General features: G+C 68.5%; 52 protein-coding genes and 1 pseudogene (2 of these 53 cut by a window edge). 29 read left to right on the top strand and 24 right to left on the bottom strand.

The features are described 5' to 3' along the window. The 3 genes from F9B98_RS16270 to F9B98_RS15910 form a co-directional block, all read left to right on the top strand. Positions 1-775, top strand: the 3' portion of a protein-coding gene (locus tag F9B98_RS16270; RefSeq protein WP_191966689.1) for a DNA cytosine methyltransferase. 425 nt of this gene lie to the left of the window's left edge; the window shows 775 of its 1,200 coding nt (coding positions 426-1,200); its start codon lies off the left edge, out of view; it ends in the stop codon at positions 773-775. Between the two features lie 938 nt (positions 776-1,713). Next, entirely contained in the window at positions 1,714-2,793 is a 1,080-nt protein-coding gene (locus F9B98_RS06395) for a hypothetical protein (protein WP_150954453.1), read from the top strand. A 4-nt stretch (positions 2,794-2,797) separates the two neighbouring features. Further along, positions 2,798-4,192 carry a hypothetical protein gene (locus F9B98_RS15910; RefSeq protein WP_191966690.1) on the top strand — a complete coding sequence of 465 codons (1,395 nt, stop codon included), beginning with the start codon at positions 2,798-2,800 and terminating at the stop codon, positions 4,190-4,192. Between the two features lie 363 nt (positions 4,193-4,555). On the opposite strand, the gene F9B98_RS06405 is transcribed toward F9B98_RS15910, so the two are convergent. Then, positions 4,556-5,023, bottom strand: a complete 468-nt coding sequence (locus F9B98_RS06405; protein WP_150954461.1) for a hypothetical protein — start codon at positions 5,021-5,023, stop codon at positions 4,556-4,558. 764 nt (positions 5,024-5,787) lie between these two features. Here F9B98_RS06405 and F9B98_RS16230 point away from each other — a divergent pair. From F9B98_RS16230 to F9B98_RS06420, 3 genes are all read left to right on the top strand, one after another. Then, positions 5,788-7,287 carry an SPFH domain-containing protein gene (locus tag F9B98_RS16230; protein WP_150954464.1) on the top strand — a complete coding sequence of 500 codons (1,500 nt, stop codon included), beginning with the start codon at positions 5,788-5,790 and terminating at the stop codon, positions 7,285-7,287. A 206-nt stretch (positions 7,288-7,493) separates the two neighbouring features. After that, positions 7,494-9,488, top strand: coding sequence for a lipase family protein (locus F9B98_RS06415; protein WP_150954467.1), 1,995 nt, complete (start codon positions 7,494-7,496; stop codon positions 9,486-9,488). A 108-nt stretch (positions 9,489-9,596) separates the two neighbouring features. Continuing rightward, positions 9,597-10,160: a dihydrofolate reductase family protein gene (locus tag F9B98_RS06420; RefSeq protein WP_150954470.1), complete on the top strand. Its 564-nt coding sequence runs from the start codon at positions 9,597-9,599 to the stop codon at positions 10,158-10,160. Positions 10,161-10,208: 48 nt separating this feature from the next. Here F9B98_RS06420 and F9B98_RS06425 read toward each other — a convergent pair whose 3' ends face one another. Continuing rightward, positions 10,209-10,514, bottom strand: a complete 306-nt coding sequence (locus tag F9B98_RS06425; RefSeq protein WP_412177027.1) for a hypothetical protein — start codon at positions 10,512-10,514, stop codon at positions 10,209-10,211. 1 nt (position 10,515) lies between these two features. Further along, positions 10,516-10,971, bottom strand: a complete 456-nt coding sequence (locus tag F9B98_RS06430; protein ID WP_150954473.1) for a VOC family protein — start codon at positions 10,969-10,971, stop codon at positions 10,516-10,518. Between the two features lie 97 nt (positions 10,972-11,068). Here F9B98_RS06430 and F9B98_RS06435 point away from each other — a divergent pair, with 97 nt between their 5' ends. The 4 genes from F9B98_RS06435 to F9B98_RS06450 all read left to right on the top strand — a co-directional run bounded on the left by F9B98_RS06435 (position 11,069) and on the right by F9B98_RS06450 (position 14,335). Further along, positions 11,069-12,055, top strand: coding sequence for a helix-turn-helix transcriptional regulator (locus F9B98_RS06435; RefSeq protein WP_150954476.1), 987 nt, complete (start codon positions 11,069-11,071; stop codon positions 12,053-12,055). 271 nt (positions 12,056-12,326) lie between these two features. Continuing rightward, the gene (locus tag F9B98_RS06440; RefSeq protein WP_150954478.1) at positions 12,327-12,908 is read left to right on the top strand and encodes a hypothetical protein; all 582 of its coding nucleotides are present in this window, start codon (positions 12,327-12,329) and stop codon (positions 12,906-12,908) included. Between the two features lie 64 nt (positions 12,909-12,972). Then, entirely contained in the window at positions 12,973-13,533 is a 561-nt protein-coding gene (locus F9B98_RS06445; RefSeq protein WP_150954481.1) for a dihydrofolate reductase family protein, read from the top strand. Positions 13,534-13,816: 283 nt separating this feature from the next. Beyond that, positions 13,817-14,335 (top strand): hypothetical protein, encoded by a 519-nt coding sequence (locus F9B98_RS06450; protein WP_150954484.1) that lies wholly within the window; start codon positions 13,817-13,819, stop codon positions 14,333-14,335. Between the two features lie 204 nt (positions 14,336-14,539). Here the strand turns inward: F9B98_RS06450 and F9B98_RS06455 are convergent, their stop codons facing one another. Next, complete coding sequence (locus tag F9B98_RS06455; protein WP_150954487.1) at positions 14,540-15,616, bottom strand: alkene reductase; 1,077 nt, start codon at positions 15,614-15,616, stop codon at positions 14,540-14,542. A 161-nt stretch (positions 15,617-15,777) separates the two neighbouring features. On the opposite strand from F9B98_RS06455, the gene F9B98_RS15915 reads away from it, so the two are divergent. The 3 genes from F9B98_RS15915 (at position 15,778) to F9B98_RS06465 (ending at position 18,025) form a co-directional block, all read left to right on the top strand. Next, positions 15,778-15,930 carry a hypothetical protein gene (locus tag F9B98_RS15915; RefSeq protein ID WP_191966691.1) on the top strand — a complete coding sequence of 51 codons (153 nt, stop codon included), beginning with the start codon at positions 15,778-15,780 and terminating at the stop codon, positions 15,928-15,930. A gap of 98 nt (positions 15,931-16,028) precedes the next feature. Then, positions 16,029-16,670 (top strand): pyridoxamine 5'-phosphate oxidase, encoded by a 642-nt coding sequence (pdxH, locus tag F9B98_RS06460; protein WP_150954490.1) that lies wholly within the window; start codon positions 16,029-16,031, stop codon positions 16,668-16,670. Positions 16,671-16,864: 194 nt separating this feature from the next. Next, complete coding sequence (locus F9B98_RS06465; RefSeq protein WP_150954494.1) at positions 16,865-18,025, top strand: GTPase family protein; 1,161 nt, start codon at positions 16,865-16,867, stop codon at positions 18,023-18,025. Here F9B98_RS06465 and nagA read toward each other — a convergent pair. Continuing rightward, on the bottom strand, positions 18,009-19,139 hold the full coding sequence (nagA, locus tag F9B98_RS06470) for an N-acetylglucosamine-6-phosphate deacetylase (protein ID WP_150954497.1): 1,131 nt from the start codon (positions 19,137-19,139) through the stop codon (positions 18,009-18,011). The genes F9B98_RS06465 and nagA overlap by 17 nt on opposite strands. Next, positions 19,136-19,906, bottom strand: a complete 771-nt coding sequence (locus tag F9B98_RS06475; protein WP_150954500.1) for a glucosamine-6-phosphate deaminase — start codon at positions 19,904-19,906, stop codon at positions 19,136-19,138. The genes nagA and F9B98_RS06475 overlap by 4 nt, the downstream gene beginning before the upstream one ends. Positions 19,907-20,033: 127 nt before the next feature. On the opposite strand from F9B98_RS06475, the gene F9B98_RS06480 reads away from it, so the two are divergent. Next, positions 20,034-20,693, top strand: coding sequence for a HEAT repeat domain-containing protein (locus F9B98_RS06480; RefSeq protein ID WP_150954503.1), 660 nt, complete (start codon positions 20,034-20,036; stop codon positions 20,691-20,693). Between the two features lie 7 nt (positions 20,694-20,700). On the opposite strand, the gene F9B98_RS06485 is transcribed toward F9B98_RS06480, so the two are convergent. After that, positions 20,701-21,768: a serine/threonine-protein kinase gene (locus F9B98_RS06485; RefSeq protein WP_191966692.1), complete on the bottom strand. Its 1,068-nt coding sequence runs from the start codon at positions 21,766-21,768 to the stop codon at positions 20,701-20,703. Positions 21,769-22,046: 278 nt separating this feature from the next. Between F9B98_RS06485 and F9B98_RS06490 the strand changes: the two genes are divergently transcribed. The 3 genes from F9B98_RS06490 (at position 22,047) to F9B98_RS06495 (ending at position 25,206) form a co-directional block, all read left to right on the top strand. Beyond that, positions 22,047-23,240, top strand: coding sequence for an acyltransferase family protein (locus F9B98_RS06490; RefSeq protein ID WP_191966693.1), 1,194 nt, complete (start codon positions 22,047-22,049; stop codon positions 23,238-23,240). Positions 23,241-23,249: 9 nt separating this feature from the next. Beyond that, entirely contained in the window at positions 23,250-23,396 is a 147-nt protein-coding gene (locus F9B98_RS15920) for a hypothetical protein (RefSeq protein ID WP_191966694.1), read from the top strand. Positions 23,397-23,718: 322 nt separating this feature from the next. Then, complete coding sequence (locus F9B98_RS06495) at positions 23,719-25,206, top strand: SDR family oxidoreductase (protein ID WP_191966695.1); 1,488 nt, start codon at positions 23,719-23,721, stop codon at positions 25,204-25,206. A gap of 155 nt (positions 25,207-25,361) precedes the next feature. On the opposite strand, the gene F9B98_RS06500 is transcribed toward F9B98_RS06495, so the two are convergent. From F9B98_RS06500 to F9B98_RS06510, 3 genes and pseudogenes are all read right to left on the bottom strand, one after another. Beyond that, positions 25,362-25,772 carry an NUDIX hydrolase gene (locus tag F9B98_RS06500; protein ID WP_150954512.1) on the bottom strand — a complete coding sequence of 137 codons (411 nt, stop codon included), beginning with the start codon at positions 25,770-25,772 and terminating at the stop codon, positions 25,362-25,364. Positions 25,773-25,885: 113 nt separating this feature from the next. Continuing rightward, positions 25,886-27,214, bottom strand: a complete 1,329-nt coding sequence (locus F9B98_RS06505; RefSeq protein ID WP_150954515.1) for an FtsX-like permease family protein — start codon at positions 27,212-27,214, stop codon at positions 25,886-25,888. A 233-nt stretch (positions 27,215-27,447) separates the two neighbouring features. Continuing rightward, positions 27,448-28,134, bottom strand: a pseudogene (locus tag F9B98_RS06510) (ABC transporter ATP-binding protein); the annotation flags it as partial. A 129-nt stretch (positions 28,135-28,263) separates the two neighbouring features. Here F9B98_RS06510 and F9B98_RS06515 point away from each other — a divergent pair. Further along, positions 28,264-28,569 carry a hypothetical protein gene (locus F9B98_RS06515; RefSeq protein WP_150954521.1) on the top strand — a complete coding sequence of 102 codons (306 nt, stop codon included), beginning with the start codon at positions 28,264-28,266 and terminating at the stop codon, positions 28,567-28,569. Positions 28,570-29,084: 515 nt separating this feature from the next. On the opposite strand, the gene F9B98_RS06520 is transcribed toward F9B98_RS06515, so the two are convergent. Next, positions 29,085-29,741, bottom strand: coding sequence for a hypothetical protein (locus F9B98_RS06520; RefSeq protein ID WP_150954524.1), 657 nt, complete (start codon positions 29,739-29,741; stop codon positions 29,085-29,087). Positions 29,742-29,866: 125 nt separating this feature from the next. On the opposite strand from F9B98_RS06520, the gene F9B98_RS06525 reads away from it, so the two are divergent. From F9B98_RS06525 to F9B98_RS06535, 3 genes are all read left to right on the top strand, one after another. After that, positions 29,867-31,084, top strand: a complete 1,218-nt coding sequence (locus F9B98_RS06525; protein ID WP_150954527.1) for a HupE/UreJ family protein — start codon at positions 29,867-29,869, stop codon at positions 31,082-31,084. A gap of 131 nt (positions 31,085-31,215) precedes the next feature. Continuing rightward, positions 31,216-33,207: a purple acid phosphatase family protein gene (locus F9B98_RS06530; RefSeq protein WP_150954530.1), complete on the top strand. Its 1,992-nt coding sequence runs from the start codon at positions 31,216-31,218 to the stop codon at positions 33,205-33,207. Between the two features lie 63 nt (positions 33,208-33,270). After that, a complete protein-coding gene (locus F9B98_RS06535; protein WP_150954533.1) occupies positions 33,271-34,332 on the top strand; it encodes a WxL protein peptidoglycan domain-containing protein in 1,062 nt (353 codons plus the stop codon). Here the strand turns inward: F9B98_RS06535 and F9B98_RS06540 are convergent. After that, on the bottom strand, positions 34,317-34,958 hold the full coding sequence (locus F9B98_RS06540) for a TetR/AcrR family transcriptional regulator (RefSeq protein ID WP_150954536.1): 642 nt from the start codon (positions 34,956-34,958) through the stop codon (positions 34,317-34,319). The two genes, F9B98_RS06535 and F9B98_RS06540, sit on opposite strands and share 16 nt — an antisense overlap. Before the next feature lie 74 nt (positions 34,959-35,032). Between F9B98_RS06540 and F9B98_RS06545 the strand changes: the two genes are divergently transcribed. The 3 genes from F9B98_RS06545 (at position 35,033) to F9B98_RS06555 (ending at position 36,764) form a co-directional block, all read left to right on the top strand. Beyond that, entirely contained in the window at positions 35,033-35,665 is a 633-nt protein-coding gene (locus tag F9B98_RS06545; protein ID WP_150954539.1) for a GNAT family N-acetyltransferase, read from the top strand. A gap of 101 nt (positions 35,666-35,766) precedes the next feature. After that, a complete protein-coding gene (locus F9B98_RS06550) occupies positions 35,767-36,399 on the top strand; it encodes an acyl-CoA synthetase (protein WP_150954542.1) in 633 nt (210 codons plus the stop codon). Next, positions 36,396-36,764 (top strand): amino acid transporter, encoded by a 369-nt coding sequence (locus F9B98_RS06555; RefSeq protein WP_150954544.1) that lies wholly within the window; start codon positions 36,396-36,398, stop codon positions 36,762-36,764. The genes F9B98_RS06550 and F9B98_RS06555 overlap by 4 nt, the downstream gene beginning before the upstream one ends. Before the next feature lie 12 nt (positions 36,765-36,776). On the opposite strand, the gene F9B98_RS06560 is transcribed toward F9B98_RS06555, so the two are convergent. The 5 genes from F9B98_RS06560 to F9B98_RS06580 form a co-directional block, all read right to left on the bottom strand. After that, positions 36,777-37,814 carry a zinc-dependent alcohol dehydrogenase family protein gene (locus tag F9B98_RS06560; protein WP_150954547.1) on the bottom strand — a complete coding sequence of 346 codons (1,038 nt, stop codon included), beginning with the start codon at positions 37,812-37,814 and terminating at the stop codon, positions 36,777-36,779. A gap of 161 nt (positions 37,815-37,975) precedes the next feature. Continuing rightward, positions 37,976-41,452 carry an OmpL47-type beta-barrel domain-containing protein gene (locus tag F9B98_RS06565; protein ID WP_225310248.1) on the bottom strand — a complete coding sequence of 1,159 codons (3,477 nt, stop codon included), beginning with the start codon at positions 41,450-41,452 and terminating at the stop codon, positions 37,976-37,978. A gap of 184 nt (positions 41,453-41,636) precedes the next feature. Further along, the gene (purB, locus tag F9B98_RS06570; protein ID WP_150954550.1) at positions 41,637-43,016 is read right to left on the bottom strand and encodes an adenylosuccinate lyase; all 1,380 of its coding nucleotides are present in this window, start codon (positions 43,014-43,016) and stop codon (positions 41,637-41,639) included. 27 nt (positions 43,017-43,043) lie between these two features. After that, complete coding sequence (locus F9B98_RS06575; protein ID WP_150954553.1) at positions 43,044-43,550, bottom strand: low molecular weight protein-tyrosine-phosphatase; 507 nt, start codon at positions 43,548-43,550, stop codon at positions 43,044-43,046. A 34-nt stretch (positions 43,551-43,584) separates the two neighbouring features. Further along, positions 43,585-43,989, bottom strand: a complete 405-nt coding sequence (locus F9B98_RS06580) for a phage holin family protein (protein ID WP_150954556.1) — start codon at positions 43,987-43,989, stop codon at positions 43,585-43,587. A 132-nt stretch (positions 43,990-44,121) separates the two neighbouring features. Here F9B98_RS06580 and F9B98_RS06585 point away from each other — a divergent pair, with 132 nt between their 5' ends. The 5 genes from F9B98_RS06585 to F9B98_RS06605 all read left to right on the top strand — a co-directional run bounded on the left by F9B98_RS06585 (position 44,122) and on the right by F9B98_RS06605 (position 49,241). Next, complete coding sequence (locus F9B98_RS06585) at positions 44,122-45,198, top strand: histidinol-phosphate transaminase (protein WP_150954560.1); 1,077 nt, start codon at positions 44,122-44,124, stop codon at positions 45,196-45,198. A 98-nt stretch (positions 45,199-45,296) separates the two neighbouring features. Next, on the top strand, positions 45,297-46,427 hold the full coding sequence (locus F9B98_RS06590; protein ID WP_150954563.1) for a thiamine pyrophosphate-dependent enzyme: 1,131 nt from the start codon (positions 45,297-45,299) through the stop codon (positions 46,425-46,427). Continuing rightward, positions 46,424-47,401: an alpha-ketoacid dehydrogenase subunit beta gene (locus F9B98_RS06595; protein WP_150954566.1), complete on the top strand. Its 978-nt coding sequence runs from the start codon at positions 46,424-46,426 to the stop codon at positions 47,399-47,401. Before F9B98_RS06590 ends, F9B98_RS06595 begins: the two co-directional genes overlap by 4 nt. Positions 47,402-47,514: 113 nt before the next feature. After that, on the top strand, positions 47,515-48,843 hold the full coding sequence (locus F9B98_RS06600; RefSeq protein WP_150954568.1) for a dihydrolipoamide acetyltransferase family protein: 1,329 nt from the start codon (positions 47,515-47,517) through the stop codon (positions 48,841-48,843). Between the two features lie 128 nt (positions 48,844-48,971). Beyond that, entirely contained in the window at positions 48,972-49,241 is a 270-nt protein-coding gene (locus F9B98_RS06605) for a helix-turn-helix domain-containing protein (protein WP_191966696.1), read from the top strand. 52 nt (positions 49,242-49,293) lie between these two features. Here F9B98_RS06605 and F9B98_RS06610 read toward each other — a convergent pair whose 3' ends face one another. From F9B98_RS06610 to F9B98_RS06640, 7 genes are all read right to left on the bottom strand, one after another. Next, positions 49,294-50,709 carry a glycoside hydrolase family 1 protein gene (locus F9B98_RS06610; protein ID WP_150954574.1) on the bottom strand — a complete coding sequence of 472 codons (1,416 nt, stop codon included), beginning with the start codon at positions 50,707-50,709 and terminating at the stop codon, positions 49,294-49,296. Then, a complete protein-coding gene (locus F9B98_RS06615) occupies positions 50,706-51,215 on the bottom strand; it encodes a hypothetical protein (protein WP_150954577.1) in 510 nt (169 codons plus the stop codon). Before F9B98_RS06615 ends, F9B98_RS06610 begins: the two co-directional genes overlap by 4 nt. A 209-nt stretch (positions 51,216-51,424) precedes the next feature. Then, the gene (locus F9B98_RS06620; RefSeq protein ID WP_191966697.1) at positions 51,425-52,399 is read right to left on the bottom strand and encodes an acyl-CoA thioesterase; all 975 of its coding nucleotides are present in this window, start codon (positions 52,397-52,399) and stop codon (positions 51,425-51,427) included. Positions 52,400-52,465: 66 nt separating this feature from the next. Further along, entirely contained in the window at positions 52,466-53,563 is a 1,098-nt protein-coding gene (locus F9B98_RS06625) for a substrate-binding domain-containing protein (protein ID WP_191966698.1), read from the bottom strand. Positions 53,564-53,598: 35 nt separating this feature from the next. Further along, complete coding sequence (locus F9B98_RS06630) at positions 53,599-54,594, bottom strand: ABC transporter permease (protein ID WP_150954585.1); 996 nt, start codon at positions 54,592-54,594, stop codon at positions 53,599-53,601. Next, complete coding sequence (locus F9B98_RS06635) at positions 54,591-55,661, bottom strand: ABC transporter permease (RefSeq protein ID WP_150954588.1); 1,071 nt, start codon at positions 55,659-55,661, stop codon at positions 54,591-54,593. Before F9B98_RS06635 ends, F9B98_RS06630 begins: the two co-directional genes overlap by 4 nt. Then, positions 55,658-56,827, bottom strand: the 3' portion of a protein-coding gene (locus tag F9B98_RS06640; protein ID WP_150954590.1) for a sugar ABC transporter ATP-binding protein. It continues 402 nt past the right edge of the window; only the last 1,170 of its 1,572 coding nucleotides appear in the window; its start codon lies off the right edge, out of view — the gene reads right to left on this strand; it ends in the stop codon at positions 55,658-55,660. The genes F9B98_RS06635 and F9B98_RS06640 overlap by 4 nt, the downstream gene beginning before the upstream one ends.

Consider the following 56,827-nt stretch of genomic DNA (forward strand, 5'->3'; position numbering starts at 1 on the left):
CGTGGATTTGTTCAGTGGAGTCGGCGGCCTTGGCATGGGCTTGGAGTGGGCAGGTCACGATGTGGTGGCAAGCGTCGATTACGAAGCCGCTGCCCTAACTGCGGCCCAGTCTTGGGTTAGGCCGGGGCATGCAATACTCAGGCGGGATCTCTCAGACGAGGCGCAATTCGCTAATATGATTTCGTCGGTGCGATCCGAGTTGCTGGGTCGGCCGCTCGGCCTTCTGGCTGGAGGTCCGCCTTGCCAGGGCTTTTCGACGGCCGGGCCCTGCAGGGTGGATGACCCTCGGAACGAGCTTGTCCGCGCGTTCCTTCGCGCTGTGGAAGAACTCGAGCCCGAGCACGTGTTGTTCGAGAATGTTCCATCGCTTCGGTCGAGAGGTCGCCTCTTTTTGGATGAGTTGATGGAGCGCCTTCACCTACTCGGATATAGCGTGGAGATGCGAATTCTGCACGCAGAGGCGTATGGTGTGCCGCAGTTGCGTCGGCGCCTAATTGTCCAGGCTTCGCGTTCTGGGCCTCCCTCTTGGCCAGTTCCGTCACATTCTCTCGTTTATCCGTATTTCAAAGCAGATCAGCCGACACCCCTGGTGGAAGACTCTCCACCGCCTACGGTTCGCGATGCGATTGCGGACCTTCCATTCAGTGAGGCCACTAGTCTGGAACAAGCGATGGTGCTCGATAAGGCGCCGTCTAAGCTGGCTGAATGGCTCCGGGGTGAGATCAGTATCCTTGAACTTGCCTGCTCAGATCCGAAGGCGGTATCACGTGGGTAGGCCGACTATGCGAACGTTCGGGCAGCAGGTGCGGCGTTGACGATGCCGGTTCTGTATTCAGCGACGCCGGCGGACCTTCGGGACGCCGTCGCCAGGATCCGTGAGCGCGTAAAGAATCTGCGTGCGCCGAAGCTGTACCACGCCGCGGTCACGGCCACTGTTCTCGCGCGTTCCGGGCAGGTTCAGGAGATGCAGAACTGGGAAAGCGTGCCTTCCGCGTCCGCGCGTGATGTGCAGAGGGTAGACGTCGGTTGGGCAATCAGCCAGCTCTTCATGGCGCCAATCGACGCTTTCTTGCTGCCGAACGCGCCTGCTCGCCCGGCGATGGTTGGGGTGAGCCATGTCGTATTGGATCTCCTGTACGACGCAGGGCGAAGCCCGTTGACGCTGGTGGCGCGGACTGGAAATCGCTTGCGGGATGCATTGAAGCTGCCAATCGGCGACGAGTCTTGGATCTGGAACCAAGCCGGCGGTGCAACGAGTCCATCGCGGACCATTGAGTACAACCCGATAAACACTTGGGGTCAACAGAATGGTGTCCGATGCGGGCTTTCGGTTCAAGCCGCGCTCGGAACAGGTGACCCCGCGAGCGCCTACGCAGTCGGTCGAATAAACTGCGCACATCACACCATAGAAGGTCGTTGCGACCTGAATAATGACTTTTGTGCGCGTATGGATGGGGAAACTTCGAGGTTGATAGGTAAGCCTCGACTTTTTGTGCCATTCGACGCCACAGGTAGTAGTCGAGTTTTACTGCCGGGAGGAATCAGAAAGATGGTCGACGAGGCGACAGGCAGTGGAAGCATGCCGCTGCCGCGCTCCGAAGACATGTCCCTCGTGGCTGGCTGGTGCGCCGCAGGGGGTGGGGAGAATCTCGACCACTCGAGGCTCGCTAGCCTCCTTGGTGGCTCAGGAATCAGATTGCTGACGGAGGTCACATGATCGACAAGCTTGAGAATCTGCAGAGCGAGTTCTCCGCTTACTTGCAAAACCTGGGTCTTGTTTATGATCGAGATACACAATGCGACATGCTGGCTGCGGTTCTGTCGTCGCAGTTGGTGCTTTTCGTCGGCCCTAGCGGAACGGGGAAGTCCACAGCGGCTAAAGCTCTTAGCCGCTTCTTCGCCCCTGTAACGGAGCGCGCCACGGTGGACGTGCGCCCGGGATGGTCGGCCTCGGAAGACTTGCTGGGTCAATATAACTCTTTTACCGACACGTACCTTCGTAGTCCGTCCACCGAGGCATTTGTCTCGGTGCGGGGCAGCGCCAGCACCCCCTTCTTCACAATCGAAGAAGCAAATCTGAGCCCTATTGAGGCGTACGCAGGGGAGCTGATTACTGCCGCAAGCTCAACTCGCTTTCCGACTCTGACTTGGTCGTTTCACAGCGCCTCTAGTTTCGAGGAGGTGCCCTCTCAGGTGGAGGTCGGACGTTATCCTCGCTTCCTTGCGACAATCAACGTTGATTCGACCGCGCCCGCGCCGGCCCCGAAGGTGAGTGGGCGTGCCTGTGTACTCCTTCTGGAGCCTCCCAAGCTCGCCGACAGTTTGGACTCCGTCGCGGCCATATCGAACCTCGATCGAACGTTTCCGGAGGGGGAGGCTGCCGCCTTAGTCGGCGATCCTCACGCTGCCTGGGCGCGCGTAGAAGTGCATGGGCGCCAAGCCGCCTACCGTGAGCCGCTAAGAGTCCTGCTACAGGAGCTAGCTGATGCGCTTGACTCGGGCAGAAACGTAGTCAGTCCGCGCGATGTGCAGCGCGCAGTCATCTATATGTCGTGGCACGTTGCAATCTCTGGGGAGCCTGCTGAAGCGGTCGATTTTACGGCCTCGGCGGAGAATGCTTTGCTGCATTACGTCTTACCAGGACTAACGTCCGAGCAGTTCGGGAGAGCGCTACCGAAACTTCGCTCGGTGTGTGTCGCGGATGGCCTTCTCAGTGCCAGGCTCGACCGGCTTGAGTCTGCTGATTCGGGGCTATTCGGGGTTACTCCCGACTTCTGGGCGAGTCTCTCCTGAAGTCATGACATCATCAACCCTGGTCACTTACCGTCGCGGTGGGTCGGTGATTGCTGAACTCGATGTTGAGGGCGAGCTATTGCCTGTTCCGCTTCCTACTGATTTGCGCGAGCGCCGATCGCTGGGCCGTGTCGAGATCTCGGAGGCAACCGGGCCATTCACGGAGTTCTGCGGATCGTTGCATCTTGTCAGTGCAATTGGAGCCAGACTCAAGGTATCAGAGCTGTTGATACCGCCTCCTGCAGTTTACGGTCACACGGACATTCGCGCGATGTGGTTGGCGCGGGCGCGACTGCACGAGCGGCGGCGCGCGGGCGCGGGCGGTTCGTACGACTGGGCGTCATTACAAGCGCGTTCGAGTCAGGAAGTCATGTGGAAGTACATGGTGTCGGCTCAGCGGAGCGCTCATGCTCTTGTTTCCTCTTGGCCATCCGAGTCAGTGCGCAAAACTATCGTGCTTGCTTCAGATCGGCCGGGGGGCCGCATTCTCGTTCGACAGACGCAGCGCACAGCTCGGTCAGCATTCCGGGTGGGTGGCCGAATTGTCCCAAATTTGACGGTGCGCGGAGTCGCAGGTACTGAGCCCATGAGGTTTCGCGGCCTCGGCGCTGCCGCCGCCGAGCTGGTTTCTCGGGTGCAGGCATCCGCCTCTCTCGCCGGGCACGATGGTCTGCGAGATGAGTTGATTGCGCTCCTCAGCGAGGTGTCCCGCCGGAACTTCCCGGATGCGCCTACCTCCGATCCGCCGATTTCTACGTGGCCAGCAAGGAGCGCTGCAGCGTTCTGGACATTCCTTGCCGCGATCAGCGCGTTCGAGGATGTGGGGACGGGGGAACAGTCTGCCCCGCTGTCACCCCTGTGGGAACTTTACGAAGCGTGGGTCGCCGAGAGCTTGTTATCAAAGCTGGATCTGGAGCTCGCGGGTAGCACACGCGTGTCGGCTTCGGATGGCGCGCTTGCGACCTGGGCCCAGGACGGGACGGAAGTCGCGCTTTACTATCAGCCGCGGATTCCCCCCATTGATTCGACTCCTTTTCAGTTCGGGCCGGAGTCAGTTGGATCCGTGCTCGGCGAACTGATTCCTGATGTCGTGCTGCGACGCACAGTACATTCAAGAACAGTACTAGTCGTCGTAGATGCCAAAAATTATGGCTCCACGCTCGACGTGTCTGGCCTCTCGGACAATGCGTCGAAGTACCTCTGGGGGCTACGGAACGCCACCGGGCCCTGGACTGACCCTCCGCACGCGATTGGTCATGCAGTTGTCGCAGCGCCGCTCGGCGGCGCGGCCAAGGCTCACCCTGCGGGCAGGGCTGAGATTGTTCGGCTGCATCCATCATCCGGCGCCATCGACTCGGGTCTTGAGCAGGCCTTGCAACAATTGCTCAACGCGCGCTAGCCCCAGCCTGTGCTGTGAGCTGCGTCTGATGGCGAAAGGTGATCCAGAGCGCTATCCGGATCGCATGGCTCAAGGGCCCGCCGCAGCCATGAGCGGGTCGACGCACGTAGCCGAGAGATGCATCCTTGCGCGCGGCCGTGAACAAGAAGAGTTTGGCGTCGCCCCTCTTCGACTCGTCCTGGATGCAGAAGCCGGGCAGAGGGAGGATGACGACGCGACTAGCCTGGAGGTCTTTCAATCAGGGGCGGCGCCGTCTTGCGCTTGAAGCCACGAGAGGGAATCAAAACATCGTATATTTTCAAGTCTGGGTTCTCGCTTAGCTCCAGGCTGCTCTTGATGTGATGTAGTTCTTACTGTTCGTCGCTAACCGGAGCTGCGGCCTGGATTCGACTTCCTGGCGTTGAGGGACCGCTGTCTCTGGGTGTTGACCCGCTCATCAGCCCGATCGCGGGCCCGCCACGGCCAAAATCCCGCCTCAATCTTCGCCCGCTCCCAGTCTCGCTTCAGTAGGTCTTGGAATCGGGCGACAATGGCAAAAGCTAACTCATCAGACGGATTGCCGTGGAACTTGTCGATCAAGTCGACGCAATCTGCGTCTTCATAAGGATTCAGCCGCAACGCAATTGAATCGCGAATCTCCTTGCGCGACTTTTCGTCCAGCTCGCCGACGAGCTCAGGGACGAGGCTTCGGAGCGAATCTCGCCACTTTTGCCGCTCTTCGATAACCGATTTGTGTTTGATATTGCGAGACAACCCCCAGACGCTGATCATTCCTCCTATCGCCGCCCCGAATATCGTCGCGATTGCCGCAGAGGTCCAAAACTCGTTCATCAAAGACCCGTTCCGGATTAATTAGCCAATACGCTTATTGTAGTCATGTCGTGGAATCTTGGTGGCGCGGACGAGGGATTTTATCCATCGTGTGGTCAGCAACCGCGCTCCGCGCACGGAGGACGGCGGCGCGAGTGAATCCGGTTCCGCAAGGGCGAGTGATTCGCTTGGCTGCTCGGCTGGATGTTTGGCCACGGCGCACTGCCGTCACATAAGAATGACGATCGCGGGTGATGAGGTCGGGGTATGCAGGCGGGGCGACCGCGCCGCGCGGTCAGTGGCGCTTAGCGCGGGACCCGAGACAGCCTTGTCGCACGTGGTGGAGCGCGAGAACCCGCAGTCGGAGAAAAGCTCTCGACAATGCGCGGCGGCCGGCGCACCGTTCATCGGGCTCATCGATGGGCACATGCGCCGCGCGGGTCGCGGGAATTCTTTCGGCGAGAGGCCCTGCCCGGTTGTTCACCCAGTCGCCCCATATTCTCGCCTACGTCGCTTCGGCACATGCTCGTAATGCATCCGGTCGTGGCGGGCCGCAGGCCATGCCTGGCCAATGGCGCCCGGGATCGGGTCGAGCTCAACCTGGTCGAGCAGCGCGCGTTCCGCTCGAGCGCGAGGGTGTATCAGCGGCGGCCCATGGCGCAGCGAATAGCCAGGCGTGAACGGGTTCTCGCCAGGTCACGCGAGTGGGGCCGGCTGAGCTGACCTGACCTATAGCGATAGCGTGTTCATAGAATCCGTCAGTTCGGGAGCCCGGGGGGCCTGTCGTGAATAGTGACCTGTTTTGGATCATCGGAGTGGCGCTGGCTGTGGGGGCGGTGCTGCTGATCCTGCTGATCGGGTTCTTCATCTTCCGCGCCTGGTATCAGGTGCCGCAGGCGGATGAGGCAATTGTGATCGTCGGTAAGAAGCAGCGCGGAGACGACGGATTGACGTCGAATATGACTGTCATCACCGGTGGCGGTGCATTCGTGAACAAGCTGACGCAGCGTTCGGACCGCATTTCATTGCGTTCGAGGCAGATCAAGATGGAGCCCGTCGCGCAGACAAAGAATGGCGTGACCATTCACCTGGCCGGCGTTGCGCTCGTGAAGATCGGATCGCTGCCTGATCAGGTACGCGCGGCTGCGGAACGCTTCGCCTCGCAGGACCAGGCAATCGACGTATTCACCACCGAACAGTTGGAAGGTGCCCTGCGCGGTGTGGTCGCGAAGCTGAACGTCGAAGAGGTCATGCAAGACCGCCAAAAGCTCGGTGATGAGATCGCAGAGGGCATCAAGGGCGATCTGCTCGCCCAGGGTCTCGTTCTCGACTCTTTCGCCATTCAGGGCGTCACCGACCGCAACGGCTACATCGAGGCCCTCGGTGCGCAGGAGGTCGAGCGCGTCAAGCGCGAGGCCGAGGTGGCTCGCATCGAAGCGGCGCGCGAGGTGAAGGCGCGTCAGCTGTCGACCGAGGAAGCGAACCTCATCGAGCAGACGGCGTTCGATAAAAACACGGCGGCCTCCAAGTCGGAGGTCGGTCGTGCCAACGCCGAGGCGGAGCAGGCCGAGAACCTCGCTCGCGCCGAGCGGGAGCAGGCGGTGCTGGTGCAGCGCGCCGAGAATCGTCAGGCGGAGCTCGACGCCGACGTCAAGCGCGTCGCGGACGCAGAGAAGTACCGCCGTCAGACCGAGGCAGATGCCGAGGCGTACGGGCGCCAGAAGAAGGCCGAAACCGACCGGCAGGTGGCGCAGCAGGAATCGGATGCCGAGGCCTACGCGGTGCAGCGTCAGGCTGAGGCTCGGCAGGCATCTGCCGCGGCCGAAGCGGCTGCCGTGCGGGCGCGGGCTGAGGCGGAGGCTGAGGCGCTGCGCGCGAAGTCCAGCGCCGAGGCTGAGGCGCTGCGGGCTCAGGCCAACGCCGAAGCGGAGGCCATCCGTGCGAAGGGTGAGGCGAATGCCGCGGCGATTCAGGCCGAGGCCGAGGCGCTCCGCGAGAACCAGGAGGCCATCTTGGGTCGCGAGCTCATCGCGCAGCTGCCTGCGCTGATGGCGGAGTTCGCAAAGGGGTACCAGAACGTCGGCAACGTCACTCTGGTCGGCGGCGACACTGCGGGTACGCACATCGCTCGCGAGCAGGCAGCGGGTCTGGCCGCGACGTTCGACAGCGTGAAGTCGGCGACGGGCGTGGACTTGGGCGCGATTCTGCAGGGGCAGGCGTTTGGGCGAGGCATGGCATCGTCGCGGGGGGATCAAGCCCCGGCCCCGTCTATTGTCAGCGATTAAGTGCCGCAGGACTCCGCAAAGGCGGGTGTCCAGCGACGAGATACTCACGTGCAGATCGCTCGACGCCCCGGTCGGTCAAGAATTCGATTCGGAACGTCAGGTACTTGACGAGGCGCGGCGGAATGCTATGAAAACTGCGGGTTTCAGGAAGGCTGCGCCGCACGCCGAGCGGCTTTGGTCAAGGATCAGAAAGTGTGGGTGTGCGGATGAGTGAATTCTGGTTTCTGTTTCTTCATGGGATCAACGCGCCTGCCGAGGATGCCTGGCGATTGACGCTCGACCAGGCGCTTGCGCGTTCTGGACATGAATCTGTCGATCCCGAACGCTTGATTAGCCCTGATTACCGGGCCGCGCTTCGAGGAGAAGTCGATCGCGCCGTTGCGCCTCCCCAAACTTGGAGACGTCCAGGCAAAGATGAGCTGCGCAAGGCGCAGACCACCTACGCGGCTCGGATGGCGTTCCTTGAGGCGCACCTCCGACCATTGGCGAACGGTGTTCCCGCGTTCATGCGCACGCCCGAGTTCAACTCCGTGCCTCCGCTAGGCCCCGTACTCGAAGATGCGCGAAACTACGCGCGTTCGCCCGACGTTCGAGCGGCAGTCCACCGGATTGTCCTGAACGCTCTCGAGGTCGTGCCGCCGGGAGCCAAGATCGTGATTCTCGCTCACAGCCTTGGATCGGTTGTCGCCGCGGACATTCTGAAGAAATTGCCCGCGACGATCTACGTCCCGGTACTGGTCACGATAGGTAGTCCTCTTGGGGGAATCTCAAAGTTTCGCACCCAGAATCTAGACGACTTCCCCTTCGATAAGGTCGGCGGCTGGGTGAATGTTTTCGATCCACGAGATCCCGTGACGTCGGGCCGAGGGCTGAGCGACCGATACAAGTCGGTCTTAGATGTTGCGGTCGCCCTTCAGGATTGGATGGTCCCAGCCCTCATCCACGAGCACGGAGGCGAGTATTACTGCGCGCACGCGGCGGTTGCCTCAGCCGTCGCACTGGGTGTTGTGGGCAGTGATATGGCCAGCGTGATTGGCGAAGCGCCGGACGCAGCACGAGGGCTGGAGCTTGCGTTGCTACAGTCCCTCTACCTGCGCGAACTCGCAAAGCGGCTTCCCGCTGATCTCGATCGGCTCGCCCGGTTTGAGCGGGCACGAAGCGTCATCGCGGCTGACAACACGAGGGCCGCGGCAGCCTTGCACGCGGCAGACCCGTCCGTGGCACCACTCCAACCTTCGGACTTCTTGCAGCGCCCAGAGATGAAGATCCGTGGCGTTTGGGCGGATGAGACTCTGATCGCGCTCGCAATCATGCTGGGGTCGGGCGCTCCCGCGGCTCCGTTCGACATCGAAACGAAACCTGACACAGATGAGCGTCGACAGGCGCTCGTTTCCACTTTGAGTCTCATCCGTCTGAACAGATCCGAGCCGACTGACGTGGACATCGTCGAAGCAGTCTTCTCAGCTCGCAAGGAGGTCGACGACTACCTTGCCCATGGCATGTCTTGGATGCCTATCGCGCTCGTGGCCGGCGGCGTGATTACATTGGCGGCCACAGGCATCGGGCTTGCGGCCGCAGTCCCGGCCGGTCTCGCGGGTGCGGCTGTAATCACCTCGACGCTTGCAGCCTTCGGTCCAGGGGGAATGATGGGCGGTCTTGCGACGCTGGCAGCGCTCTCGGGCGCCGGAGCAGGGATGGCCGGGGCGGGCGCGGGCGCGGTAATCGGAGCAAACGGCGTTATCAGGCCAGCGCCGAACCTGTTTTCGCAGGCGCTGGAAGAGGCCATCGCGACATCGGGGGCGGACGCGCTTCGCGGCCTGCTCACTTCAGTCCTCACCCTGGTGGCGGTTCAGGAGGAGCTCAAGTTCTCCAGCCAGCGCAGTCAATCGCTCCGCGCGTGCCTGAATGCCAAGGCACAGATCTCCCTCCGAATCAATGAACACGAATTGATCGATCCGAAATCCTCGGGTGCGAAGATTGCTCGGCAGCAGCATGCGTTGCTTGAGAAAGCTTGTACATGGCTCCGGGGAGATGAGAGAGCGGCGTCTGACGAAGCGCGCAACGCGAAGCGAGTCGCGACGGCATATGAAGAGGCGCTCGCTGGTCGAGAGCAACTTTTGGGTGAACTGTTATCTGCCCCGATGCAAGGCCGCGACGGGCACGCTGAGGGAGGTCCCGTCGACGACGGAGGGCCACGTTGAGGCGGTGCCCGACCTCGACTTCAGGCGGATCTCCCCGTCCTCTCACGAGCAGTCGGACCACTGGCCATAAACGGAGACAGGCCGCCACGATCAAGGGAGGATTCTGATATGCCCCAGCCCCTCCGCTACGCCATCAACACCACCCTCGACGGCTGCTGCCACCACGAGGCCGGCTTGCCGCCCGACGCGGAATCCATGGCGTTCTGGACCGACGAACTCCGCCGCTCCGACACACTCCTCTACGGCCGCGTCACCTACGAGCTGATGGAAGGTGCGTGGCGCCGGCCCGAGTCGGGGGAGTGGCCCGACTGGATGGACGACAGTGAGGTCACGTTCTCGGAGGTGATGGATCCGATGCGGAAGGTCGTGGCATCCGGAACCCTCGCCGCCGTCGATTGGAACGCCGAACTCATCCGGGGCGACGTCGTCGACGCCGTCCGACGACTCAAGGAACGGCCGGGGCAGGGCATCGCGCTGGGCGGCGTGAAGCTCCCCGCGACGCTCGCGGCCCGCGGGCTCATCGATGAGTACACCTTCGTCGTGCATCCGGTCGTCGCGGGGCGCGGACCACGGCTGCTCGACGGCATTCGGGATCAGATCCACCTCGAGCTCGTCGAGCAGCGTGCGTTCGCCTCGGGCGCGATGATGCAGCGCTACCGACCGGTCTCATAGGAGAGGGCCCCGCGCGAACTGGTCGCGCGAGGCCCCGGCATCCGGAACTCAGTCCTGGAGGAACGGGTAGTCGGTGTATCCGGTCTCGCCGCCGCCGTACACGGTGGCCTGGTTTACCTCGTTCTCGTCGGCGCCCTTCTGCCAGCGGGTGACGAGGTCGGGGTTGGCGATCGCGGGGCGACCGACGGCGACCAGGTCGGCGACGCCATCTTCGACGGCGGTGACGGCCTCGTCGCGCGTGGTCATGCGCGAGAAGCCGGAGTTGACGATGAAGGTGCGGCGCCGCGGGGTCGGCACCCAATGAGGCCGGTAGACGGCCGCGACGCGCAGCGGGTGCGCGCCGCGACCGCACACGTCACTCCGCCGCGACCGACGCGCTCCACGTCACGCCGAAGCGGTCGGTCAGCATGCCGAAGCCGGCGCTCCACGCCGATGCGGCGAGGGGTTCGACGATCGTGGCATCCGTCGACAGGGTGTCCCAGTAGCCCTGGAGCTCCTCGAGGGTGGGGGTGCTGATCGAGACGAACAGCGACTGGTCGGTGACCGTGGTGTTGTTCTCGCGGTGGGTGGCGCCGGGGGCTGCGATGCCGCCCTCGGTGCGTCCGGGGATGTCGTAGCCCATGATGCGGAAGCCGTTCTCGCCGGCGACCAGGCCGAAGACGACCTTCTCGGCGCCGGGGATCTCGGCCGGCATGCCGAAGTCGGCGTAGGTGTTGACGACGAGGTGGCCGCCGAAGACGGACTGGTAGAACTCGAGCGCCTGGCGGACATCGCCGCGGAAGTTCAGGTGGGTGGTGGTCTGCACGGGCATGTCTGCTCCTCGATGAATGGCCGGGATCGGCTCGTGAGATCACGTTCCCACCCGTATAGGTCGGTTTCTGTCCTAGACCGCGACTACGGTCAGATGCATGGCCACGACGTCGCGATTGCTCACCCTGCTGTCGCTGCTGCAGGCGCGGCGGGACTGGCCGGGGTCGGTGTTGGCGTCGCGGCTGGATGTCAGCGATCGCACAGTGCGGCGCGACATCGATCGCCTCCGTGAGATGGGCTACCGGATCGAGACGACGATGGGCCCCGACGGGGGATACCGCCTCGACGCGGGCGCCGAGATGCCGCCGCTGTTGTTCGACGACGATCAGGCGCTCGCGGTCGCGATCGCTCTGCGCGCGGCTCCCGCGTCGGGTGCGGACATCGGTGAGGCGGCGGTGCGCGCTCTCGCGACGATGCGGCAGGTGCTGCCATCGCGGCTGCGGCATCGGCTCGACGCGGTGGAGGTGACCACGGTGGGCCGTCCCGGGGAAGCGCCGGTCGCTGCCGTTCCGCTGGAGGTGCTGCTGACGCTCGCGCAGGCGGTGCGCGATCGTGTGTCGATCCGCTTCGACTACCTGCCGAGGGGCGAGGGAGAACCTCAGCCTCGACGTATCGAGCCCCATCACCTCGTGGCATCCCACGGCCGGTGGTACCTGCTCGGGTGGGATCTCGAGCGCGAGGACTGGCGGCTCTTCTCGGCGGATCGCGTGCGACCCCGGGTGCCGCACGGGGCTCCGTTCGTGCCGCGGGTCGTGCCGGGCGGGGACGTCGACGCGTTCGTATCCGCGCGGTTCAAGGGATCGGACACGAACGAGTGGCCCTGCCGCGGGACCGTGCTGCTGCACGCGCCGGCGCGGGACGTGCTGCCCTTCGCGGGCGACGGCGTCGTTACCGCCGTCGACGACGAGCGCTGCAACCTCGAGGTCGGGTCGTGGTCGTGGGGTGCGCTCGCCGCGTCGTTCGGGCGGTTTGAGGTGGCGATGGAGGTCGTGGGGCCGCAGGAGTTGGCGGATGCGTTCGCGGTGCAGGCGGGGCGGTTTGCGGCGGCGGGCTCTTCCGCGGGGGAGCCGCGGCGAGGAAGCTAGCGGCATGACCCAGCCCCTCCGCTACGGAGTGTGCGCGGCGCGTCACCGGCCGGCATAGCGACAAGCGCATCAACCGAGAATGTGATCCCGACTTCCGTGCGATGAGCACGGGCACACCGACCTGTCAGCGGGCACCTCGCGGGCAGACGTGCAGCACTCCTCAGGTTGCTCGGGCATGAGCTGCTGGCGGCCAATCCGAAGTCGGCAACATGAACCGAAACGTCTCGAATTCAGTAGTGATCCTCGCCAGGCCCTGCCGCTAGCCTCAGCTATGGCCGACACGAAGCAGACAAAGACCATAGGCGAGCATCACGCGGCAGCCGAACTGGCTCGGCGCGGTTGGGCTCCCGCATTGACTCGAGATGGACTCGAGCGAACCGACATCTTGGCCGTTAAGGCTGAAGGCGCGAGTCGCCGGCTCGTCGAAATACAGGTCAAGACCGCGCGCGGCGAGAAGGCGGGGCGCGTCAGCTGGCCGCTGGGGAACAAATCACAGGCCCCAAGCGCCCACGGACGAGAGTTCTTCGTCCTGGTAGCCGTCCCCCTGGACCATTCCGTGAGGCCGCGCAGCTTCGTGGTTCCACGTATGCACGTAGCCGCAGCAGCTTGGATTGCGCACATGAACTGGTTGACCGATCCGGACGCGGCCATCGGAAAGCGCAACGCGCCGGTCGACCGATCGAGGGTCGGCGTGGACGCGTTCGTTCGGTACGAAGATCGTTGGGATTTGCTCGAGCTCGACCAGGCGGCCGCGCCGGTCCTGCTGCCCTCGATCTACCGAAAGTATGCACTCTCGCCGCGGGTGGGACTACGAGAAGACCACGAGTGGCAACGAGGACTGCCGGAATGGTGAAGCCCGCGAGCATGTCGAGCGCATCGACGCCGCCTGGGGGAGAAGAAGCGGATTGGCAGCCGGCATGACCCAGCCCCTCCGCTACGCCATCAACGTCACCCTCGCCGGCTGCGTGCATCACGAAGCGGGCCTGCCGCCGGACGAGGAGTCCATGGCGTTCTGGACCGACGAGCTGCGCCGCTCCGACACCCTCCTCTACGGCCGCGTCACCTACGAGTTGATGGAGGGCGCGTGGCGCCGACCGGAATCGGGGGAGTGGCCGGACTGGATGGATGCCAGTGAGGTCGCGTTCTCGGAAGTGATGGATCCGATGCGGAAGGTCGTGGCATCCGGAACCCTCGACGCCGTCGACTGGAACGCCGAACTGGTGCGGGGTGATGTGGTCGAGGCTGTTCGGCGGCTTAAGGAAGAACCGGGGCGCGGGATCGCGCTCGGTGGGGTGAAGCTTCCTGCGGTGCTCGCGGCGGAGGGGCTCGTCGACGAGTTCACGTTCGTGGTGCATCCGGCGATTGCGGGTCGAGGGCCTCGTCTGCTCGATGGCATACAGAATCAGGTGAAGCTCGAGCTGGTGGAGCAGTCGAATTTTCTGGCGGGTGCCAGGGTGCAGCGATACCGGCCGGCTTGAGTCGCCGAAGCGCTCTCCTGCCGAATGATCGCCTCCCGGGGCCGCTGACGTCTTCGCTGGCTACGCGGCAGCGTGGAGCAGGGCCGCAGCGAGTTGAAGATCGCGCGCTGCCCCGGTGGGGGTTACACGTTGCCCGTACGGTCGCGCCCGCACTCGAACGGATTCGGGTCACCCTCGGCACTGTCTCCAACGGGGCGGCGGCGCCTTCTAGACCCTACTGGCGGTATGGAGCAGTGTATGGTGCACAGCATGGTGCAGTACACCAGACAGGGAGAGGACGATCATGAGTCGATTTGCCGGGGAAGAAACGCAATCTATTGAGGTGCCCGCGCGCTTCGCCGCGCAAGTGGCGCAGCTCGTTGCGATGCTCAAGGCTCACCCGAAGGTGCAGAAGGAGCTGGCGAGAGTCATCGCCGATGGCACCGTCAGCCAGCCGATGCGCCCTGACTATCCGCTTTGGGATGATGCGGACATCATTGCGCTCGCAAATTCCCGGACGAAGACCGCAGGGAATTACCGAGCCATCATGGACGCCATAATTCGCGAGGACCACGTTGATGAATGGGTCGCCGTAAGTCAGCTGAGCGAATGGACCGGCCTTGAGGTGTCTGAGGTGAGGGCCTTCCGCACACACCTGTACCGCCACATTCATGCGCATTTCGGAGGCAAATACGCAGATGCGCCGTTCACTGGCGCTTGGGGAACGGAGCTTTCCCCCAGTCGTGGACGTGCCGTCTACTACCGTGTGTCAAAAGAGTGCGCTTATCAGTGGGAGCGGGTACAGGATTCGCTCATTCATTGAATTCCTGCGATTCGACCATCGCCGCTTACTTGATGGTGGGAGGCGAGGGGCGGGGCGGGAAGCAAAAGTGCCAATCGAAGTTAGCTCGACGCCGTCAAGTCGGAGAAGTTCCGCTGGAGGGCGATCGTGCAGCGCTACCGGCCCTGCGTAACGCGAAAGGGCCCCGCGCGAACGAGTCGCGCGGGGCCCTTGCAGCAGGACTGATCAGCCCTGCAGGAACGGGTAGTCCGTGTAGCCGCGCTCGTCGCCGCCGTAGACGGAGGCCTGGTCGACCTCGTTCTCGTCGGCGCCCTTCTGCCAGCGGGTGACGAGGTCGGGGTTGGCGATGGCGGGGCGGCCGACGGCAACCAGGTCGGCGAGGTCCTTCTCGACCACCGAGACGGCCTCGTCGCGCGTGGTGACGCTCGAGAAGCCGGAGTTGATGATGAAGGTGCCGCCGAAGGTGCGGCGGAGGTCCTGGATGAGGTCGCCGGCGGGGTCGGCGTGCAGCACGCTCAGGTACGCAAGTCCCAGGGGAGCGAGGCCCGACACGAGCGCCTCGTAGGTGGCGCGGGTCTCGGCGTCGTCGGTCTCCCAGACGTCCTGGATGTTGTGCGCGGGCGAGATGCGGATGCCGACGCGCGTCGCGCCGACCTCGGCCACGACGGCCTGCGCGACCTCGATGACGAAGCGGGCGCGGGCCTCGGGCGATCCACCGTACGCGTCGGTGCGCTGGTTCGATGCGGGCGAGAGGAACTCGTGCAGCAGGTAGCCGTTGGCACCGTGCAGCTCGACGCCGTCGAAGCCGGCATCGACCGCCTTGCGGGCAGCGGCGACGAACTCGTCGCGGACAATGGCGAGCTCCTCGGTCTCGAGAGCGTGCGGGGTGGCGTAGGCGACCTTCGTGCCGTCGGCCAGGCGCGTCTCGCCGTCGATCGCGATCGCCGAGGGGGCGACGATGCGGTCGGTTCCGGTGATCTCGGGGTGCGTGACGCGTCCGCCGTTCATGAGCTGCATGAAGACGGTGCCGCCCTCGGCGTGCACGGCGTCGGCGACCTTTGCCCAGCCCGCGGCCTGAGCGTCGGTCACGATGCCCGGCTGGCCCGGGTACGCGCGCGACTCGTCGCTCGGGAAAACACCCTCGGTGACCAGCAGGCCGATGCCGGCGCGCTGCGCGTAGTACTTCGCGACGATCGGACCGGGGACTCCGTCGGCGTCGGCGCGCAGGCGGGTCATGGGGGCGAGCGAGACGCGGTTGCGGACGCCGATCTCTCCGACGGTGGTGGGGGCGAACAGGCTCATGGGTGTCCTTTCGAGGGGGAACAGGGCCGTGGCTTGCCAACCCGGAGAGCGCAATCGGTATTCCATGCGCGCAGGTCGACGGCGTGTCGCCCGGCGGGGTTGTGGCCGGCGGGCGGGCTTCGCCAGGATCGGGGCATGAGCATCACCTCGAGGAAGCCTTGATGGCGCGCGCTCCGTGGAACCGTCCGGGTGAGTCGGCGCAGACGCGTCGGCTCCGCATCGCGATGTTCTGGACGGCGGTCGTTCTCGTTGTGGCTGTCGTCGCGATCCTCGTCTACTTCGTCGTGCGATCGGCGGGGATCGCCGGGCTCTGAGGGGCGCGCACCGTCAGCGCTGGTCCCTGCGCGCGTCGCCTCTGTCATCGCCGGGCCGCTCTACGCTGATGGTCCAGCCACCCACCGGAGGACCCGCGATGACCGAGAACCCCCTCGCCCACCGGCTCGAGTACCGGCTCGACGAGCTCGACGACAGCGCGCTCGCCGCCTCGCCGGTCGAGCTGCTGCACCGGTGGCTCGACGAGGCCGCCGAGCAGCCCGAGCCGAACGCGATGGTCGTTTCGACGGTGGATGCCGAGGGCCGGCCGACCTCGCGCACGGTCCTGCTCCGCGGAATCGACGACGACGGCGCCCTGTGGTTCTTCACCAACCGAGATTCGCGGAAGGGCCGGGCGCTGGCCGGGAACCCGGCGGTGTCGATCCTGTTCCCCTGGTACGCGCTGCAGCGTCAGGTGATCGTGCTCGGCACGGCCACGCCCCTGCCCGCCGAGCGTGACGATGCCTATTTCGCGTCGCGGCCGCGCGGCTCCCAACTGTCGGCGTGGGCGAGCCACCAGTCCGAGGCCGTGGCATCCCGAACCGCTCTCGAGGAGCAAATGGCCGAGGTGTCGGCGCGGTTCGCTGACGACGCGGTTGTGCCGCGTCCGCCGCACTGGGGCGGGTATCGGGTCGAGCCGCGCGAGATCGAATTCTGGCAGGGGCGCCCGTCGCGGTTGCATGACCGGATCGTGTTCACGCGGGACGGCGACGGGTGGGTGGGGGAGCGGCGGCAGCCGTGAGCGGGCGGCGGGCCGTCGTCCGCGAGATGACACGATCGGCGCGAGATCACGCGTTCCGCGAGGGCCTAACGGGTGCGGTCGACCCGATCGTGTGATCTCGGAGGGCGGGGGAGCGGTCGGCCGCTGTCCAGCCTCGGCCGCCCGGGCGCGACGGATGCGACACTGACGGAGACATACACGAGCGAGGGGGCGCCATGGCCAGGAAAGACGCGAAGCAACCCGACCTCGACGACAAGGCCTTCGTCCAGGCGACGTCCGAGGCGAAGTCGCGCTACGGGCGGTTCAACCTCGCGATCGTCGGCGCCTCGGGCGTCGGCAAATCGTCGCTGGTCAACGCGGTCTTCGGGCGCGACTGGGCGAAGGTCGGGCGCGGGCTGCCGGTCACCCGCGGCGTGCACTTCTACAGCGACGACTCGCTCGGCATCTGGGACGTCGAGGGGTTCGAGATCGGCTCGCCCATCCCGCCCGACCAGCAGCTGCGCAACCACCTCGACGCCATCGCCGCTCACCCCGGCGACCACCAGATATCGGTCGTCTGGTACTGCGTGCGGGCCGCCGACGACCGGCTCACCCCGGCGGACATCGCCATGATCCGTGAGCTCGATGCGCGGGGACTGCCGGTGATCCTCGTGCTGACGAAGGTCGACTGGATCAAGAACCCGATCACCGGGCACCAGGGCGTCGCGAAAGACCTCGAGGCCTTCGTCGAGTGGCTCAACGACCCGATTGATCCGAACACCGGCGAGCGGCTGCGCATCCCGTATCGGCAGGTCATCCTCACCTCGACCCGCGACAAGAACGGGAAGGGCAAGGGGCACGGCCTCGGTGACCTTGTCACGCAGACCCTCGAACTCGCGCCCGAGCGCGACAAGGACGCCTTTCGCATCGCACAGCGACTCAACCTCCCGTGGAAGAGGGAGATGGCGCGGCCGATCATCGCCGCGGCGGCCGCAGCGGCCGCGGGAGCGGCGACGGTTCCGCTTCCCGTCTCTGATGCGGTCACTCTGGCGCCGATTCAGCTCACGATGATGGGCCGCATCGCCGCGATTTACGACCTCGAGGTCAAGACGATGCTGTCGGCGGGCGCTCTCGCGCAGTTCGGCGTGCAGGTCGCGGGCCGGGCGCTCGCGACGAGCTTCCTCAAGCTCATCCCGGGCGCCGGGATCGTCGTGAACGCCGCGGTCGCGGGTGCCCTGACGGCGGCGACGGGGGAGAGCTGGCTGAAAATCTGCGAGCTCCTGCACACGGGGAAGATCGACGTGCGCAAGCTCGATCAGGAGTGGGCGAAGTACGCGCCGAGCTTCATGGACGTCGCGCGCAAGCTCGTGGAGCGGCGGGTCACGAAGAAGGGCTGAGCCACACCCGCTGCACACGCCAGTCGGCGTCCCACGCGACCAGGTCGGCGCGCATTCCGGGCTCGAGCAATCCCCGCGTGGAGTCGCCCAACGCCGCAGCGGGCACCGCGGTCGCCGCCCCAACGGCATCCGAGGCGCTCAGGCCCAGGGAGACGACAGCCGTACGCACCGCGCGGTCGAGGGTCAGCGTGGAACCCGCGATCGTGACGCCGTCGCCGAGCAGCGCGCGTCCGTCGGCGACGTGGACGTCGAGCTCCCCCAGCCGGTAGGTGCCATCGACGTGGGCGGCGGCGGCCATGGCATCCGTGGTCAAAGCCACCCGGTGCGGCGCCGCGGTCAGCAGCATGCGGGCGACGGCGGGATGCACGTGCACGCCGTCGAGGATGAGCTCGAGGGTGACGCGGTCGTCGTCGAGAGCGGCCGGCACGGGCCCGGGCTGGCGGTGGCCGATTGCGGGCATCGCATTGAGGGCGTGGGTCAGCAGGGTCGCACCGCGGGCGATCGCCTCGCGCGTGAGGGCGTAATCGGCCTCGGTGTGCCCGATGGCGACGCGGATGCCGTGGGCCGTGCACCGCTCGATCGCGTCGAGCGCCCCGGGAAGTTCGGGTGCGAGGGTGATCTGGCGGATGAGGCCGGGCTCGGCGGAGAGCACGAGGTCGAGGAATCGCTCATCGGGGACCGTGAGCGCTGCGGGGTCGTGCGCTCCGCGCCGCGCGGGCGAGAGGCACGGGCCCTCGAGATGGACGCCCAGGATGCCGGGATCCGACCGCCGTGCGATCTCGACGTTGGACAGCTGCCGCCGCAGAACCCCGAGGGGGGACGAGACGAGGCTGACGAGCGTGGCCGTGGTGCCGCGGCGGCGATGGGCGGCGACGCCGGAGAGGATGGCATCCGTCCCGTCGTCGAACGCGTGCCCGCCGCCGCCGTGCACGTGCAGGTCGATCAGGCCGGGCGTGAGCGTCGCCCCGGCGAGGTCGAGGCGCTCCTCCGCGTGAGGGGGTGCTCCCGAGCCCACCGCGGCGATCAGCCCGTCACGCACGTGCACCCACGCGTCGGGCAGGTCACGCCGTGCATCGACCACCCGCGCGCCGGTGAGCAGCAGGTCGGCGGTCATGCCGTGGCGATCTCGCGGTGGTCCCACGCGAAGCGGTAGTAGTCGCGGTGCTCGAGCTGGGCGGCGGCGGCTTCGTCGACGATGACCACGGCCCGGCGGTGCAGCTGGATCGCGGATGCCGGGCACGACGAGGTCAGCGGACCCTCGACGGCCGCCGCGACGGCGGGGGCCTTCGCCTCCCCGAACGCGAGCAGCACGAGCACTCCGGCGTCGAGGATCGTGCCGATGCCCTGCGTGAGGCAGTGGGTGGGCACATCGTCGACGCTGTCGAAGAAGCGCGCGTTGTCGGCCCGGGTGGCGGGAGTCAGCGCCTTGAGGCGTGTGCGCGAGGCGAGCGAGGACCCCGGCTCGTTGAAGCCGATGTGTCCGGTGCGGCCGATGCCGAGGATCTGCAGGTCGATGCCGCCGGCGGCGGCGATCGCGGTCTCGTAGCGCTCGCCGGCCTCGGACAGCGGGCCGTAGTCGTCGCCGGGCACCCGCACGAGAGCGGGGTCGAGCCCGAGGGGAGCGACGATGTCACGGTCGACGACGGCGCGGTAGCTCTCGGGGTGTCCGGCGGGAAGGCCCACGTACTCGTCGAGCGCGAAGCCGCGCACGGCCGAGAGGTCGAGCGAGCGCTCGGCCAGCGCCGACCACACCGCGAGGGGCGTCGATCCGGTGGCCAGGCCCAGTGTCGGGTCGCTGCGGCGGCCCAGGACCTCGACGATGAGGTCGGCGGCGATGCGGCCGGCATCCGCCTGGTTCTTCACGATCGCGATCTCGGTCATGCGGGGGCCTGTCTGCGGGGGAAGGGGGTCCAGCCAGGATGTCAGGCCGCGGCCGCGCGCGCCGACGGTGAACATAGAACGCCGTTCGCCCCACCCCACCTCGCGGCGTGAAACGCTGGAGAGCACCATGACCGACCCCACTCCCGCCGACCGCCTGCGCGCGGCCCTCGAGCACTCCGACGCCTCGGCCCGGCTGCAGGCCGCGCTCGCCGCGGGGACGCGGCCCGACGATCGCTACATCGACGTGCTGGTCGCCCGGTGCGCGGTCGAGACCGACTTCTTCGTGCGCGACATGCTGACCTGGGCCCTCACGCGGCACGATCCCGCGCGCACGGTCGCCGCACTCCTGCCCGAGGTGGCGTCCGAGATCCCGCAGGCGCGCAGCCAAGCGCTGCACACCCTGTCGAAGATCGGCGACCCCGTCGCCTTCACGGTCATCACCCCGGCAGTCCTTCGCGACAGGCACCCCGAGGTGGCCCGGGCGGCCTGGCGGACGGCATCCGGTCTCGTTCCCGACGACCAGCACGAGAACCTCGCCGAGGAGCTCTCGACCCAGTTCGGCCGGGGCGACCACGACACCCAGCGGAGCCTGAGTCGGGCGTTCGCCGCGATCGGGTTCCGCGCCGAACCGACCGTCGAACGCGCCGCGGCCTCTGCTTATGACGTCGTCAGCGCGCACGCCCGCGCCACGGCGATCATCATGGATGATCCGGATGCCGACTTCGCCGCCGCCGCGGTCGAGGCTCGTCGCCTCGTGGCCCAGCGCGCGCTGCCGGTCGAGGAGTGACCCGCGCTCAGCGGTAGTGCGTGACCCACGCCCACAGCGGAGAGCGGCGACGGACCGAGGTCGCGCGAGCCTGGTGCACGGCGCGGAGGGCGGTCACGAGCTCGGGCGCATCCGCAACAGCGGGGGTGGCCTCCGCGCTCTCCGTCGCCGCGCCAGCCGCCCGCCCCTCGAGCTCGCGCGCGAGATCCGACACCTCGGCCGCCGTCGGACGCGCCGCGGGGTCGGGGTCGGTCATCGCGGTCAGCAGCACCTCCCAGCCGTACCCGAAGCCCTTCGGCACCTCGGGGTCGTAGTCGAGAGGCGCGAGCACGAGCTCCTGCATCGCTCCGCCGCTGAGCGGCCCGTCGGCCGTGAGCATCTCCTCGGCCAGCAGCCCCAGGGCGTAGATGTCGGATGCCGGGGTCGCCGGCTCGCCGTGCAGTCGCTCGGGCGGGAGGTATTCGGCATCCGGATGCGTCTGCGCGGAAGTCGGGCGCGCGCCGAGCACCTGCGTCACCCCGAAGTCGGCGAGGACGGCGGTGTAAGGACGGGAGGCGGCGCGCTCGGGACGCAGGAGCACGTTCGACGACTCGAGGTGCTGGTGCACGATGCCGACCGCGTGGATCGCGGCGAGACCGTCGGCGGTGTCGCGCAGCAGGCCCGCGGCGAAGTCGGGGGCGAGGGCTCCGTGGGCGTCGAGGTGCTGGCGCAGGGTCGGCCCGGGGATGAACTCCATGACGAGGTAGCCGTGGCCCTCGTGCGTGAGGTGGGCGTCGTACAGCGTCACCAGCGAGGGGTGGTCGAGGGCTGTGAGGATGCGCGCCGCCGCGAGCCGGCGCCGCGGGCGCGAGGCCTCGACCGGGTCGAGGGGGAAGATCTTCACCGCCACGTCGCGCGCGAGCACGTCGTCGCGAGCGCGGTACACGGTTCCCTCGACGTCGGACCCGAGCGGCTCGATCAGACGGTACCGCCCCGAGAAGGCACCGCCGAGCGACGGCAGCGCGGTCGCATCGGTGAGGACGATGGGACCGTCGGGCCGGTGGCTCTGCGGGGCGGGCTGAGACAGGGGGACTCCCTCGTGCGGTGCTCGGGACACGGTGGCGACCGGCGGCACGGATCGACACGGGTCGACCGACACTGGTCGCGCTGGGGCCAACGCTAGTGAGCGGGCCGCATCGGCGCAGACCGATGGCGCGGCCGTGCGCGGGGGTCCATAATGGACGACCGTTTCGCGACAGGAGCCAGCGCCCCCGCGTCAACCCCCGACGCTTTCAGGCGTTTCTTGATCCGCGACGAGTACCTTCTGGCGAGTCGGTGTGGACTCGTGCGCCCGCACGGGTCACCCGCGCCGACGCCAGCGACCAGACGGAGGCGATGACCATCAGTACGATGACGGCTTCCGCCCCTCGCGTCGCCCCCGCGGCATCCCGCCCCGCGAACCCCGCCCGTCACCTGCCCTCGCTCACGGGGCTGCGCTGGGCGACGGCGATGCTGATCTTCGGCCACCACCTCATGGCGGTCGAGTACTTCGGCGGCACGGCCGGAACCGTCTGGGGCTTCCTCTTCGAAGCCGGCAAGACCGGCGTCACCCTCTTCTTCATCCTCTCGGGCTTCGTGCTCGCCTGGGGACACAAGCCGCACCAGAGCGCCGGGTCGTTCTACTGGCACCGCTTCGCCCGCATCTACCCCCTGCACGTCGTCGGGGTGGGACTCGCTCTGGTCGCGGCGGCGACCCTCGTGCCCGAGATCCGCGCCGACGGACCCGCACCCGTGGTCGCGAACGTCTTCCTCGTCAACGGCTGGGTGCCCGACTGGTGGCAGGCCGGCAACCCCGCGAGCTGGTCGCTCGTGTGCGAGGCGTTCTTCTACCTGAGCTTCCCGTTCCTCATCCGCCCCCTCGTGCGGTTGTCGGCGCGCGGTCGCGGCGTCGTGGTCGTGGCATCCCTCGTGCTCGTCGCCCTCGCCCCGCAGATCGCCGCGATCTCTCCGGTGCCGATGTCGTCGGCATCCACCCCTCTTCTCCGCCTGCCCGAGTTCGTGCTGGGCGTCACCCTCGCGCTGGTGATGAAGAGCGGGGCCTGGATGCCGTGGAAGCTGCGCTACACCCTCCCGCTCGCCGTCGCGGGCTACGCCCTGTCGGAGGCGCCCCCGATCCCGGGCACCGACATCCACCCGGGGCTCGCCGCGACCGTCGGATCCTTCGCCCTGCTGGTGGCCTCGCTCGCCGCGGCGGATGCGCACGGACGCTCGACGTTCCTGGCCCGGCCGCTCTGGCAGGAGCTGGGGCGCGTGTCGTTCGCGTTCTACCTCGTGCACCTGCTCGTGATCGCGTCGGTGTCGTCGTCGTGGCCCGACGGGCACCCGCAACTGCCGTGGCGGCACGCTCTGCTGCTCGCGCTCGCCGCCTTCGCCATCGCGCTGGCCATCGCGTGGGTGCTGCACCGGGCGGTCGAGATCCCGGCGCAGAAGTGGCTGCTGCGCCACGACCGGTCGCGGCACGTGTCGGAGGGCACGGGGGCCGCGGTCGGGGGCACGGCGCCGGTGGCTGTCTCGGCTCCTGCTCGCTAGGCTCGCGGGATGTTCGGAGTCCACGCCTTCTACATCCTGCTCATCTGGGGCGTGGCCCTGGTCGTCGTCGCGGCGGCGCTGTATGCCGTGGTGCGCTTCGCCGTGCTGCACGCGCTGAAGGCCCACACGCGCTGGGTCGAGTCCGGGCAGCGCTGACGCGGGGTGGCGGGGTGCGGCGGCCCCGGCGTGGGCCGGTCGCGAGACCGGGCTGCGCGGTGGTGCGTGCGACGAGAACAGGCCGCGCGGTGGCGCGTGCGACGAGAACAGGCCGTGCGACGAGAACAGGCCGATTCGGCGCGGATCGCCCTGTTCCGGTGGCATCCCATGTTCTCGTGACGGCGGGCGACAGGCGGGCGGGCCCCGACGCGCGCCAGGCGGGCGGGGCCTCGGTAGGGGCTGACGGGCGAGAGCCCGGCAGGGGCGGCCCGCGACACGCCCGGCCCACCGCACGTTCAGCAAGGCCTCGGTACACTGCCCCGTGCCCGAAACACTGCTGAGCCCCGACCGCGATGCCGCGCGGTCGACCACCATCGACCCGTTCGAGCTCGAGATCGCGCTGCGCGTCATCGACGCGGCCTCCTCGCTCGACCACGACGACCCCGCCTACATCGCCCTGCGCCGCCAGACCGGCAAGCTCTACAAGGACGTCAAGCGCCAGTCGCGCAAAGAGAAGCGTCAGCGCATCGCCGAGGCCGACCGCGCGGTCGTCGCCGCGACAGCCACAGGCGCCGCCGACCGCATCGACGATGAGACCCGCGGCATCCCGCTGGCCGCCCGCACCTCGATGCCCTTCGCCGGCGAGCTCATCAAGGCCCGCGCCTGCTACATCTGCAAGCAGGACTACACGCTGGTCGATGCGTTCTACCACCAGCTCTGCCCCGACTGCGCGTCGATGAGCCACGAGAAGCGCGACGCCCGCACCGACCTCACCGGCAAGCGCGCCCTGCTCACCGGCGGTCGCGCCAAGATCGGCATGTACATCGCCCTGCGGCTGCTGCGCGACGGCGCGCACACGACCATCACCACGCGCTTCCCGCGCGATGCGGTGCGCCGCTTCTCGTCGCTGCCCGATAGCGCCGACTGGATCCACCGGCTCAAGGTCGTCGGCATCGACCTGCGCGACCCCGCCCAGGTGATCGGGTTGGCGGAGTCCGTGGCATCCGAGGGTCCTCTCGACATCCTCATCAACAACGCCGCGCAGACGGTTCGGCGGTCTCCGGGGGCGTACAAACCCCTGGTGGATGCCGAGCTCGCACCGCTTCCGGACGGACCCCTGCCCGAGCTGGTCACCTTCGGTCACACCAACGACGCGCACCCGCTCGCGCTCGCGCAGTCGGTGTCGGCGCACCCGATCCTCGCCTCCGCCGCGCGCACCGCGGACGAGCTGACCGCCGAGGCGATGGCCGCGGGCTCGTCGTCGCTCGAGCGGCTCGCCGCCGGCACCGCGATCGACGCGGGCGGACTCGTGCCCGACGAGGACCGCATCAACAGCTGGACGCAGCACGTCGACCAGGTCGAGCCCCTCGAGATGCTCGAGGTGCAGCTCGCCAACATGACCGCGCCGTTCCTGCTCGTGAGCCGGCTGCGGCCCGCGATGGCCGCATCCCCCGCGCGCCGGAAGTACATCGTCAACGTCTCGGCGATGGAGGGCGTGTTCGGCCGCGGGTACAAGGGCCCCGGCCACCCGCACACCAACATGGCCAAGGCCGCGCTCAACATGCTGACGCGCACGAGCGCGCGCGAGATGTTCGAGGCCGACGGCATCCTGATGACCGCCGTCGACACCGGCTGGATCACGGACGAACGCCCGCACTTCACCAAGGTGCGCCTCGCCGAGGAGGGCTTCCACGCCCCGCTCGACCTCGTCGACGGCGCCGCCCGCGTGTACGACCCGATCGTGCGCGGCGAGGCCGGCGAAGACCTGTTCGGCATCTTCCTGAAGGACTACAGCAAGGGCAGCTGGTAGGTCGCGGGTACCCGGCTGTTCGAGGCCGCCGTTGGGCCGCCGAGATCACACGATCGGTTCGAGGTCGCACGGAGGCGTGGCGCCCCATCGTGTGCGTTGGGGCGGATCGTGTGTTGTCGGCACGCCGCGGTGCCTCCGGCCCGCCGCGCGGCGGGTCAGCTCGCGGGCAGGAAGTAGTCGCGGGCGAGAGGGGCGATCTCGAGACCGGATGCCGTGGCGGCGGTGACCCAACGGAGCTCGGCGATCTCGGCATCCGGGGTCGGATCCTGATCGCCGATGTCGACGCGGAAGACCTCGGCCACGACCTCGAAGCCCGGTTCGTTCGCCGCGCTCGCGGCGTAGGAGCCGAGGGGCTCGAGCATCTCGGGGTCGACGCGCAGGCCGACCTCCTCGGCGAGTTCGCGCGCGAGCGTCTCGGCGGGGGTCTCCCCGGCCTCGGGCTTGCCGCCGGGTTGCATGAACGCCGTCGTGCCGGCCTTGCGCACGAGCAGCAGGCGGCCGTCGGCGTCGGTGATGACCGCGGCCGAGACGTGGATGCGGCGCGGGGGAGTGGCATCCGGGATCACTGGGGCACGGTATCACTCGCGCGCGGCCAGCCTGAGCGCGTCGAGTGTCCAGAACACCCGGACGTCTCGCGAAATCGTCCGGGTGTCGTGGACACTCACGCGAGAGGGCCGGGTCAGAGCACGCCGCGGCGGAGGGTGGACACGATCGGCCGGGTCGAGGCCAGGGCCGCGGCCACCAGCGCGAAGCCCGCGGCGAAGGTCAACGCGATCGTCAGCACCGACAGCGGCGCGACGACGAGGCTGATGCCGACCACGGGGAACGCGAGCAGCATGCCGAGAACGGCGCCTCCCACGGCAGCCCACCGCAGCGGCACCATGACGGTGATGCGGCGGGCGCGGCGGAGTTCGGCATCCGGGATGCCGAGGCGATCCAGGCCCACGATCAGCTCGCGCTCCTCGAGCACCGACGCCGCCTGCGTCACCCCCACCGCGCACGCGAGCAGCACGAACGCGACCCCGAGGGTCACGAGCACGCCCGTGCGGATGTCGGCCATGAGGGGTCCCGCGTCGCCCGCGACATCGGCGATCGCGAGACCGCAGCCGGCGACGACGGCGATGAACGACACGAGCGCCATGCCCGACACCCGGCGCCACGCGGGCCCGGCGTGGGCGGCGAGCTCGCGACCGGCGACGAGCTGGGCGGCCGTGCGGGCATGACGAGCCATCGCGCGTCCGCGGGCGGCGACGATGGGGGCGCCGATGAGGTTGAGCAGGCCGAGCGCCCCCGCGAAGAGGGCGAGCAGCACCGCGAGGGTGATGGCGGGTCCGAGCAACTGGCCCAGTGCGCCCAGGTTCGACGTGAGCGCCACGACACCGACGATGAGCACCGCACCCACGACGAACGCCGCGGTCCTCTTCGTCGGCGCCTCGCTGCGGGTGCGCACGCCGAGCGGGGTCACGGCGACCGAGCGAAGGCTCGCGGCCGCGCTGATCGCACCGACGAGCACCACGGATGCCAGCACCCCGGCGCCCAGCAGCGGATCCACGACCACGGCTCCCACGCCGACCGGCCCGCCGAAGAACGGCAGGAGCCCCACGGCGGGGAGCAGTGCGGCATAGAGCGCGAGGCCCACGACTGCACCCGCGGCAGCGATCACGGTCGCCTCGAGCACGGTCAGCGACCACAGCTCGCGCGTGCTCGCGCCGAGCAGTCGAAGGGTGGCGAGCCGGTCGTTGCGGCGGCGGCTCGTCAAGCGCGCGGCGGCGGCACCGAGGGTGACCAGCGGCACGGCGAGCAGCACGAGGGCGAGCACGGCCAGGATGCCGTAGAGCCCGTTCTCGGCTCCGGCTCGCGGGTCCACGAGGAACATGCGCGCGCCACCGGCGACGACGAGCAGCAGGGCGGTGGTGACGGCGAACGCGACGACGGGGAGGGCGACCGCCGCACGGCCCTGGCGAGCGGGACGCGAGAGCAGGCGGGCGAGGGGGAGGACGGTGCTCATCGGGTCGCCTCCGTCGAGGTCGAGGTCGAGGTCGAGGTCGAGGTCGAGGTCGAGGCCTGGCCCGGGGCCGGGGCGGCCGCAGAGGCGGGGACGGGGCCAACCCCCGGGGCCGACGCGGGGGCCGGCCAGGCCGGGGATGCGGTCGGTCGGACCGCGGGGGACCGGGGCGCGGAGTCCGCGACCGGCGCCGGCGCGGAGCCGACCGGTGACGCCGGCTCGTCGGCATCCTGAGCCGAATCCCCCACGATCCGTCCGTCGCGCACCCGCACGATCCGTGAGCAGCGGCGGGCGACGTCGGCATCGTGCGTGACCATGACGAGGGTCCGGCCCTGGCCGGTGGTGGCGAGCAGGAGGGCGTCGAGCACCTCCGACGAAGTCGTCGAGTCGAGGGCGCCGGTGGGCTCGTCGGCGAACACGACGGGAGCGCCCGTCACCTGCGCGCGGGCGATCGCGACGCGCTGCGCCTGCCCGCCCGAGAGCTGACCGATGCGGCGGTGCTCGAGGCCCGCGAGCCCGAGGGCGGCGAGCCAGACGGCCGCGTGGCGCTCGGCATCCTGTCGGCGGAGGCCCTTCAGCAGCAGGGGGAGCGCCGCGTTCTCGACGGCGGTGAGTTCGGGCAGCAGCAGGTGCTCCTGGAAGACGAAGCCGAGCGCTTCGCGGCGCACCCGGGAGCGCTCGCTCTCGTTCAACCCGACGAGTTCGCGGGGTGCGGCTCCGGGCGCGCTGAGCACGATCGAGCCCGCATCGGGGGCGATGACGGCCGCGAGGCAGTGCAGCAGCGTCGTCTTGCCCGAGCCCGAGGCGCCCATCACGGCGACGGACTCACCGGCGCGGATCGTGAGCGAGACGCCGTCGAGGGCGCGCAGGTCGCCGTACTGCTTGACGAGGCCGGAGGCGGTGAGGACGGGGGAGGAGGTCATGACTCCATCCCAGCGATCGCGCACCGCGCGGTCGTCCGCCCCCGGGAGGATCCGTGTCGTCCTCGGGATCGATCTGTCGTTCACTCTCCGGTCGCCCCGCGCTCACCCGCGGCCGCCACACTGGGCACCGTGATCCCCCTCAAGGCGACGGCGGCGGTGCTCGTGGCATCCGCCGTCTGGCTCCCCCTGGCCGCGGACGGTGCCGCGCCGAGCGACGACTCGATGGTCATCCAGGTGCAGGTGCCCGCGCGCACGGGCGCCCCGACCACTCCGACGGCGACGCCCGTCTCGAGCTCGGTCCCGGATGCCACGACCCCCCGCCCCGGCACGCTCCCCGCCACGGGGGCCGAGGTCGCGCTGTGGGGTGCGGCTCTGGCCGTCGCGGCCGTGGCGATCGGCGCGACGGTGCAAGCCGCGCGGCGGCGCCGCGCCTGAGGCCCGGGACGCGCGGCATCCACGCCCCCAGGCTCGGTAATTCGCGCAACCTCAGCCCGAATCGGGCCCCGGCAACGGAGGTTGTGAGAATCCCTGAGCCTGTGCTCACGGCCATGCCCGCAGCGGGGGTTCGACTCGCAGCCGCGACGCACCCGATCTCAGCGATTCGCGCAACCTCAGCCCGAACAAGGCGCCGGCGACTGAGGTTGTGAGAATCCCTGAGCCTGTGCTCACGGCTACGCCCGCAGCGGGGGTCCGACTCGCAGCCGCGACGCACCCGATCTCAGCGATTCGCGCAACCTCAGCCCGAACAAGGCGCCGGCGACTGAGGTTGTGAGAATCCCTGAGCCTATGCTCACGGCTACGCCCGCAGCGGGGGTTCGACTCGCAGCCGCGACGCACCCGATCTCAGCGATTCGCGCAACCTCAGCCCGAACAAGGCGCCGGCGACGGAGGTTGTGAGGATTCCTGAACGTGTGCCGCAGAGCGCGAACGCCAGAGCGGGGCCTGAGCGCTCAGTCGATCCAGAGCACGACGCCGCGCAGCCCCGTGAGCACCGCCGCGACCCCCGCCCGCACCGCCGCCCCCGCACGCTCGGGCGTGAACGTCGCCGGGTCATAGGCGGCGGCGGTGCCGAGGCCCTCCCCGCGGTAGGCGGCACCGGTCCAGTCGGCGGCGGTGACGTTCTCGGTCGGCTCGGCGAGCTCGGCGCCCACGATGAGGAACTGCCGGTCGAGGTGGTTCGCCGTGACCGTGGCGAGCGGATCGACGAGCGCGTCGCCCGCGCTGATGATGAGGTCGGGGTTGAGCTCCATCGCGCGCACGGCGCCGTCGATCATGTCGTCGTCGGCGTGCACGACGCGCAGGTCGGCGTGCGTCTCGGCGGCCCAGTCCTGCACGGCGGCCACGAGCGTCGCCGTCGGGGCGTCATCGCCCACGGTCAGCAGCACCACGCGGTAGCCGGCGGGGGCGCTCACGCCACTCCACGATCCGGGGGCGGGCGCGAGCGTCGACTCGGGCGCCGGGGCCGTGGCGGGAGCGAAGCCCGGGGCCGGGGTACCGACAGCCGCGGGTGCGGGCCGCATGGCCGACCAGCCCTCGTCGCTCGCGCATCCGGCCAGCACCGCCGCCACCGCCGTCGCCGCCACCGCGGCCAGGACCCTTCGCTTCACCCCCTCACCCTGGACGGTGCAGGTGGCCCGCAGGAGAACGACGCCCGCACGTTTCGTTTCCGTTCGCCCCACCGCGGGCAACCGTTCACGACCGGAGCGCACCATCTCTCTCCGGAAAGGTGCACATGTCTGTCTCTGTTCGACGCGTCCTCTCGCGCGTCCTCTTCGTCGCCGCCGGGATCGCGGCCCTGCTGTCGCTCGCGGCGCCGGCCTCGGCCCACGGCATCCTGTCGGTCATCTACGCGAAGCTCGAGAGCGGCGGGACCGGAGTCGTCCGCGCCGAGCTGCAGCTCGAATACGACCTGCTCGTCGTCTCGGCCGCCGACGCCGAGCAGGACGACCCGCTCTACCGCGCCGGAATGGCCGCTTTCCAGGACGGGGACGCCACCGCGCAGGCGGCGGTGCTGACCGCGCACCGCGACACGATCGCCCGCTACGTCACCGAGCGCTTCCGGATCACGGCCGCGGGAGACGCGTGCACCCCGCGCATGGACGACGACATCACGATGACGCAGCAGGACGGCGTGCCCTACGCCGTCGTCACGCTCGAGGACACCTGCCCGCCGTCGGAGAACGGCCACGAGGTCACGGCATCCCTCTTCCCCGATGCGGAGGGCTTCGTCACCGACACCAAGACGATCCTCACGTACAGCCTCGACCTGCACGAGGGGAGCACGGTCCTGGATGCCGAGCACCCGTCGTTCACGACCGCTCAGACCACGCTCGAGCGCTTCTGGGAGTTCTTCCGCCTCGGCGCCGAGCACCTGCTCACCGGGATCGACCACATCCTGTTCCTGCTCGCGCTGATCGTCGGATCGAGGCGTCTGCGCGAGATCGTGATCGCGGCGACGACGTTCACGCTCGCGCACTCCGTGACCTTCATCCTCGCCGCGACCGGGGTGATCGTCGCACCCCCCGAGGTGGTCGAGCCGACCATCGCCCTCTCGATCGCGGTCGTCGCGGCCTGGTACCTGTGGCGCCTGTTCCGCCGTGATCAAGCCGATCAGGACCTCTCGCAGGCGCACGGCTTCCTCCGCCTCGATCGCGCCGGCTGGTTGCGCGTGGCGGTGGTGTTCGTCTTCGGCCTTGTGCACGGTCTCGGCTTCGCCTCGGCGCTCGGCATCGACGAGCCCTGGTCGTGGACGCTGCTGTGGTCGCTGCTCGTGTTCAACGTGGGCATCGAGGCCGTGCAGATCGGCATCATCGTGATCGTCTTCCCCCTGCTCGTGCTGCTTCGTCGCCGGGCTCCGCGCGTGGGCATGTGGGTCAGCGCGGCCATCGCGGTGGTGGTCACCGTCGCCGGTCTCGTCTGGTTCGTGCAGCGCATCCTGGGCATCGAGTGACGGGAGTTGGCGCAGCCGATACGTGTGCTGAGTCAACAATTCACCCCGACGTCATCCGGCGGGCGGAGCGTGGACTGCGCTCGCCATCGGTGAGCGCGCACCTGAGACCCCCTCGAAAGAAACGGACAGCCATGTTCCTCACCGCATCGACGTCGCACGGGACGCGCACGCGTCGCCGTGTCTCGTGGATCGCAACCGCCGCGGTCGGCGCCTCCCTCGTCCTCACGGGCGTGGCGAGCGTCCCGGCGGCGATGGCCGACACCACGGCCAGCTACACCGGCATCATCCTCGGCGTCGGAGCCGACCAGTCGCAGCGCATCGTGACGTGGTACTCCTCGGCCGACACCGCCCAGACGGTCCAGCTCGCTCCCACCTCGGCGCTGACGGGCGGCCAGTTCCCGGCGTCGGCGACGACCTTCTCGGCATCCGGGACCGCGAACATCACCTCGAGTGGCGGCTTCAACCGTCACGCGACCGTCACCGGCCTCGCCGAGAACACCGCGTACTCGTACCGCGTCGGCTCCGACGGCAACTGGTCGAACACGTACGCGTTCAAGACGCAGTCGTTCGAGGGCGACTACGACTTCCTCTTCTTCGGCGACCCCCAGATCGGCTCGTCCGGCAACCTCGCGAAGGACCAGGCGGGCTGGCAGGACACGATGAACGTCGCGGTGGGCGCCAACCCCAACGCCGAGCTCCTCGTCTCGGGCGGCGACCAGGTCGAGACGGCGAACACCGAAACGCATTGGGACTCGTTCCTCGCCCCCGACCAGCTGCGCCAGTACCCCTGGGTCGCGACGATCGGTAACCACGACGTGGGCGGCAAGGCGTACGAGCAGCACCTGTACACCCCCAACACCGACCGCTCCGGCGCGTACTACCGCAAGGGATCCACCAGCATCGGCACCGAGTCGGGCGGCGACTACTGGTTCATGTACAAGGACGTGCTGTACATCGACCTGAACAGCAACAGCTACGCCACCTCGCAGGGCGGCGGCGGTGACGACGCGCACATCTCGTACGTGACCGACGTCGTCAACAAGCACGGAGCGGATGCCAAGTACACGGTGCTCGTGTACCACCACGCGATCTACTCGCCGGCCGATCACGCCAAGGACGCCGACAACAAGATCCGACGAACCGACTTCCCGACGGCGTTCTCGAAGCTCGGCGTCGACCTGGTGCTCCAGGGCCACGACCACAGCTACTCGCGCTCGTACGAGATCAAGAACGGCGCCAAGGCGAACGCCGACGAGAAGCCCGGTCAGGACGAGGTCTTCGAAGGACCCGGTGGTGTGGTCTACGTCACCGCGAACTCGGCATCCGGCTCGAAGTACTACGACATCACCACGCCCGACAACAGCGGAACGAGCGGTGCCGGCAACGGCGCCGACCCGCTGAACCCGGCGAACTACTGGTACAACTCCGTGCAGAACCAGGAGCACGTGCGCTCGTACGTCAAGGTGCAGGTGAAGAAGGACCAGCTCGTCGTCCAGAACATCCGCTCCGGAACCTGCGACGCCCCCAACGCGGCGGTCGAGCTGAAGAAGGTGCTGTGGTGCGGCCCCGAGGACGGCAAGAAGCCCGCCGAGGCGGTCGGAACCATCCAGGACGAGGTCACCATCCACCCCAACCACGGTGACGGTCAGGACATCCAGGTCGACGTCCCCACCGGCGCCCCGGGTGAGTTCGGCTGGACCATCAACGGTCACAACGGCCTGGTCGACCTCGGTACCGCCGAGGAGAAGAACCTGCAGTACTTCGAGGCCACCGGTCAGATCAACCCGATCACCGTGACCGACACTCGCGCGAGCAAGTCGCCGTGGTCGGTCTCGGCGTCGGTGGGCGACTTCGTCGACGACGGCAAGACGTTCAAGGGCTCTTTCCTCGGATGGTCGCCCAAGGTCGTCACCCCGGGTGCCGGAGCCGTCGCGGGTGCCGCGGTGAACTCCGGGTACGACGGGGGCGACGGTCTGTCGGTCTCGCGTCTGCTCGGCTCGGCCCCGACCGGTCATGACCGCAGCGCCGGAGTCGTCGGCGCCGACCTCGACCTGAAGATCCCCAACACCATCGACAAGGGAAGCTACCGCGCGACCCTGACCCTCACCGCGCTGGCCGGCTGACCAGCGACAGCACCGGCGGGGAGTGCCCTTCCCCGCCGGTGCCTCTCCCGAAGGACCCCCCTCATGACTCGACCGACCTCCCTCCCGCGCGTCGCCGCCTTCGCTCTCGCCACCGCGGTGATCGGGGGCGCGGCGTTCAGCGCGAGCCCCGCCCTGGCCGCGACCGACGACGTGACCTGGACCGTGCGCACCGCCTCGAACTCCCTCGGCGCCGACCGCACGAACTACAGCTACACCCTCAACCCGGGCGCCCACCTCGACGACGCCCTCGTCGTCGCCAATCGCGGAGCCGAGGCCGTCGAGCTCGACGTGTACGCCGCCGACGGCTACACGACCTCGACCGGCGCCCTCGACCTGCGGGTCGCGAGTGAGCAGCCGGTCGGCGTCGGCGCGTGGGTCACCGTGCCGCAGCGTCACGTCACCGTGCCCGCGGGACAGACCGTCGAGGTGCCCTTCGCGGTCGACGTGCCCCAGAACGCCACCCCCGGCGACTACGCGGGCGGGGTCGTGACCTCGCTCACGGTCGCCGACGCCTCGGCGAACGTCAACGTCGATCGCCGCCTGGGCATCCGCACCGGCATCCGCGTCGGGGGAGACCTCGCCCCGGCGCTCGCCGTCGACGACCTGCGCGTCGGGTGGGACGGCGGTTTCGTCCCGTTCCTCTTCGGCGACGCCACCGTGCACTACCGCCTGCACAACACCGGCAATGTCTCGCTCGCCGCCGACGAGACCGACGCCGTCACCGGTCCCTTCGGTCTCGCGCGCCTCGAGGCCACGCCGGGCGACGCCGCTCCCACGCTCCTGCCCGGCGAGAGCTGGGAGCGCGACGTGCGCGTTCCCGCGGTGGCCGCGATGGGCATGCTGATCGCGTCGGTGTCGGCGACCCCGGTCGTCACCGATGCCGCGGGCTCGATCTCGACGCTCGACCCGGTCGACGTCTCGACTTTCGGGTGGGCCATCCCCTGGCCGCTGCTGCTGCTGGTCGCGCTGATCGTGGCGGGAGTGGTCTTCGGGCCTCGGCTGCTGCGCGAGCGCCGTCGACGCGCGCAGCAGGCGGAGGACGCGCGCGTGGCCGCGGCCGTTGAGCGCACGCTGGCCGAGAAGGAGCGTCAGCTCGTCGAGTGATGGACGCCGCCCTGCCCGGCCTCCCGCCCGGCGAACGCGAAGGCCAGCACCTCGACGACGTCATCGAGCGCCCGATCGTCTCGACTGCTCAACCACCACTCGACCAGCCCGTCGACGCTCGCGCGCAGGGCCGCGGCGACCACCGGGGTCGGGGTGTTCAGGGTGCGACCGGTCGCGGCCGACCAGCGCTCGATGCTCGCGGCGATCGCCCGGACGCTCGCTGCGATCTCGCTCTGCGCCGCCCCGCGGAGATCGGGATGAGCCCGAGCGGATGCCGTGAGCTCGCTCACCACGCGGTATTCGCTCTCGTGGCGGCGCAGGTCGCGCGCGAGTCCGTGCAGGGAGAGGCGCACCGCCTCGGCGAAGTCGTCGAGGGGGAGATCGCCCGTCCAGACCGCGTCGAGGGCGCGCTGCGACGCGCGGTGGAGCACTGCCTCGACGAGAGCCTGCTTCGACCCGAAGGCGTAGGTGACCACGCGATGGGCGACGCCCGCGCGCTCGGCGACCCGTCGAAGGCTCAGCGCCGAGGCGCCCGCGTCCGCGACCACCGCGAGCGCGGCGTCGAGCAGCCGTTCCCGGCGCTCCTCGAGGGGCAGGTAGTCACGGGTGGGCGACTCGGGGTTCACGGCGTTCTCCAAGCGATCGGGCCGGTCGAGTCTCGCATACTGAAAGTATCCACTCGGACCAATTGGAGGACGACATGACCGACCTGCACGTCACCCCCGCTCGCGAGGCCGATCTCCCCGCCGCCGCGGCCGTGCTCGCCGACGCCTTCCGCGACGATCCCGTCATGGCCGCGATCCTGCCCGGCGGTCGTCGCGTCGAGCGCCTCACGACCCTCTTCGTCGCGATGCTCAGCGGTGCCGCCTTCGAGACCGGCAGCGTCGACCTCGCCCGTCGCGCCGGCGACGACGAGATCCTCGGGGTGGCCGCGTGGGAGGGCCCCGGCACGGCATCCCTCCCCTGGCGTCAGCTCCCCGATTACCTTTCGGCCCTCGGCCCCATCGGCATCGTCCGCGCGGCGGCCCTGTCGTCGCGGTTGGCGCGTCACCGCCCGCGCTCCCCGCACTGGTACCTCGCGCAGATCGGCGTCTCGCCCGCCGCGCGAGGGCTCGGCGTGGGCGGGGCGCTCCTGCGCTCCCGGCTCGAGACGCTCGACGTCACACGCACGGCCGCGTACCTCGAGTCGTCGACCCCCGCCAATCGCCGCCTCTACGGTCGCCTCGGTTTCGAAGAGATCGCGCCGATCCACGGCATCCGCGGGGCTTCTCCCGTGGCCATGCTGCGCCCGCCCGCTCCCGTCCGGCACCCCGCGCCCGCGCGAGCGGTGTGACGACGGGCCTGCAAGCGTCTCGACGTCGAGCGTCCACGAGGTCCGCTCAGGTGCCGAGGAATAGACTGGATGCCATCGACACCGTCTCTCCGGGACCCTCCGTGACCACTCCTTCTTCCGAGCGCGCCTTCGACGTGCGCCACGTGCAGCTCGCGCGCGCCCTTTTCGCCGCGCTCGCCGCCGTCATGGTCACCTTCTCGTCCGACCACTCCGCCCCCCTCGGGCTCGGCGTGTTCAGCGGATTCGCCCTGGCGACGGGGCTCGTGTTCGCGCTGTCCGTGTGGCTCGTCTTCCCGCGCGGTGAGCGTGTGATCCCGGCCCTGCTCGCGGTCGTCTCGATCGTGGCGGGCCTGGTCGGCAGCGTCGGCAGCTGGCGCACGACCGGCGTCTTCTTCGGCGTCGTCATCGCCTGGGCGCTCGTCTCGGGCGTCATCGAGCTGGTCGGCGCTCTGCGCCAGCGAAAGACGGTCGGGGCCGCGGGCGCGCGCGACGGCGTGCTCATCGGCATCCTGAGTATCGTGCTCGGGGTCGTGCTCATGCTCCCGATCCAGCAGTACGCGCTCGACTACAGCATCGCCGGGGCGGGTTCATTCACGCTGACCGGCATCACCATCGCCGTGGGACTCTTCGGCGGGTACGCGGCGGTCGTCGCCGTGTTCCTCGCGATCGCGGGATTCTCCCCGCGCCGCCCCGAGCCCGTTCCGGCCGTACCCTCCGAGGAGGCCGCGTCATGACCGACGACAAGCCCACCACCCGCCGCGACCTGATGAAGCCCGTTCAGCTTCTGGGTCTGGCCTTCATCGCCGCCCTGTTCGCCGGATTCGTCACGCTCATGTCGATGGGCTTCTTCCAGACGCGTCCCGCCGACGAGATCCAGCGCGCGCTCATCGTGGGGCTGGTCGCGGCCGGTGCGACCTTCATCGTCACGCTCGTCTCGCTCGCTCTGCTGCTGCTGGTGGTCGACCCCACCACCGTCACGAAGTCGGTCGAGCGTCCGCTGCTCCTTCCGAAGGATGCACCGGATGCCACGGCTCCCGACGCCGCGACCCCGCCCGAGGCTCCGCGCACCGACGACGGCCCCGCCGCACCCCGCGCCTGAGCCGGCGGGCGCTCAGCGCCGCGGGTCGATCATGGTCATGCCCGCGGGGGACGCGGAGTCCATCGCGGGAAGCAGCTCGGCCGCCTCGCCGAGCCCGACGATCCGCTCGATGAGCTCCTGCGGGCGCAGGGCACCGCTCTCGATGAGCGACAGCATCTCGGGGTAGTCCACCGCGGCCATGCCGTGGCTGCCGAGCAGGTCGAGCTCCCATGCGATCACGCGCGCCATGGGCATGGCGGTCATCCCGTCGGCGGTGGGCAGCAGGCCGATCTGCACGTGCCGGCCGCGGCGGCGCAGGCTCAGCACGGCGTCGCGCGCCGTCTGGGCGCTGCCGACCGCGTCGACCGAGACGTGGCTGCCGCCGCCGGTGATCTCGTGCACGGCCGCGGCGATGTCGGACCCGTCGGCGACGAGGGTGCGCTCGGCCCCCAGGCGCTTCGCGGCCTCGAGCGCGGCGGGGGTGCGGTCGACCGCGATCACGCGGGCGCCGAGGGCCGCCCCGATCATCACGGCGCTGAGGCCGACCCCGCCGGCACCGACCACGGTAATCCACTCGCCGGCCGCCGCCCGCGCCCGGCCCGTGAGGGCGCGGTACGCGGTGGCGAAGCGGCAGCCCAGGGCGGCGGCGGCCTCGAACGAGACGTCATCGGGAATGCGCACGACGTTGGTGTCGGCCGCGCGCAGCACGACGCGCTCGGCGAAGCTGCCCCACTGCGTGAAGCCGGGCTGCTGCTGGTCGGGGCACACCTGGGCGTTGCCGCCGACGCACCACTCGCACGCCCCGCACCCCATGACGAACGGCACGGTGACGCGATCGCCGACGCTCCAGCGCTGAACGCCCTCGCCGACCTCGACGATGACGCCCGCCAGCTCGTGCCCCGGAACGTGGGGGAGGGCGACGTCGTCGTGCCCGACCCACGCGTGCCAGTCGCTCTTGCAGAGGCCGGTCGCGTGCACCTCGACCACGACCCCGCCAGCGGGAGCCGACGGCGCCTCGACCTCGCGCACCTCGAGGGCGTCGGCCAGGGCATCCATGATCATCGCGCGCATGGCATCCATTCTTCCTTCCCGCGCGCGGGTTGCGGGTCGCGTCGACCGGTGTCCGAGCACAACCGCGGAGCTCGCGGACGACACGCCGTGCGACCAGCGCCGGGCGCGGCGTGTCGTCGGGATCCCCCGCCGTTGTGCTCACGGCAGACGCGTCGGCCCCGTCAGGCCCGGCGGCGGCGCAGGAGGAGCAGGCCCGCGCCGAGACCGCCGAGGACCAGGGCCAGGATGCCGAGGGCCACGGGCATCTCGGAGCCCGTGACGGCGAGACCGGTGCCGGTGGCCGTTCCGCCGCTCGAGCTCCCCGCCCCGCCGATCGTTCCGGCCGGAGCGCCGGAGGTGCTCGTGCCCGTGCCGGAGCCGTTGCCCGCACCGGAGCCGTTGCCCGTGCCCGTGCCCGTCCCGGAACCGTCGCCCGGGGCCGCGCCGGCCACCACCGTGACGGTCGCGGACCGCGTCTGCTCGACGTTGCCGGCCACGTCGGTCGAGCGGAACTGCAGGAGGTGGTCGCCGGCGCCGGCGAGCGTCGCGCTCGAGCCGGTCAGCCACGTCGTCCCGCCGTCGAGCGAGTACTGGGTCGAGGCGACGCCCGACGTGGCATCCGTCGCCGTGAACTCCACCGTGGCCTCGGCCGGGGCCAGGGCCTGGAACACCGCGGCCGGCTGCATCAGACGCAGGAGGGTCGAGGGCTTCGCGACCGCGGCCTCGGTGGTCGGGGCGACGGTGTCGATGCGGATGGGCAGCGAGCCGGCGACCTCGGGCACCTCGGCGCCGTTCCACAGCGCGCGGTAGTCGATGAGGTGGTCGCCGTCGGTGGTGATCGTGACGTCGAGGTCCTCGCTCCACGCTCCACCGTCGACGCGTTGTTGCACGACGACGTCGCTGCTGTTGCCGTCGTGGTACAACGACACCGAGACGGGAGCGGCGGTGTACCAGCCCGACGCGTTCGGGGTCGTCTTCGCAACCGGGTCGATGTGCACGATCCCGCCGGCCTCGGGCACGAAGATCTCGGGGATCTTCAGGTACGACCCGGGGGTCGCGAAGGTGAGGCGCAGGCCCGTTGCGAGGATTTTCGGGAACGACAACGTCGTCTCGACGCCGTTCGTCACCGTGGGCGCGTCACCCGTGAGGGGAAGCGGCTTCCACTCGTTCTCGCGACCACCCCGGTACTCGAGCGAGACGCCCGCGATGGAGCCCTCGAGGTTCGTGAAGCGCACCTCGTTCAGACGGTGGATCTCGAACGTCTCCATCGTGAAGGTCGCGGAATCCTTGAAGCCCGCGTCGGTCCAGGTCGACCACGCCGTGCCGAGCCGGCCGTCGCACGCGTTGGAGGCGGGCATCGTGGCCCACTTCGTCTGGTGGAAGGATGCCGACACCGCGGCGTCACCGCCACGGCACACGTTCACGGCCGAGGCGTTGCCCCACACGTCGACCTCCGAGATCGACTGCCACGTGTTCGCCTGGCTCGTCAGGCGCAGCCGCAGAGCGCTGGCCGCCGGAAGCGTGCGGGCGTCGATCACGGCCGTGGGCGCCGGGGTGCTGGCATCCTGAGCGAGGGTCGCCTCGACCGCGGTGTCCTTCCACGCGCCCGAGGCGTCGCGGTACTGAACCTGGATGCGAGAGGGCCAGGTCGCCGTCGCCCCGTCCTTGTAGGTGTGCACGACGATCGAGTCGAACGTGCGGTCCGTGCCCCAGTCGAACTGCAGCCAGCTGTCGCGCGGGTACCCGTTTCCGGTCCAGTCGTCCCAGCCCTTGGCCGTGGGGTTGCCGTCGGTGAGGGCGGCGACCAGGTCGGAGCGGCTCGATGCGGTCACCGTCGCCTCGGGGGCGATGTCGGCGATGCCGGGCTCGGCGACCGTGATCGTGCGCTGGAACGAGCGTCCGGCGGTGAAGGACGCGTCGGCGGCGAGGGTGCCGGTGACCGTCTGCGGGCCGAGCACGCTCGTGTCGATCGTCGACCACGTGACAGCGACCGGGGCGGTGCCGGCGGAGGTGTCGACGGGGACGCTGGTGGGCAGCTGCGGGGAGGCGCCGCGGCGGACGGTCTCGGGCAGGCCGGTGGTCACGGCGCGCCAGGTGCCGTGGCCGAAGCCCTTGTCGTCCCAGTACGAGGCGTCCCATCCCTTGCCGTAGCGCGCGGGGTCTTCGGCGGCGGGGTTGTGCATCTCGAGGCGTCCGTTCTCGCCCACGGTGAGCGGGAGCCAGACGTACGTCGAGTCGGACTTGCCCTCGTTCCAGCGGTCGCCCATGTAGACCAACTTGCCCGGCTCGAGCTCGAAGACGTTCGTGGTCTGCGAGCCGAACGTCGAGCGGCGCACGTCGCCGATCGAGAGCAGGCCGTCGCCCCCGTCGGGGATGCTGCTGTAGGACGTGTTCTCGTTCGCGTCGTCCTTCTCGACCCCGCGGATCCACGTGCCCATCAGGTTCTTCGTCGTGTAGTACGTCTGCGGGTTGGGTGCCCAACCGGTCGCGCCCGAGGTGACGACGCTGTATGTGCCGTCGCGCTCGAAGATCGCGGGCGCCTCGAGGTGGCCGCACTCCTTGACGATCTGGAAGTCGGCGCCGCGCTCCGGCGCCTCGGGGGTCCCGTCGGCGAAGACGTAGGGGTAGCGGCCGTCCTCGGAGTACTGGTTGACGTCGAGGGTGTCGCGATCGGTCGTGTGCGTGACGTTCGTGTAGCTGTCGTCGAGGGCGGCGACGTACAGGCTGTAGTTCTCCTCCGACGAGTACGAGATGTAGGCCTTGCCGTCGTCGTCCTGGAAGACGGTCATGTCGCGCGCCTGCCCGGGAACCGCGTACTGCGTGCAGGCCTGGTAGTCGGTGCGGTTGGGCATGCGGAAAGCGCCCGTCATGCGGAACGGACCCGCGGGCGAGTCCGACACGGCGACGGCCGCCATCGACCGCGCGTACGTGCTTCCGCCGGGCTCGGTGCGCCCGTCGGCGTGCCACCACATGACCCACTGGCCGGTCTTGGCGTTGTGCAGCACCTTCGGGCGCTCGAAGATCGCGGTGTAGTCCGAGTTCTGCGTCGAGTTGAGGTGGTAGGCGAGCTGGTCGATCTTCTCGGTGCGCGGCTGGCCGTTCTCGTCGACGGTGTCGTACAGATTCTCGAAGTAGGGCGTGAGCAGGTCGTCGCGCGTCGAGATGCTGCGCAGCGCGTCTCCGAGGTTTGTCCAGTTCTTGGCATCCGTCGATCGGTACACCGCGACGCCGGGGCTGTTCCAGTAGCCGTTCGTGCGGTCCTCGCCGTACCAGTAGTAGACGGTCTGGCCGTTCTCCTCGGTCGTGACGACCTGCCCGCCGTGCGCCTGGATGTGCCGGCCGCCGGTGTCGTACCAATCCGGCTGGAAGTAGTCCGCGGCACCGAGGCCGGGGTCGGCGAGCGGCTGGAAGTTCGTGTAGGTGACGGGAGGGTCGATCCGGGGCACGCCGTCGTTCGGATCGGTCTGCACGCCGCCCGCGGCGCTCGCCGCGAGGGGGGATGCCAGGGCTCCGGCGAGCACGGCGGCGGTCACGGCCGCGAGGATCGTGCGCGCGAAAGAGGGGGAGGGGCGTCGAGGCGTCATCGCTTCTGTTCCGATCTGCGCCGCGGCGGTGCGGCGCACGACGGCCGGGGCCGAGGTGGGGGATGTTGACGTCAACACTAGGGGTCGCCGGCGCGCGGCGTCCAGGGGAAAGTTCGCGGTGGGGGCGCGAGCGCGACCACCGTCGCACCGCGGGCGGGGGCGGGCACAACGGCGGGGCGGGTGGACGACGCGCCGTGCGGAGGGCGCGGTGCGCGGCGCGTCGTCCAGATTCCCCGCCGTTGTGCACGGGGTCGGCCGGTTACAGCGCGTCGACCACCCGCGAGGCCAGGCCCGCGTAGGCGGCGGGGGTCAGTGCGAGCAGGCGCTCCTTCGCCGCGTCGCCGATGTCGAGACCGCGCACGAACTCGGCCAGCTCGGGCCCGCCGACGCGGCGGCCGCGCGTGAGATCCTTCAGCAGCGCGTAGGGGTCGGTGATCTGCGAGCGACCCGCGGCGATCTCGGCGCGCACGACCGTCTGGATCGCCTCGGCGAGCACCTCCCAGTTCGCGTCGAGGTCGGCCAGCAGCACGTCCTCGGCGAGCGAGATCTCGGTCAGGCCCCGCTGCAGGTTGTCGAGAGCGAGCAGCGAGTGGCCGAAGGCGACGCCGATGTTGCGCTGGGTCGTGGAGTCGGTCAGGTCGCGCTGCAGGCGGCTGGTGACGAGGGTGGATGCCAGGGTGGAGAACAACCCGCCGGCGATCTCGAGGTTCGCCTCGGCGTTCTCGAACCGGATCGGGTTGATCTTGTGCGGCATGGTCGACGAACCGGTGGCTCCCGCGACGGGGATCTGGGTGAAGTACCCGAGCGAGATGTAGGTCCAGATGTCGGTGGCGAGGTTGTGCAGGATGCCGCCGGCGTGACGCGCGCGGTCGTAGAGCTCGACCTGCCAGTCGTGCGACTCGATCTGCGTGGTGACCGGGTTGAAGCCCAGGCCCAGCGACTCGATGAACTCCCGTGTCAGCGCGGGCCAGTCGACGTCGGGTTCGGCGGCGACGTGCGCCGACCAGGTGCCGGTGGCTCCCGAGAACTTGGCGAGGTACTCCCCGGCATCCAGCTGTCGGATGACGCGCTCGAGGCGCCAGGCGAACACGCCGATCTCCTTGCCCATCGTGGTGGGCGTGGCGGGCTGGCCGTGCGTGCGCGAGAGCATCGCGGCGTCGCGGTGCTGGGTCGCGAGCTCGGCGAGGGCGGCGGTGACCGAGCGGAGCTTCGGCAGCCACACGCGCTCGACCGCGCGCTGCACGGTCAGGGCGTACGCGGTGGAGTTGATGTCCTCGCTCGTGCAGGCGAAGTGCGTGAGCTCGGCGAGGGCGGTCAGGCCCAGGGTGTCGAGGCGGTCGCGCACGAGGTACTCGACGGCCTTCACGTCGTGGCGGGTGACCGCCTCCTTCTCTTTGAGCCAGGCGATCTCGTCGGCGCCGAACTCCTCGTAGAGGGCGCGCAGCTTCGCACGCTCGTCGTCCGAGACGGGGGAGGTGTCGAACAGCGACCGGTCGGTCAGGGCGAGCAGCCACTCGACCTCGACCTCGACGCGGGCGCGGTTGAGGCCGGCCTCCGACAGATAGTCGCCGAGCTCGGCGACGGTGGCGAAGTAGCGACCGTCGAGGGGGCTGAGGGGCTGCGGGGGCAGAGAGGACACGGGTCTCCCGGGGATCGCGCGAACGGGTCAGCCCGCGGAACGGATGGCGGGCTCGAGCTGTCGGAACAGGGCCCTGCTGGCGCGTTCGATCATACCGAGCACCTCGTCGAACATCGGGGCCCCGGCGTAGTACGGGTCGGGGACGTCGAGGGTCTCGGCGTCCGGCAGGAAGGACTGCAGCAGGGCGATCTTGTCGGCGTCGTCGTCGTCTCGCGCCCAGCCGCGCAGCACGCGCTCGTGACTGCGGTCGAGGGCGACGACGAGGTCGTTGCGTTCGAAGTCGGCGTACTGGAACTGCCGCGCGCGGTGCGCGGCGCCGTCGTAGCCCAGGCGGTCGAGGGCGGCGAGGGTGCGGTGGTCGGCGCGCTCGCCGACGTGCCAGTCGCCGGTGCCGGCCGAGCTCGACGAGATGTGCGCTCCGAGACCGGATGCGTCGGCGATGCGACGGAAGACGACGTCGGCCATCGGCGAGCGGCAGATGTTCCCGCTGCACACGAACACGACGCGAAACGGCGCGTCGGGGTTCGCGGTCATCCCCCCATCATGGCGGTGATGTCTCTCGCGCGCATCAGCGGCGTTCGCGCTCCTCGCGCCGCGGGCGCAGGATGCCGCCGAGCACGGCGTTGATGATGCCGATGAGAAGCGCCGCCACGACCGTGAGCCAGAACTCGCCGGTACGAAGACCCCAGTCCCCGTTCTCGGTGATGACCCCCGTGAGCCACAGCAGGAAGCCGTTGATGATGAGCGAGATCAGGCCGAGCGTGAGGATGTAGAGCGGGATCGCGACGATCTTGACGACCGTACCGACGATGGTGTTCACGAGGGCGAAGATGAGCCCCACCAGCAGCAGCGTGAGCAGCACCTGCAGCCACTCGCCCGGGGCGAAGGGGATCAGCCGCACCTGCAGGGCGGGCAGCAGGGTGACGATCCAGATGGCGAAGGCGTTGACGGCGACGCGGACGACGAAGCGCATGCCCCCATCGTGGCACGCGGGCCGTGCCGCGCCACGGGGTTGTGGACATATCCCCGACCCTCCCCTGCCTGGGGAGGAACCGCCCGAAAGAGGGACTGACGCCCGCGGCGCGCCCCCGGTTAGGCTCGCGGGGTGAGTGAAGAGCCGGTCCTGCCCCGTATCCGCCCCGAGATCGCCGCGCTGCCCGCGTACCGACAGGGACGACAGGCCAGCCCCGACGCCTTCAAGCTCTCGAGCAACGAGAACCCCTTCGAACCCCTTCCCGGCGTCCTCGACGCGGTGCGGGCCGCGGGGGCCTTCAATCGGTATCCGGATGCCACGGCCTCACGCCTGCGCGAGCGTCTCGCCGCGCGCTACGGCGTCTCGCCCGACGAGGTGCACGTCGCCGCCGGGAGCGTCTCGATCCTCGCCCAGCTGCTGCTGGCCACCTCGGCCCCGGGCGACGAGGTCGTCTATGCCTGGCGCTCCTTCGAGGCCTACCCCTCGCTCGTCGCGGTCGCGGGAGCGAAGAGCGTGCAGGTGCCGCTCACCGCGGACGCCCGTCACGACCTCCCCGCGATGGCCGCCGCGATCACCGACCGGACGCGCCTGGTGATCGTGTGCAGCCCCAACAACCCCACCGGCCCGACCGTCGGGTACGACGAGTTCGCCGCGTTCGTCGACACCGTGCCGCGCGACGTGCTCATCGTGCTCGACGAGGCCTACGCCGAGTTCGTCACCGATCCGAGCTCGGTCGAGGGCAACCGCGTGCGCGCGGTGCTCAACCGCCCGAACGTCGTCGTGCTGCGCACCTTCTCGAAGGCCTATGGCCTCGCGGGCCTGCGCATCGGCTACGCCATAGGTCACACCGGCGTGCTGAACGCCGCGCGCAGCACCGCGATCCCGCTGTCGGTCACGGCGGCCGGAGAGTCGGCGGCGATCGCGAGCCTGGATGCCGAGAGCGAGCTGCTGCACCGCGTGAAGGTCATCGCCGAGCGCCGCGACCGCCTCGTCGATCGCCTCCGCGAGAGCGGGTGGGACGTCCCCGATGCCCAGGGGAACTTCGTGTGGCTCGCCGCCGGAGACCGCACGGTCGAGGTCGCCACCGCGTTCGAAGAGGCCGGGCTCATCGTGCGCCCGTTCCCGGGCGACGGCATCCGTATCTCGATCGGCGAAGAGGAGTCGCTCGACCGCGTGGTCGAGGTCGCCGCGGCCACCGCCCCGCGCTGATCCGCGGCGGCGCCTTTGTCGACAACGAACGCCGAATCACGGCATCCGTTGTGCACCTCATGCGGTCTCGCGCATAGGCCGCGCGTTAGCGTGGGTTCATGACCCCGCTCGACGATCCCGCTCTCGTGCGCGTTCTGGCAGCCGACGGCACGCTGGCCCCCACACCCGCGGCCGAGCGCTACCTGCCGCTCATCGACGCCCTGACCGACGCCGAACTCGAGACCTTCTACCGCGACATGGTCTCGATCCGCGCGTTCGACGTGCAGGCCACCAACCTGCAGCGCCAGGGCCAGCTCGCCCTGTGGCCGCCGTCGTTCGGGCAAGAGGCGGCCCAGGTCGGCTCCGCCCGCGCCGCCCGCGCGCAGGACCACATCTTCCCCTCGTACCGTGAGCACGTGGTCACCCGCATCCGCGGCGTCGATCCGCTCGACATCATCCGCCTCATGCGCGGACTCACCCACGGCGGGTGGGACCCGACCGACCCCAAGAACGGCAACACGCACATCTACACGCTCGTGCTCGGCGCGCAGACGCTGCACGCCACGGGGCTGGCGATGGGGCTGGTCTTCGACGGCAAGAGCGGCAGCGGCGACCCCGAGCGTGACGAAGCCGTCATCGTCTACTACGGCGACGGCGCCTCGAGCCAGGGCGACGTGCACGAGGCGATGGTCTTCGCCGCCAGCTTCCAGACCCCCGAGGTGTTCTTCCTGCAGAACAACCAGTGGGCCATCTCCGTGCCCGTGGCGACGCAGTCGCGCTCGCCGCTGTACAAGCGCGGTGAGGGTTACGGCATCCCGAGCCTGCAGGTCGACGGCAACGACGTGCTCGCGAGCTACGCGGTGTCGAAGGTCGCCCTCGACGAGGCGCGCGCCGGCTCCGGCCCCCGCGCGATCGAGGCGATGACCTACCGCATGGGCGCGCACACCACGAGCGACGACCCCACGAAGTACCGCACCTCCGATGAGGAGAAGGCGTGGGCCGGGCGCGACCCGATCGCCCGCATGCGCGCCTACCTCGAAGGACGCGGCGCCCCGCAGCAGTTCTTCGACGACGCGGATGCCGAGGGCGCGGCCCTCGCCGACGACGTGCGCGTCCGCACGAACGAGCTCGGAACGATCCCCCGCGCGCACATGTTCGAGAGCGTCTACTCCGAAGCGCACGCGCTCATCGCCGAGGAGCAGCGCTGGCTCGACGACTACGAGGCCTCGATGGAAGGGGGCGCGCAGTGAGCGAGAACCTCCCGATCAGCCGCGCGCTGAACGCGGGCCTGCGCCGCGCGCTCGAGACGAACGACCGTGTCCTGCTCATGGGCGAGGACATCGGCCCGCTCGGCGGCGTCTTCCGCGTGACCGAGGGCCTGCAGAAGGACTTCGGCCCGCGCCGCGTCATCGACTCACCCCTCGCGGAGTCGGGCATCGTCGGAACGGCGATCGGTCTCGCGATGGGCGGGTTCCGCCCGGTGCTCGAGATCCAGTTCGACGGGTTCGTCTTCCCCGCGTTCGACCAGATCACCTCGCAGCTGGCGAAGATCACCAACCGCCACGAGGGCGCGGTGCGCATGCCCGTCGTCATCCGCATCCCCTACGGCGGACACATCGGCGCGGTCGAGCATCACCAGGAGAGCCCCGAGGCGTACTTCACGCACACGGCCGGGCTCCGGGTGGTCAGCCCCTCGAACGCGAACGACGCCTACTGGATGATCCAGCAGGCGATCGAATCGCCCGACCCCGTCGTCTTCCTCGAACCCAAGGCCAAGTACTGGCAGAAGGGCGAGGTCGACCTCGAGGCCCCCGCGCTGCCGTTGCACGAGAGCCGCATCGTGCGCCGCGGCACCGACGTCACGCTCGTCGGTCACGGCGCGATGGTCACGACGCTGCTGCAGGCCGCGGCCCTCGCCGAGAGCGAGGGCACGAGCTGCGAGGTCATCGACCTGCGTTCGCTCTCGCCGGTCGACTACGGCCCCCTGCTCGACTCGGTGCGCCGCACCGGCCGCATGGTCTACGCGCAGGAGGCGCCGGGCTTCACCTCGCTCGGCTCCGAGATCGCCGCGACCGTCATGGAGAAGGCCTTCTTCGCGCTCGAGGCGCCCGTGCTGCGGGTGTCGGGGTTCGACGTGCCCTTCCCTCCCGCGAAGCTCGAGGGCACCTACCTGCCCGACGCCGACCGCATCCTCGAGGCCGTCGACCGGTCTCTCGCGTACTGACCCGCTCTTCCTCTCCCCGCCATGAACCGCGAGACTGCAACTCCCTGACGAACCCGCGACACGCTGTCGCCGACCTGTCAGCGAGATGACCTCTCGCGAGCAAAGGACACACCGTGACCGAGCAGACCTTCGTTCTCCCCGACGTCGGAGAAGGCCTCACCGAGGCCGAGATCGTGCAGTGGCGCGTCGCGCCCGGTGACACCGTCGCCGTCAACGACGTGATCGTCGAGATCGAGACGGCCAAGTCGCTTGTCGAGCTGCCGTCGCCCTACTCGGGCACGGTCGGCGAACTGCTGGCATCCGAGGGCTCCACCGTCGAGGTCGGCGCCCCGATCATCACGATCGGATCGACGGATGCCGGTACCCCGGCCCCCGCAGAGCCGGTCAGCGTCCCCGAGCCCAGCGACCCCGGCGGCGCCGTGCTGGTCGGGTACGGCACGGGCGGGGCGGTGTCGTCGCGCCGCCGGAAGCCCGCCGAGCGTCCCGTGAAAGCGTCGGTCGGCGTGGTCGCCAAGCCCCCGATCCGCAAGCTCGCGCGCGACCTCGGCGTCGACCTCGCGGCCGTCACCCCCAGCGGCCCCGCCGGTGAGGTGACGCGCGACGACGTCGTGAAGCACGCCGAGCAGGCCAGTGTCTTCCGCAACATCGAGACGCCCGCGTGGGGTGCCGTGCGCGAGGAGACGATCCCGGTGACCTCTCCCGCGGCGCCCGCGCCCACGGCATCCGTCCCCGCCTCCGACGCCCGCGAGGAGTCGATCCCCGTCCGCGGCGTCCGCAAGGCGACCGCCAACGCGATGACCTCGAGCGCGTACTCGGCGCCGCACGTGTCGGTGTGGGTCGACGTCGACGCCTCGCGCACGATGGAGCTCGTCAAGCGTCTCAAGGCCTCGCCCGACTTCGCCGACGTGAAGATCTCGCCGCTGCTGATCATGGCGCGTGCCGTCATCTGGGCGCTGCGCCGCACGCCGATGATCAACGCCGCGTGGGTCGACACCGAGGACGGCGCCCAGATCTCGGTGCGCCACTACGTCAACCTCGGCATCGCCGCCGCGACCCCCCGCGGCCTGCTCGTGCCGAACATCAAGGACGCGCAGTCGATGAACACGCGCGAGCTGGCCAAGGCCCTCGAGCACCTCACCCTCACCGCGCGCGAGGGCAAGACCAGCCCCGCCGATCAGACCGGCGGCACGTTCACCATCACGAACATCGGCGTGTTCGGAGTGGATGCCGGGACCCCGATCATCAACCCCGGCGAGGCGGGCATCATCGCGCTGGGCGCGATCCGCCAGAAACCGTGGGTCGTCGACGGCGAGGTGCGCCCCCGCTGGGTGACCACGGTGTCGGGCTCGTTCGATCACCGCGTGGTCGACGGCGACGGGATCTCGCGGTTCATCGCGGATGTGGCATCCGTGCTGGAGGAGCCGGCGCTGCTGCTCGACTGATGTGAGACTTCACCGGACCCGGTCAATGGAAACGCTGAAGATGATCCGCGTCACGGTAAATGGTTCGGTTCAGCACGAATGATCCAGGCATTTGCAGGCAACGCGCACCGCGCGGGAGGTCGCGCAGGATGACGGAAGCGAAGCATCGTCCCGTCCCGGCCGAGTTCTCGACGAGGTGGCCGGACGTCGTGATCCATCAGGATGAGGCCGAGACGGCGCGTCTGCTTGTTCTGGAACTGGTGGATGCCATGGGCGAGCGGAGTGTGCGCTCCCTTGCCAAGGAGGCCGATCTTGACGAGAAAACTCTGCGCAAGATCATTGCTGGACTGTCGTGGCCGGACCTGCGCACCATCGCGCGACTCGAGAAAGCGACGGGGCGCAAGCTCTATCCGCGTTGAGCCGCCCGGTCCCACCCTGCTCGAACGGGGGATCCTAAGAGTCAATGGAACATCAAAACGACAGGGATGCCCCGTTGGATCGGATGACGTCGGCGTACCAGCCGAACGACTTCTTCCGGTAGCGATCCAGCGTTCCGGTTCCGTCGTCGTTTCGGTCGACGTAGATGAAACCGTATCGCTTGCTCAGCTGTGCGGTGCTGGCGCTGACGATGTCGATGCAGCCCCACGAGGTGTATCCGAGCACGTCGACGTCGTCCTGCAGGGCCTCGCCCACCTGCACGAGGTGGTCGTTGAGGTAGGCGATGCGGTAGTCGTCGACGACCGTCTTCTCGCCGTCGATCTCGACCAGCTGGTCGCGCGCGCCTAGGCCGTTCTCGACGATGAACAGCGGCTTCTGCCAGCGGTCCCAGAACTGGTTGAGCACCAGGCGGAGCCCGACCGGGTCGATCTGCCATCCCCACTCGCTCGCCTCGAGCGTCGGGTTCGGGACGCCGCCCATGATGTTGCCCTCGCCGGCGACCTTCTTCGACGGGTCGGCGGTCTCGGCGATGCTCATGTAGTAGCTGAACGAGACGAAGTCGACGGTGTTCGTCAGGTCGTCGCGGTCCTGGTCGGTGATCTCGAGCTCGATGCCCTTCTCGCGGAGCGTCCGCAGGAAGTACCCCGGGTACGCGCCGCGGGTGTGCACGTCGCCGTAGACGAGGTTGCCGTGGTCGGCCTCCATCACCGCGACGGCGTCGTCGGGAGACGGCGTCAGCGGGTAGATCGGCATCGAGAACACCATGCAGCCGACCTTCGCCTCGGGGGCGACCTCGCGGGCGATGCGGGTCGCGCGGGCGGAGGCCACGAGCTCGTGGTGCATCGCCTGGTACAGCTGCTGCTCGGGCACGCCGCCCTCGGGGATCGGGATGCCGCCGCTCATGAACGGAGCGTGCAGGAGCGAGTTGATCTCGTTGAAGGTCAACCAGTACTTCACGCGGCTGCCGAAGCGCTCGAACAGGGTGCGGGCGTAGCGCTCGTAGAACCCGATCAGCTCGCGGTTCGTCCAGCCGCCGTACTGCTCGGCCAGGTGAAGCGGCGTCTCGTAGTGCGAGATCGTCACGAGCGGCTCGATGCCGTGCTTCTCGAGCTCGTCGAGCACGCGGTCGTAGAAGGCGAGGCCCTCTTCGTTGGGCTCGGTCTCGTCGCCCTTCGGGAAGATGCGGCTCCACGCGATCGAGAACCGGTAGACGCCGAAGCCCATCTCGGCGAAGAGCGCGATGTCCTCCGCGTAGCGGTGGTAGTGGTCGATGCCGACGAGCTTGAGGTTGTCGGGCGTGGGGGTCTCGGAGCGCGGGCCCGAGATGCCGCGGGGCATCACGTCCTGCACCGACAGGCCCTTGCCGCCCTGGTCGTACGCGCCCTCGATCTGGTTCGCGGCGGTGGAGCCGCCCCAGAGGAAGCCGTCGGGGAAGGGGGTGTTCTTCATGCTTCTGATCTCCAAGGGTCAGCGGGCAAATGTGAGGGAGTCAACCACGCCGCGCGGGACAGCTGTTGGGCGTGCGAGAGGGCTGGATGACATATCGGCGACGTCCCGGGAGAGAGGTCGCCGTTGGTGACGATGACCGGGGTGATCAGGTCGTACCCGGCCCTCTCGATGGCGTCGCCGTCCATGGGAATCCACCTGCCTTTCACCGCATCCATGCGGCCCGTCGAACGTTCTGTTACGACGATCCGGGAAGTGTTTCGGGCAATAAAAAAGACCCAAATCCGTTCACCGCCGGTCAGCGATGTGGATTCAGGTCTTGCCCGCTCGCGCGGTAGCAATCCGGTAATCGTCGGCAGGAGCGAACCTGCGTCGGCGACTCTAGCATCGGGCACGTCCGGTCCGCCAGGAGCTTCTGCGCGACCCAGGCTCATCGCCAGTCGTTCAACGTGCACGGTGAGGTAGAGCACCTCCTCGTCGGTGAGAGTCGACCCGGTCGCGGCGAGCATGTACGCCTGACCGCCTCGGTGATGCCGAACGCGCGGGGGTAGCGCTGCTTAGCGGACTCGGCATCGGAAATCACCGGAACTGGGCATGACTGGAGTTGAAGGGCATGAACTGATCAACGCGAGGTGGGCAGCGGAGGTAGGCGTTAGCTTCGACCGCGCCCCGTGGACGACTTCGCACAGCAGAACAGGTGCCACTGTGAGCAACACTGTCATTCGACACCGGTGACCGTCGGCGGAAGAGGGGAGATCGATCTGCGGAGCTCCATCAGTGTCTGAGCATGACGGCTGAGCCTACGGTCCTCGTCGGACCTCAGACACAACCGTGTGACGGGCAAAGCTCGGCGTTCACGCACGTCGGCAAAGACGGTCATGCTGCGCGTCGTAAGCGCGGGTTCCAGGCCCGGTGCCGCAGCCCTTACTTGGACTGCTATATGCATGCTGCGTGCTGTCGTGTGAATGAGGCGGGCGCGCAGTTCAACGACGTCGCCAATTCGGATGGGTAGATGAAATTGGATACCTCCGGCGTAGACCGCGACGGCGTTCTCCGATGACCACGTCGCGGCGCAGGCATAAGCCGCCTCGTCGATCCAGCGCATGACGGTTCCGCCGTGCGCGTTGCCGCCCCAGTTGGCATCCCCGGGAGCCGCCAGGAACCGGAAAACGGTTTCAGGAACGGTGTGGTCGGGTGTGAAGACTTGGGCGGCCATCTCCTGCTGGATCGTTTGACGCGGCGCAACACGTTCGGAGGCGAGCTGTTGCAACTCGAAATCTACGAGGCTGGAGGGAGACCACGACGGAACGGGGCGGGACAGGCCATCCGCGCCCATAGCCACGAAAACCAGGAGGCAGTGCATCGCGCGCGAGTAGCGTCGCTCACGAACGTCGCTAGCTTCTACCGTGACAAGGATGTGCATACTGGTGCGCCCTGTAAGCACGATACGAGCGTGCACCTGCACGAGGGCGCCGGGTCTGATTGGGTGCGTGAAGTGGACGTTGCCGACGTAGGCGGTGACACAGTATCCCTCGGCCCACCCCACAGCGCAGGCGAAGCCGGCCTTGTCGATCCATTCCAGGACTCGGCCGGCCGGCACCGAGTCGCCCTTCGCGTTCACGTCACCAGGTGTGGCGAGGAACCGTAGGGTGATCCGGTCCCGCTGCTGCTCGGTTGCGAGCGCATCTAGCACCGCGGCACCATCCTTCGAGAGATGAGGGAGGGGCAGATCCGTCGACCGACCCCTCCCTGTCCGTAATTATTGGGCGGGAACTGCGGTGAGAGCCGTCTGGAGATCAGCGAAGGCTGTGTAGTCGCTGCTGTACCAGTCGGCGAAGAAGGAGTCCGATACAGATCCAGCTGGGAAGACGTTGCAGCCACCCTCGAGTTCCTCGACGGAACCGGTATCGCACTTCTTGATCTGCTCCTGCGTCACCCAGTCGTAGCCAACGTCGGTGAAGTGATCGCGGGTTTCGCCGTCCAGAATGGCAACCGCCTGCTGCAGGGCGGCAGCGCCCTGGTACTGGGGGGCCCCCATCGAACCACCCTTCAACCCTTTCGCCGTCATCGTCGGGTCGACGAGGGCGAGTCGCCAGGAGTTTTCAGCCTCGGAGATGATGGGCACGTACGGTCGGTTAGCAGAGTCGAAAGCTGACGTGAGAGCAATGCCGCCCGTTTGCGCCCAGACGCCGTCAATGTCGGGGAACGCCGCGAGCAGTCGGCTCATGCACTCTCCGGACGGTCCGGCAGCCCATTGGCCCTCGCACTGGTCGAGTACGTTGATGCCACGTTCTTCGAAAACGGCCCGCGCGCCATCGTTGCGGTCGGTGTCGACGGTCGTTCCGGACACTCCCGAAATCATCACTACATTGCCTTCGTCGCCCATCAGATCGGCGAGATAACCTGCGCTGGTTGCGGCCATCTCTTTCTGATCGAAGGAGACGTTGTAGGCGCATGGCTCGGTGACCTGAGCGTCGTAGGCCACCACGACAATTCCGGCGTCGCAAGCCTGCTTGATAGTCGGGTTCAACGCCGTGGGAGAGATGGGGTACACGATGATCGCGTTGTAGCCCCCAGCGATCATCTGCTGGAGCTGTGCAATCTGGGCTTGCGCGTCGGTACCGGCAACGGAGACGTCAAGCGAGGAGACGCGATCCTGCAGTGGCGCGGATTTTGCGGCCGCTTCGATCAGGTTGCGGGAGGTGGATTGCCAGTCGTTGCCGGAGTAGCTCATGCTGAGCGCGACTCGGTATTTGTCGCCGCTTTCTCCTGAGCCGCCGCCGGGGGCGCACCCGCTCAACCCGAGCGCAGCGGCCGCCAGGCACGCCATCGTGCCCACGATCACTTTTCTGTTCATTACTGTGTTTCTCCTTCTTATGCGGGGTTGGTTCGTCATTGAGCGCGCCGACGGAGGACGCCGCCGGCGATGACCGCGAGCAGGATGACTGCGCCGAGCACGATCTGGCGAACAGCCTCTGGGAGCTGGAAGGTTGTGAGCAGAGAGGTCAGCAAGCTCAAGAGCAGAGCGGCGCCGACTGTGCCGAGAAAGTGGCCGCGGCCCCCGGAGAACGAGGCGCCCCCTAGAGCGACGACGGCAATCGACGACAGCAGGTAGGGCTCGCCCATGCCGAGGTAGCTTTGCGACGCCAACCCGGAGAGCATTACTCCTGCTACTGCCGCACACACGGCCGAGACGATGTATGTGGACATCTCAAGTCGGCCAGTGTGAACGCCGCCCAGCCGCGCGGCGACCTTGTTCATTCCGACGGCCTGGATTCGTCGGCCAAGGGTTGTGGTGCGTGCGCCAATCGTGACGAGGATCGTTAGGAGAATCAGTAGCCAGATAGCGGCGGGGAGTCCGAGGACGGGGGCGGTCATGAAGTCGCGGACGCTAGCGGGCGGCGCACCGGTAACAGACCCACCGGTGTACCCGAGCGTCGCTCCCCCCACGATTGCGCCCATCGCCAGAGTCATGATGACGGGGTGGATCCCGAAGGCGGTAACACCGACGCCGTTGAAAACGCCGACTATGAGTGCCAGGGCGAGCGCGACACCCAACCCTGGGATGAGGAGGTCCCCGTCGCCTCTGGTGATGCCAGCGAAAATAATCGCTGAGGCGGTCATCGTGGAGGGCAGGGAGAGATCAATCCCGCCCATGAAGATGACGGCACCCTGCCCGAGTCCAACGAGCGCGGTGACGCTGGCGAAGACGACAATCGTGGTCAGGCTGCCTTGACTGGTGAGGTTGGGGCGGACGATGAGCGTGAAGACGATGAGGAGTGCCAACGCGGCATAGACAGCGAGGACGGACTTTCGTACGTCTCCGAGGTCGAGGGGTCCCATTCGCGTGCCACGTCGTTCCGGGGTTCGATCTTTGGCGAGGCTCATGACCGTCCTCCGTTCATCCAGTCCGGTGAGAAGGACGTTGGGGGTGGCGGGGGTGCCAGACGTTGATGCAGCGCTCGTACTCCCGCCTGGAGTGCTACCGCGGCGAGCAGGATGAATCCCTTCGCGATCACACCCCAGAAGCTGGCGAGGCCGATGGCGAAGAGCAGGTTGATCGCAACAGTGAGTGTTACGGCACCCATGATCGCGCCGACAACAGATCCTCGGCCCCCGCCCATGGAGATTCCCCCGATGACAACCGCGGCGAAAGCGGTGAGAAGGTAGTCCTGAGCGACGGCTGTGTCGCCCCCCAGCGTCTGCGACGTCAGCGCAGCACCTGCCAGGGCGTAAAGCAGGCCGGAGCCCGCGAAGGCGATCCGTTTGGTTCGCCCGACCCGGACGCCGTTCTGAGCCGCGGCATGTGGGTCGCTGCCCACAGCGATGATGTGCGCACCTAGCGAGGACCGACGCAGAACCAGCCACAGAGCGGCGACGACGCACATCAGGACAAGCGCCCCGGGTACGACGGCGGTGGTCGTGAGCGTGGCGATCAGACCGAGGCTGTCGGGGTCTACGCTCGCCGGAGCGGGGAGGATCAGCAGCGCGGTGCCGCTGAGGATAAATCCGGTTCCAAGTGTCACGACAACGGGTTCCAACCCGAAGACGGTGACGAGCAAGCCATTGACGTAGCCTGTGGCGGCCCCAATGACGAGCACCATCAAAATGATGGCTGCTTGTTGGGCTGGCCCGCCACCCAGCTGAGTCGTCAGAAGAGCGTTGGCGAGGGCAATGCTTCCCGCTATGGATAGATCAAGGCCTCCGACGAGGACGACAAGGGCCAGCCCCGCGGCGGCCAGTGCCGCTGCGAGGCTCCCGTTCAGGACAAGGCTGGTGAAAAGCGTCCCCCGCAAGAACGTGGGGCGCACGCTCACGAAGATCACAATCATGATCAACAGCACGGCGGCGGCAACCAGAGTTCCGCTGCTGATCCCTCGCTCGAGCAGGAGCGACGCTCTGCTGCGTTGCGGGCGCCCAAGCGCGGGCCGCATACCGATGGTGGACATCTTCATCGCTCCTCAGCGGTCGCTCTGGCGGTGATTTCGGGTGCGGGGCTCAGCGCCGAGGCCATCACTGCTTCCTCCGAGACTTCGGATCCGGATACTTCTCCGCTTGCCGATCCCGCGTACATGGAGATGACGCGGTGGCAAAGGTTCGTCAACTCGGGGATCTCGGTGGAGTACATCAGGATCGCCGTGCCCTCGTCCGCGAGGCGCTGGATGAGTCGGTACAACTCAGATTTGGTTCCCACGTCCACGCCCCGGGTGGGGTCGAAGAGAAGTAGCAGGCGAGGCCGGCTGGCGATGGCGCGCGCGAAAACTACCTTCTGCTGATTCCCGCCGCTGAGAGTCGCAGCGTTCAGCTCACGGCGCTCGGGCGCGACTTCCACCGATCTCAACAAGGCGTCGACCTCAGTGGTCTCACGACTGTCGGAAAGTATCCCCGCCCGGGCGAACCGAGGAAGAGCCGGCAGCGCGACGTTCTTCCGGATAGACATGCCGAGCACCAACCCTTGCGTCTTGCGCTCGGGAGGTACGAACGCAATTCCGCCGATTCTCCGTCTCGCGTGCGCCTTGACGGATGATGCGGCCAGAGCGGCACGAGGGGATCGGAGGTGTACAGGGCGGCCCTCGAACTCGATGGATCCACCACGCGCAGAGCGGTTCCCTGCGATCATCTCGAACAGCGCACGCTGTCCCTGACCCTCGAGGGCCGCGATGCCGACGATCTCACCGGCGCGGACTCGAAGGCTGATTCCCCGGCCACCATCGGGAGCGAGGTCCGTAACGGTGAGAACCGGTTCCGTGTCCTCTGGAGCTGGTTTGCGCACCGGGAAGTTCGACTCGAGCGAGCGACCGATCATCTGCTCGATGGCAACCCTGCGGGTGAAGTCTGCTCGGTCGACAGTTGAGATATGACGACCATTTCGCTGCACGGTCATCACCGCGCAGAACTCCTCGATCTCCTCGAAGTGGTGTGAGATGAAGAGGATCGCTGTACCCGCAGCAGTCAGACGGTCCATCACCCGGGCCAACCACCGAGTGTCCTCCGGCAGGAGGGAGGATGTCGGCTCATCGAGGATGAGGACTTTCGGGTGTCGGGAGACGACCACCAGAATCTCGATGAGCTGCCGATCACGCATGGACAGCGAAGCCACCTCGGATTCCACCGCGATGCC

Origin of the sequence: Microbacterium testaceum StLB037, assembly GCF_008763945.1 — a bacterium.
GTDB lineage: Bacteria > Actinomycetota > Actinomycetes > Actinomycetales > Microbacteriaceae > Microbacterium > Microbacterium testaceum_G.

Bases quoted from the DNA above. Each gene is read 5' to 3' on its own strand.
- F9B98_RS06605 (WP_191966696.1), top strand. From the start codon at position 48,972: ATGACGGAAGCGAAGCATCGTCCCGTCCCGGCCGAGTTCTCGACGAGG.
- F9B98_RS06590 (WP_150954563.1), top strand. From the start codon at position 45,297: ATGACCCCGCTCGACGATCCCGCTCTCGTGCGCGTTCTGGCAGCCGAC.
- F9B98_RS06430 (WP_150954473.1), bottom strand. From the start codon at position 10,971: ATGCCCGTGCAGACCACCACCCACCTGAACTTCCGCGGCGATGTCCGC.
- F9B98_RS06525 (WP_150954527.1), top strand. From the start codon at position 29,867: ATGTCTGTCTCTGTTCGACGCGTCCTCTCGCGCGTCCTCTTCGTCGCC.
- F9B98_RS06635 (WP_150954588.1), bottom strand. From the start codon at position 55,661: ATGAAGATGTCCACCATCGGTATGCGGCCCGCGCTTGGGCGCCCGCAA.
- F9B98_RS06630 (WP_150954585.1), bottom strand. From the start codon at position 54,594: ATGAGCCTCGCCAAAGATCGAACCCCGGAACGACGTGGCACGCGAATG.
- nagA (WP_150954497.1), bottom strand. From the start codon at position 19,139: ATGACCGCCGACCTGCTGCTCACCGGCGCGCGGGTGGTCGATGCACGG.
- F9B98_RS06435 (WP_150954476.1), top strand. From the start codon at position 11,069: ATGGCCACGACGTCGCGATTGCTCACCCTGCTGTCGCTGCTGCAGGCG.
- F9B98_RS06615 (WP_150954577.1), bottom strand. From the start codon at position 51,215: ATGCTCGCCGCGACCGGGTCGACTCTCACCGACGAGGAGGTGCTCTAC.
- F9B98_RS06555 (WP_150954544.1), top strand. From the start codon at position 36,396: ATGACCGACGACAAGCCCACCACCCGCCGCGACCTGATGAAGCCCGTT.
- F9B98_RS06395 (WP_150954453.1), top strand. From the start codon at position 1,714: ATGATCGACAAGCTTGAGAATCTGCAGAGCGAGTTCTCCGCTTACTTG.
- F9B98_RS15915 (WP_191966691.1), top strand. From the start codon at position 15,778: ATGGCGCGCGCTCCGTGGAACCGTCCGGGTGAGTCGGCGCAGACGCGT.
- F9B98_RS06415 (WP_150954467.1), top strand. From the start codon at position 7,494: ATGAGTGAATTCTGGTTTCTGTTTCTTCATGGGATCAACGCGCCTGCC.
- F9B98_RS06455 (WP_150954487.1), bottom strand. From the start codon at position 15,616: ATGAGCCTGTTCGCCCCCACCACCGTCGGAGAGATCGGCGTCCGCAAC.
- F9B98_RS06610 (WP_150954574.1), bottom strand. From the start codon at position 50,709: ATGAAGAACACCCCCTTCCCCGACGGCTTCCTCTGGGGCGGCTCCACC.
- F9B98_RS06530 (WP_150954530.1), top strand. From the start codon at position 31,216: ATGTTCCTCACCGCATCGACGTCGCACGGGACGCGCACGCGTCGCCGT.
- F9B98_RS06465 (WP_150954494.1), top strand. From the start codon at position 16,865: ATGGCCAGGAAAGACGCGAAGCAACCCGACCTCGACGACAAGGCCTTC.
- F9B98_RS06545 (WP_150954539.1), top strand. From the start codon at position 35,033: ATGACCGACCTGCACGTCACCCCCGCTCGCGAGGCCGATCTCCCCGCC.
- F9B98_RS06560 (WP_150954547.1), bottom strand. From the start codon at position 37,814: ATGCGCGCGATGATCATGGATGCCCTGGCCGACGCCCTCGAGGTGCGC.
- F9B98_RS06445 (WP_150954481.1), top strand. From the start codon at position 12,973: ATGACCCAGCCCCTCCGCTACGCCATCAACGTCACCCTCGCCGGCTGC.
- pdxH (WP_150954490.1), top strand. From the start codon at position 16,029: ATGACCGAGAACCCCCTCGCCCACCGGCTCGAGTACCGGCTCGACGAG.
- F9B98_RS06625 (WP_191966698.1), bottom strand. From the start codon at position 53,563: ATGAACAGAAAAGTGATCGTGGGCACGATGGCGTGCCTGGCGGCCGCT.
- F9B98_RS15910 (WP_191966690.1), top strand. From the start codon at position 2,798: ATGACATCATCAACCCTGGTCACTTACCGTCGCGGTGGGTCGGTGATT.
- F9B98_RS06405 (WP_150954461.1), bottom strand. From the start codon at position 5,023: ATGAACGAGTTTTGGACCTCTGCGGCAATCGCGACGATATTCGGGGCG.
- F9B98_RS06420 (WP_150954470.1), top strand. From the start codon at position 9,597: ATGCCCCAGCCCCTCCGCTACGCCATCAACACCACCCTCGACGGCTGC.
- F9B98_RS06490 (WP_191966693.1), top strand. From the start codon at position 22,047: ATGACCATCAGTACGATGACGGCTTCCGCCCCTCGCGTCGCCCCCGCG.
- F9B98_RS06480 (WP_150954503.1), top strand. From the start codon at position 20,034: ATGACCGACCCCACTCCCGCCGACCGCCTGCGCGCGGCCCTCGAGCAC.
- F9B98_RS06505 (WP_150954515.1), bottom strand. From the start codon at position 27,214: ATGAGCACCGTCCTCCCCCTCGCCCGCCTGCTCTCGCGTCCCGCTCGC.
- F9B98_RS06575 (WP_150954553.1), bottom strand. From the start codon at position 43,550: ATGACCGCGAACCCCGACGCGCCGTTTCGCGTCGTGTTCGTGTGCAGC.
- F9B98_RS06535 (WP_150954533.1), top strand. From the start codon at position 33,271: ATGACTCGACCGACCTCCCTCCCGCGCGTCGCCGCCTTCGCTCTCGCC.
- F9B98_RS06580 (WP_150954556.1), bottom strand. From the start codon at position 43,989: ATGCGCTTCGTCGTCCGCGTCGCCGTCAACGCCTTCGCCATCTGGATC.
- F9B98_RS06475 (WP_150954500.1), bottom strand. From the start codon at position 19,906: ATGACCGAGATCGCGATCGTGAAGAACCAGGCGGATGCCGGCCGCATC.
- F9B98_RS15920 (WP_191966694.1), top strand. From the start codon at position 23,250: ATGTTCGGAGTCCACGCCTTCTACATCCTGCTCATCTGGGGCGTGGCC.
- F9B98_RS06440 (WP_150954478.1), top strand. From the start codon at position 12,327: ATGGCCGACACGAAGCAGACAAAGACCATAGGCGAGCATCACGCGGCA.
- F9B98_RS06450 (WP_150954484.1), top strand. From the start codon at position 13,817: ATGAGTCGATTTGCCGGGGAAGAAACGCAATCTATTGAGGTGCCCGCG.